This is a genomic window from Streptomyces sp. NPDC052079, assembly GCF_040680275.1.
Taxonomy (GTDB): domain Bacteria; phylum Actinomycetota; class Actinomycetes; order Streptomycetales; family Streptomycetaceae; genus Streptomyces.
Window position 1 is genome coordinate 360,871 of record NZ_JBFAWL010000001.1, and the last position, 56,231, is coordinate 417,101.

At 71.2% G+C, this 56,231-nt stretch carries 53 protein-coding genes (2 of these 53 only partly in view); 30 read left to right on the plus strand and 23 right to left on the minus strand.

What is annotated here, in order from left to right:
• From AB0L56_RS01795 to AB0L56_RS01850, 12 genes are all read left to right on the plus strand, one after another.
• Positions 1–263: the final stretch of a hypothetical protein gene (locus AB0L56_RS01795; RefSeq protein ID WP_365417801.1), read on the plus strand. Its footprint begins 817 nt before the window's first position; the window shows 263 of its 1,080 coding nt (coding positions 818–1,080); its start codon lies beyond the left edge, outside the window; it ends in the stop codon at positions 261–263.
• A 259-nt stretch (positions 264–522) separates the two neighbouring features.
• Positions 523–1,752, plus strand: a complete 1,230-nt coding sequence (locus tag AB0L56_RS01800; RefSeq protein WP_365418807.1) for an amidohydrolase — start codon at positions 523–525, stop codon at positions 1,750–1,752.
• A gap of 206 nt (positions 1,753–1,958) precedes the next feature.
• The gene (locus AB0L56_RS01805; RefSeq protein WP_361021714.1) at positions 1,959–2,264 is read left to right on the plus strand and encodes a hypothetical protein; all 306 of its coding nucleotides are present in this window, start codon (positions 1,959–1,961) and stop codon (positions 2,262–2,264) included.
• Between the two features lie 314 nt (positions 2,265–2,578).
• A complete protein-coding gene (locus AB0L56_RS01810; RefSeq protein ID WP_365417804.1) occupies positions 2,579–3,634 on the plus strand; it encodes a BMP family ABC transporter substrate-binding protein in 1,056 nt (351 codons plus the stop codon).
• 300 nt (positions 3,635–3,934) lie between these two features.
• On the plus strand, positions 3,935–4,984 hold the full coding sequence (locus AB0L56_RS01815) for a BMP family ABC transporter substrate-binding protein (protein WP_361021719.1): 1,050 nt from the start codon (positions 3,935–3,937) through the stop codon (positions 4,982–4,984).
• Between the two features lie 197 nt (positions 4,985–5,181).
• On the plus strand, positions 5,182–6,759 hold the full coding sequence (locus AB0L56_RS01820) for an ABC transporter ATP-binding protein (protein WP_365417808.1): 1,578 nt from the start codon (positions 5,182–5,184) through the stop codon (positions 6,757–6,759).
• The gene (locus AB0L56_RS01825) at positions 6,759–7,883 is read left to right on the plus strand and encodes an ABC transporter permease (protein WP_365417811.1); all 1,125 of its coding nucleotides are present in this window, start codon (positions 6,759–6,761) and stop codon (positions 7,881–7,883) included. Before AB0L56_RS01820 ends, AB0L56_RS01825 begins: the two co-directional genes overlap by 1 nt.
• Positions 7,880–9,154 carry an ABC transporter permease gene (locus AB0L56_RS01830; protein WP_365417813.1) on the plus strand — a complete coding sequence of 425 codons (1,275 nt, stop codon included), beginning with the start codon at positions 7,880–7,882 and terminating at the stop codon, positions 9,152–9,154. The genes AB0L56_RS01825 and AB0L56_RS01830 overlap by 4 nt, the downstream gene beginning before the upstream one ends.
• On the plus strand, positions 9,151–9,549 hold the full coding sequence (locus tag AB0L56_RS01835) for a cytidine deaminase (RefSeq protein WP_365417816.1): 399 nt from the start codon (positions 9,151–9,153) through the stop codon (positions 9,547–9,549). The genes AB0L56_RS01830 and AB0L56_RS01835 overlap by 4 nt, the downstream gene beginning before the upstream one ends.
• A gap of 98 nt (positions 9,550–9,647) precedes the next feature.
• Positions 9,648–10,925 (plus strand): thymidine phosphorylase, encoded by a 1,278-nt coding sequence (locus tag AB0L56_RS01840; RefSeq protein WP_365418810.1) that lies wholly within the window; start codon positions 9,648–9,650, stop codon positions 10,923–10,925.
• Between the two features lie 96 nt (positions 10,926–11,021).
• Positions 11,022–11,606, plus strand: coding sequence for a Uma2 family endonuclease (locus tag AB0L56_RS01845; RefSeq protein ID WP_365417819.1), 585 nt, complete (start codon positions 11,022–11,024; stop codon positions 11,604–11,606).
• Positions 11,607–11,668: 62 nt separating this feature from the next.
• Entirely contained in the window at positions 11,669–12,070 is a 402-nt protein-coding gene (locus AB0L56_RS01850; protein ID WP_365418813.1) for an STAS domain-containing protein, read from the plus strand.
• On the opposite strand, the gene AB0L56_RS01855 is transcribed toward AB0L56_RS01850, so the two are convergent.
• Both AB0L56_RS01855 and AB0L56_RS01860 read right to left on the minus strand, forming a co-directional pair.
• Complete coding sequence (locus tag AB0L56_RS01855) at positions 11,954–12,970, minus strand: sigma-70 family RNA polymerase sigma factor (RefSeq protein ID WP_365417822.1); 1,017 nt, start codon at positions 12,968–12,970, stop codon at positions 11,954–11,956. The genes AB0L56_RS01850 and AB0L56_RS01855 overlap by 117 nt on opposite strands.
• A gap of 227 nt (positions 12,971–13,197) precedes the next feature.
• Positions 13,198–14,487 (minus strand): MFS transporter, encoded by a 1,290-nt coding sequence (locus AB0L56_RS01860; RefSeq protein ID WP_365417824.1) that lies wholly within the window; start codon positions 14,485–14,487, stop codon positions 13,198–13,200.
• Between the two features lie 63 nt (positions 14,488–14,550).
• Between AB0L56_RS01860 and AB0L56_RS01865 the strand changes: the two genes are divergently transcribed.
• Positions 14,551–15,513 (plus strand): LysR substrate-binding domain-containing protein, encoded by a 963-nt coding sequence (locus tag AB0L56_RS01865; protein WP_365417827.1) that lies wholly within the window; start codon positions 14,551–14,553, stop codon positions 15,511–15,513.
• A 171-nt stretch (positions 15,514–15,684) separates the two neighbouring features.
• Here AB0L56_RS01865 and AB0L56_RS01870 read toward each other — a convergent pair whose 3' ends face one another.
• On the minus strand, positions 15,685–16,449 hold the full coding sequence (locus AB0L56_RS01870) for an alpha/beta hydrolase (protein WP_361021746.1): 765 nt from the start codon (positions 16,447–16,449) through the stop codon (positions 15,685–15,687).
• Between the two features lie 122 nt (positions 16,450–16,571).
• On the opposite strand from AB0L56_RS01870, the gene AB0L56_RS01875 reads away from it, so the two are divergent.
• Both AB0L56_RS01875 and AB0L56_RS01880 read left to right on the plus strand, forming a co-directional pair.
• Positions 16,572–17,729: an adenosine deaminase gene (locus tag AB0L56_RS01875; protein WP_365417830.1), complete on the plus strand. Its 1,158-nt coding sequence runs from the start codon at positions 16,572–16,574 to the stop codon at positions 17,727–17,729.
• Between the two features lie 139 nt (positions 17,730–17,868).
• Positions 17,869–18,216, plus strand: a complete 348-nt coding sequence (locus AB0L56_RS01880) for an ATP-binding protein (RefSeq protein WP_361021751.1) — start codon at positions 17,869–17,871, stop codon at positions 18,214–18,216.
• A 92-nt stretch (positions 18,217–18,308) separates the two neighbouring features.
• Here the strand turns inward: AB0L56_RS01880 and AB0L56_RS01885 are convergent, their stop codons facing one another.
• The 5 genes from AB0L56_RS01885 to afsQ1 all read right to left on the minus strand — a co-directional run bounded on the left by AB0L56_RS01885 (position 18,309) and on the right by afsQ1 (position 22,214).
• Positions 18,309–18,509 carry a PspC domain-containing protein gene (locus AB0L56_RS01885; protein ID WP_361021754.1) on the minus strand — a complete coding sequence of 67 codons (201 nt, stop codon included), beginning with the start codon at positions 18,507–18,509 and terminating at the stop codon, positions 18,309–18,311.
• Positions 18,510–18,568: 59 nt separating this feature from the next.
• Entirely contained in the window at positions 18,569–19,150 is a 582-nt protein-coding gene (locus AB0L56_RS01890; RefSeq protein WP_365417834.1) for a VanZ family protein, read from the minus strand.
• Between the two features lie 105 nt (positions 19,151–19,255).
• The gene (locus AB0L56_RS01895; protein WP_365417836.1) at positions 19,256–19,897 is read right to left on the minus strand and encodes a hypothetical protein; all 642 of its coding nucleotides are present in this window, start codon (positions 19,895–19,897) and stop codon (positions 19,256–19,258) included.
• Positions 19,894–21,540, minus strand: coding sequence for an ATP-binding protein (locus tag AB0L56_RS01900; protein WP_365417838.1), 1,647 nt, complete (start codon positions 21,538–21,540; stop codon positions 19,894–19,896). The genes AB0L56_RS01895 and AB0L56_RS01900 overlap by 4 nt, the downstream gene beginning before the upstream one ends.
• The gene (gene afsQ1, locus AB0L56_RS01905; RefSeq protein ID WP_029394402.1) at positions 21,537–22,214 is read right to left on the minus strand and encodes a two-component system response regulator AfsQ1; all 678 of its coding nucleotides are present in this window, start codon (positions 22,212–22,214) and stop codon (positions 21,537–21,539) included. The genes AB0L56_RS01900 and afsQ1 overlap by 4 nt, the downstream gene beginning before the upstream one ends.
• A 243-nt stretch (positions 22,215–22,457) precedes the next feature.
• Between afsQ1 and AB0L56_RS01910 the strand changes: the two genes are divergently transcribed.
• On the plus strand, positions 22,458–23,195 hold the full coding sequence (locus AB0L56_RS01910) for a SigE family RNA polymerase sigma factor (protein ID WP_361021766.1): 738 nt from the start codon (positions 22,458–22,460) through the stop codon (positions 23,193–23,195).
• Positions 23,196–23,471: 276 nt separating this feature from the next.
• On the opposite strand, the gene AB0L56_RS01915 is transcribed toward AB0L56_RS01910, so the two are convergent.
• Positions 23,472–24,188 (minus strand): uridine kinase, encoded by a 717-nt coding sequence (locus AB0L56_RS01915; RefSeq protein ID WP_365417842.1) that lies wholly within the window; start codon positions 24,186–24,188, stop codon positions 23,472–23,474.
• Between the two features lie 59 nt (positions 24,189–24,247).
• Here AB0L56_RS01915 and AB0L56_RS01920 point away from each other — a divergent pair, with 59 nt between their 5' ends.
• Positions 24,248–24,583 carry a hypothetical protein gene (locus AB0L56_RS01920; RefSeq protein WP_365417845.1) on the plus strand — a complete coding sequence of 112 codons (336 nt, stop codon included), beginning with the start codon at positions 24,248–24,250 and terminating at the stop codon, positions 24,581–24,583.
• A gap of 79 nt (positions 24,584–24,662) precedes the next feature.
• On the opposite strand, the gene AB0L56_RS01925 is transcribed toward AB0L56_RS01920, so the two are convergent.
• Genes AB0L56_RS01925 through deoC form a run of 3 tightly spaced genes read right to left on the minus strand, consistent with a single transcriptional unit; the run spans position 24,663 to position 27,938 of the window.
• Complete coding sequence (locus tag AB0L56_RS01925) at positions 24,663–25,550, minus strand: aldehyde dehydrogenase family protein (protein WP_365417847.1); 888 nt, start codon at positions 25,548–25,550, stop codon at positions 24,663–24,665.
• On the minus strand, positions 25,543–26,979 hold the full coding sequence (locus AB0L56_RS01930) for an aldehyde dehydrogenase family protein (protein ID WP_365417850.1): 1,437 nt from the start codon (positions 26,977–26,979) through the stop codon (positions 25,543–25,545). Before AB0L56_RS01930 ends, AB0L56_RS01925 begins: the two co-directional genes overlap by 8 nt.
• Before the next feature lie 5 nt (positions 26,980–26,984).
• Positions 26,985–27,938 carry a deoxyribose-phosphate aldolase gene (gene deoC / locus AB0L56_RS01935; protein ID WP_361022408.1) on the minus strand — a complete coding sequence of 318 codons (954 nt, stop codon included), beginning with the start codon at positions 27,936–27,938 and terminating at the stop codon, positions 26,985–26,987.
• 153 nt (positions 27,939–28,091) lie between these two features.
• On the opposite strand from deoC, the gene AB0L56_RS01940 reads away from it, so the two are divergent.
• Entirely contained in the window at positions 28,092–28,769 is a 678-nt protein-coding gene (locus tag AB0L56_RS01940) for a PH domain-containing protein (protein ID WP_365417852.1), read from the plus strand.
• A gap of 43 nt (positions 28,770–28,812) precedes the next feature.
• Here the strand turns inward: AB0L56_RS01940 and AB0L56_RS01945 are convergent, their stop codons facing one another.
• From AB0L56_RS01945 to AB0L56_RS01955, 3 genes are all read right to left on the minus strand, one after another.
• Complete coding sequence (locus tag AB0L56_RS01945; protein WP_365417855.1) at positions 28,813–30,447, minus strand: phospho-sugar mutase; 1,635 nt, start codon at positions 30,445–30,447, stop codon at positions 28,813–28,815.
• 781 nt (positions 30,448–31,228) lie between these two features.
• The gene (locus AB0L56_RS01950) at positions 31,229–32,053 is read right to left on the minus strand and encodes a purine-nucleoside phosphorylase (RefSeq protein ID WP_361021786.1); all 825 of its coding nucleotides are present in this window, start codon (positions 32,051–32,053) and stop codon (positions 31,229–31,231) included.
• A 92-nt stretch (positions 32,054–32,145) separates the two neighbouring features.
• A complete protein-coding gene (locus AB0L56_RS01955) occupies positions 32,146–32,586 on the minus strand; it encodes a gamma-glutamylcyclotransferase (protein ID WP_361021789.1) in 441 nt (146 codons plus the stop codon).
• A 98-nt stretch (positions 32,587–32,684) separates the two neighbouring features.
• Here AB0L56_RS01955 and AB0L56_RS01960 point away from each other — a divergent pair, with 98 nt between their 5' ends.
• A complete protein-coding gene (locus tag AB0L56_RS01960) occupies positions 32,685–34,133 on the plus strand; it encodes an NAD(P)H-quinone dehydrogenase (RefSeq protein WP_361021792.1) in 1,449 nt (482 codons plus the stop codon).
• Positions 34,134–34,243: 110 nt separating this feature from the next.
• Positions 34,244–35,200, plus strand: coding sequence for a DeoR/GlpR family DNA-binding transcription regulator (locus tag AB0L56_RS01965; RefSeq protein ID WP_361021795.1), 957 nt, complete (start codon positions 34,244–34,246; stop codon positions 35,198–35,200).
• 728 nt (positions 35,201–35,928) lie between these two features.
• Here AB0L56_RS01965 and AB0L56_RS01970 read toward each other — a convergent pair.
• The gene (locus AB0L56_RS01970; protein ID WP_361021798.1) at positions 35,929–37,704 is read right to left on the minus strand and encodes a biotin carboxylase N-terminal domain-containing protein; all 1,776 of its coding nucleotides are present in this window, start codon (positions 37,702–37,704) and stop codon (positions 35,929–35,931) included.
• A 364-nt stretch (positions 37,705–38,068) separates the two neighbouring features.
• Between AB0L56_RS01970 and AB0L56_RS01975 the strand changes: the two genes are divergently transcribed.
• Entirely contained in the window at positions 38,069–38,578 is a 510-nt protein-coding gene (locus AB0L56_RS01975) for a hypothetical protein (protein ID WP_365417859.1), read from the plus strand.
• Here AB0L56_RS01975 and AB0L56_RS01980 read toward each other — a convergent pair.
• From AB0L56_RS01980 to AB0L56_RS01995, 4 genes are all read right to left on the minus strand, one after another.
• Entirely contained in the window at positions 38,547–39,167 is a 621-nt protein-coding gene (locus AB0L56_RS01980; protein WP_365417861.1) for a nucleoside triphosphate pyrophosphatase, read from the minus strand. The two genes, AB0L56_RS01975 and AB0L56_RS01980, sit on opposite strands and share 32 nt — an antisense overlap.
• A gap of 31 nt (positions 39,168–39,198) precedes the next feature.
• On the minus strand, positions 39,199–39,327 hold the full coding sequence (locus AB0L56_RS01985; protein ID WP_361021807.1) for a hypothetical protein: 129 nt from the start codon (positions 39,325–39,327) through the stop codon (positions 39,199–39,201).
• A gap of 122 nt (positions 39,328–39,449) precedes the next feature.
• Complete coding sequence (locus AB0L56_RS01990) at positions 39,450–39,659, minus strand: acyl-CoA carboxylase epsilon subunit (protein ID WP_365417864.1); 210 nt, start codon at positions 39,657–39,659, stop codon at positions 39,450–39,452.
• Positions 39,660–39,678: 19 nt separating this feature from the next.
• Positions 39,679–41,268, minus strand: coding sequence for an acyl-CoA carboxylase subunit beta (locus tag AB0L56_RS01995; protein WP_365417867.1), 1,590 nt, complete (start codon positions 41,266–41,268; stop codon positions 39,679–39,681).
• A gap of 110 nt (positions 41,269–41,378) precedes the next feature.
• On the opposite strand from AB0L56_RS01995, the gene AB0L56_RS02000 reads away from it, so the two are divergent.
• Positions 41,379–42,269 (plus strand): biotin--[acetyl-CoA-carboxylase] ligase, encoded by an 891-nt coding sequence (locus AB0L56_RS02000; protein WP_365417870.1) that lies wholly within the window; start codon positions 41,379–41,381, stop codon positions 42,267–42,269.
• A gap of 725 nt (positions 42,270–42,994) precedes the next feature.
• The gene (locus AB0L56_RS02005; RefSeq protein WP_361021820.1) at positions 42,995–44,113 is read left to right on the plus strand and encodes an adenylate/guanylate cyclase domain-containing protein; all 1,119 of its coding nucleotides are present in this window, start codon (positions 42,995–42,997) and stop codon (positions 44,111–44,113) included.
• On the opposite strand, the gene AB0L56_RS02010 is transcribed toward AB0L56_RS02005, so the two are convergent.
• Positions 44,110–44,715 carry a hypothetical protein gene (locus AB0L56_RS02010; RefSeq protein WP_365417873.1) on the minus strand — a complete coding sequence of 202 codons (606 nt, stop codon included), beginning with the start codon at positions 44,713–44,715 and terminating at the stop codon, positions 44,110–44,112. The two genes, AB0L56_RS02005 and AB0L56_RS02010, sit on opposite strands and share 4 nt — an antisense overlap.
• 211 nt (positions 44,716–44,926) lie before the next feature.
• Here AB0L56_RS02010 and AB0L56_RS02015 point away from each other — a divergent pair, with 211 nt between their 5' ends.
• The 3 genes from AB0L56_RS02015 to hutH all read left to right on the plus strand — a co-directional run bounded on the left by AB0L56_RS02015 (position 44,927) and on the right by hutH (position 48,550).
• Positions 44,927–45,727, plus strand: coding sequence for an enoyl-CoA hydratase-related protein (locus tag AB0L56_RS02015; RefSeq protein ID WP_365417876.1), 801 nt, complete (start codon positions 44,927–44,929; stop codon positions 45,725–45,727).
• Between the two features lie 53 nt (positions 45,728–45,780).
• Positions 45,781–46,929, plus strand: a complete 1,149-nt coding sequence (locus AB0L56_RS02020) for a diguanylate cyclase (RefSeq protein WP_365417879.1) — start codon at positions 45,781–45,783, stop codon at positions 46,927–46,929.
• Between the two features lie 82 nt (positions 46,930–47,011).
• The gene (gene hutH, locus AB0L56_RS02025) at positions 47,012–48,550 is read left to right on the plus strand and encodes a histidine ammonia-lyase (RefSeq protein WP_365418817.1); all 1,539 of its coding nucleotides are present in this window, start codon (positions 47,012–47,014) and stop codon (positions 48,548–48,550) included.
• A 42-nt stretch (positions 48,551–48,592) separates the two neighbouring features.
• Here hutH and AB0L56_RS02030 read toward each other — a convergent pair whose 3' ends face one another.
• Positions 48,593–48,919: an LPXTG cell wall anchor domain-containing protein gene (locus AB0L56_RS02030; RefSeq protein WP_365417882.1), complete on the minus strand. Its 327-nt coding sequence runs from the start codon at positions 48,917–48,919 to the stop codon at positions 48,593–48,595.
• A gap of 109 nt (positions 48,920–49,028) precedes the next feature.
• On the opposite strand from AB0L56_RS02030, the gene AB0L56_RS02035 reads away from it, so the two are divergent.
• From AB0L56_RS02035 to AB0L56_RS02045, 3 genes are all read left to right on the plus strand, one after another.
• Complete coding sequence (locus AB0L56_RS02035; RefSeq protein ID WP_365417885.1) at positions 49,029–49,409, plus strand: hypothetical protein; 381 nt, start codon at positions 49,029–49,031, stop codon at positions 49,407–49,409.
• Positions 49,410–49,645: 236 nt separating this feature from the next.
• The gene (locus AB0L56_RS02040) at positions 49,646–50,893 is read left to right on the plus strand and encodes an Ig-like domain-containing protein (RefSeq protein WP_361021838.1); all 1,248 of its coding nucleotides are present in this window, start codon (positions 49,646–49,648) and stop codon (positions 50,891–50,893) included.
• A 381-nt stretch (positions 50,894–51,274) separates the two neighbouring features.
• The gene (locus AB0L56_RS02045; protein WP_365418820.1) at positions 51,275–54,538 is read left to right on the plus strand and encodes a S8 family serine peptidase; all 3,264 of its coding nucleotides are present in this window, start codon (positions 51,275–51,277) and stop codon (positions 54,536–54,538) included.
• Positions 54,539–54,621: 83 nt separating this feature from the next.
• Here AB0L56_RS02045 and AB0L56_RS02050 read toward each other — a convergent pair whose 3' ends face one another.
• Positions 54,622–55,740 carry a hypothetical protein gene (locus AB0L56_RS02050; RefSeq protein WP_361021841.1) on the minus strand — a complete coding sequence of 373 codons (1,119 nt, stop codon included), beginning with the start codon at positions 55,738–55,740 and terminating at the stop codon, positions 54,622–54,624.
• Between the two features lie 400 nt (positions 55,741–56,140).
• On the opposite strand from AB0L56_RS02050, the gene AB0L56_RS02055 reads away from it, so the two are divergent.
• Positions 56,141–56,231: the 5' end (the start) of a cystathionine gamma-synthase gene (locus AB0L56_RS02055; RefSeq protein ID WP_365417890.1), read on the plus strand. 1,067 nt of this gene lie beyond the right edge of the window; only the first 91 of its 1,158 coding nucleotides appear in the window; it begins with the start codon at positions 56,141–56,143; its stop codon lies beyond the right edge, outside the window.

The following is a 56,231-nucleotide window of genomic DNA, read 5'->3' on the forward strand; positions in this document are numbered from 1 at the left end:
GCCCCGAACTCCCCCTGGAGCTGGTCGCCCGCCGCGGCCCCATCGGCCGCACGGTGCTCAGCTTCCCGTCCACGGTCATCCACACCCTCCCTCTTGCCCTGACCGGCACGGACGTCCGCGTGGCGGTCTGCGACATCGACCCCGCCTGGCTGACCACGACGGCCTCCCCCCGCGCGCAGGGCTTCCTGTCCGGGGTGACGGACTCGGCCCGGCACATCCACCGGCTGCCGGCACCGGGCCCGCCCCCGGTGTCCGCCAGATGAACCGGTCCGCGTGGGCTGGGCCAAGCGTGGTAACCGTGAAGAACAAGGATGGGTGCAGGAACCCTGGCACGGTGTGACGCATGTCACGATCCGGCAGGTCATGGGGCCTTCACCCCGCAAAAGGGCGGCGAGTTTACCCATCCCGATTGACAGCTATGCGTGGGGCAGCCGGATTTTCTTCGTCTGACGGGCTGATTTTTCTTGATCGAGGCTCGGTGGACGGCTTCGGCGCCCTACTCTTCAAAGGGTGAAACCACTGATGTCACTGGAGTCCGAGGTCGACCTCCCCGGCGGAGCAGTGCTCCCCGGAGCGTTGCCGGAGGCCCTGCGTGCCGAGCTCGTCGCGTTCCGCCGCGACCTGCACATGCACCCGGAGCTCGGCAACCAGGAGTTCCGCACCACCGCCGCGATCAAGGAGCGTCTGGAGCGTGCCGGTCTGCGGCCGCGCGTACTCTCCAGCGGGACCGGCCTGATCTGTGACATCGGAACCGACGGCGAGGCCGGCACCGACGCCGCGATGCTGGCCATGCGCGCCGACATCGACGCCCTGCCCATCCCCGACATGAAGACCGAGTGCCCCTACCGGTCCACCGTGCCCGACCGCGCCCACGCCTGCGGCCACGACGTGCACACCACCGTGGTGCTGGGCACCGGCCTCGTCCTGGCCGAGCTGCACCGCCAGGGCCTGCTGCCCCGGCCCGTGCGGCTGGTCTTCCAGCCCGCCGAGGAGGTGCTGCCCGGCGGCGCCGCCGATGCGATCGCGGACGGCGCGCTCGACGGCATCGGCCGGATCATCGCCGTGCACTGCGACCCCCGCGTCGACGCCGGGAAGATCGGTCTGCGGCAGGGCGCCATCACCTCCGCCTGCGACCGGCTGGAGATCACCCTCGACGGCCCCGGCGGTCACACCGCCCGCCCGCATCTGACCACGGACCTGGTCACCGCCGCCGCCCGCGTCGTCGTCGACGTGCCCGCCCTGGTCGGCCGACGGGTCGACAGCCGCAGCGGACTCGCCGTGACCTGGGGCAGGATCGAGTCGGGCCACGCGCCCAACGTCATCCCGCAGCACGCCGAACTGTCCGGAACCGTGCGCTGTCTGGATCTGGATGCGTGGCGGCAGGCCCCCGACATCGTGGTCGCGGCCATCGACGAGGTGGCCAACCTGTACCGCGCCAAGTCGGAGATCAACTACGTGCGCGGCGTCCCGCCGGTCGTCAACGAGGCCGGGGCCACGGAACTGCTGCGCGACGCGATGATCGCCCGGCGCGGGGTGGAGTCCGTCGAGGGCACCCAGCAGAGCCTCGGCGGTGAGGACTTCTCCTGGTACCTGGAGCGCGTCCCCGGCGCCATGGCCCGCCTCGGCGTCCGCCCGCCCGGCGAGCGCACCGTGCGTGACCTGCACCAGGGCGACTTCGACGTGGACGAGCACGCCATCACCGTAGGAGTGGAACTCTTCACTGCGGCGGCGTTGCTGGACGCCCTCAGGTAGTCGAAAACCGGCCCCTCCACGCAGCCGGTTTTCGGACACGGTGGTAACCGAGTCCGGAAATCCGCTCGCCCTATCCGATCAACCTGGTTAGCCTCTCTGTCACCTGCCGCAAAAGACCCTTCGTGCGGCAGGGACAGTTCATTCATTCGCGTTCGCTTTGATGAGCGAGGTTTCCGTTGAACGGATTAAGGAAGTACGCGGCAGGCGTGAAACTGTTGATGGTGGCCGCACTTGCAGGCGGTATGGTCACCGCCTTCGGCGGCCCGGCGCAGGCAGCTGTGTCCGGCTGTAAAGCAGAGCACAGCGGCAACGTCGCATGGGGGGCTTGCACCAAGGGGTTCGGGTCATATCGGGTGGCGGCCAAGTGCGACTCGCCGAATTACCCCTACTCCATCACCATCTACGGCCCCTGGAAAAGCCGTTCAACGGGGGATGGGCACGTTGATTACTCGGACGTGGACGGCGATGCTTACGCCTGCCACATCGTGAGAGCTTGGGTGGACGTGCATTAGTCCATCGCCAGTGAGGGAGGCCGCCGCGCCGGGCGGCCTCACCTGACGGCAGGCACGGCAGGGACACTGAGGTGTTGTCGACTCGCCCGTGCCGATCGCACGCGTACTGCCGCCCGCCACACGAAGTGTGCGCGATCGCGGCGGGCGCGGGGCCTCGGGCGCGCCCTTCGATCCGGTGGTTCACCACCGGTAACCAGCCATCGGCACGAATGGATAACGGCTGGACAGCACCCCGTTCCCAGGAGCGTCTACGCGCGTTACTGTGCGCCGAACCGAGCGCCCGCTGCGGGGCTTTGGAGAATGGGGAACTTCAGATGCGTCGGATATCCACACTGACCCGCGTCGCGGTGGGGGTCGCCTCGCTAGCGCTCGCCGCCACGGCCTGCGGCGGCACCAGCAGTGACAGCAAGGACAGCGGCGGCAGCGGTTCCAAGAAGGACCTCGGCCTCGCCATCGCCTACGACATCGGCGGCAAGGGCGACCAGTCCTTCAACGACGCCGGCTTCGCCGGCCTGGAGAAGGCGAAGAAGGAGTTCGGTTACAAGACCGCCGACGTCGAGCCCACCGAGGGCGAGACCGACGCGGACAAGGAGCAGCGTCTGGCTTCGCTGGCCCGGCAGGGTTACAACCCTGTCATCGGCATCGGCTATGCCTACGGTCCTGCCGTCACGGCCGTGTCCAAGAAGTACCCGGACACCACCTTCGGGATCGTCGACTTCACGGTCGAGGGCGACAACGTGGCGTCCCTGATCTTCGCTGAGGAGCAGGCTTCCTACCTCGCCGGTGTCGCCGCCGCCAAGGCCACCAAGTCGAACACCGTCGGCTTCGTCGGCGGTGTGGACATCCCGCTGATCCACAAGTTCGAGGCCGGCTACAAGCAGGGCGTCACGGACACCAATCCCAAGGTCAAGGTCATTTCGCAGTACCTGACGCAGACCGCGGAGGAGGGCGGTTTCGCCAGCCCCGACAAGGGCAAGGCCGCCGCCGAGGGCCAGATCGAGAAGAAGGCCGACGTCGTCTACCAGGCGGCCGGCCTGTCCGGCCAGGGTGTCATCGAGGCCGCCGCCAAGGCGAAGGTCTGGGCGATCGGTGTCGACTCCGACCAGTACCAGCAGGAAGCCCTCGCCGCGTACAAGGACTTCATCCTCACCTCCGCCCTGAAGGACGTCGGCGGCGCGGTGTACGCCCTGGCCAAGTCCGTCGAGGACGGTAAGCCGCTGACCGGCACCCAGGTGTTCGACCTGAAGGTGAACGGCGTCGGCCTGGCCGAGAGCAACCCGAAGATGGCCGAGGTCCCGGGCCTGACGGACGCCGTGGCCAAGGCCAAGGAAGGCATCATCGACGGCTCCATCAAGGTCAAGACGGAGTAAACCCGCCGAAGCCGGACGAAGCGGGCGGGCGCCCGAGAGCGCCCGCCCGCTTCGTCGTGTCCGCGGCCAGTCGTGTCCGCGTCCGGTCGTGTCCACGCCCGGCCGCCCCCAGGTCACCCACCGCCACCCCGCCTTCGCGATCGGCAACGCCGTGACCAGGCCCGGCGTGAGCTTGAGCACGGCCCGATAACAAGGTGGACAGAAGGGGTTTTCAGGCAGGTCTACGCGCGTTAATCTGCGGCAAAAGCCAGCGCCGTAGCCGAACCGTCCCGGCGCTTTGTACGACTAGGAGCACCACACATGCGCCGGATTTCCCGGATAACGGTCGCAGGCGCAGCGACCGCCTCCCTGGCCCTCGCCCTCTCCGCCTGCGGCGGCACCTCGACCTCGTCGAGCTCGTCGGACTCGAAGGAGGACAAGGGCCTCGCCATCGCGTACGACGTCGGCGGCAAGGGCGACCAGTCCTTCAACGACGCAGCGTACGCGGGCCTGGAGCAGGCGAAGAAGGAGTTCGGCTACAAGACCGCCGACGTCGAGCCCACCGACGGTGAGACCGACGCGGACAAGGAGCAGCGCCTCGCCTCGCTGGCGAAGCAGGGCTACAACCCGGTCATCGGTGTCGGCTACGCCTACGCCACCGCCGTGAAGGGTGCCGCCGAGAAGTTCCCGGACACCACCTTCGGCATCGTCGACGACGCCACGGTCGAGGCGGACAACGTCGCGGACCTGGTCTTCTCCGAGGAGCAGGCCTCCTACCTGGCCGGCGTCGCCGCCGCCGAGAGCACCAAGACCAAGACCGTCGGCTTCGTGGGCGGTGTGAACATCCCGCTGATCCACAAGTTCCGCGCCGGCTTCGAGCAGGGTGTGAAGGACACCGACCCCAAGGTCAAGGTCATCTCGCAGTTCCTGACGCAGACCGCGGAGGAGGGCGGCTTCTCCAGCCCCGACAAGGGCAAGGCCGCCGCCGAGGGCCAGATCGAGAAGAAGGCCGACGTGGTCTACGCGGCCGCCGGTCTGTCCGGCCAGGGCGTCATCGAGGCCGCCGCCGCCAACAAGGTGTGGGCGATCGGTGTCGACTCCGACCAGTACCAGCAGGAAGCCCTTGCCAAGTACAAGGACTCGATTCTCACCTCGGCGATGAAGGACGTCGCCAAGGCGGTGTACAACCTTGCGAAGTCGGTCGAGGACGGCAAGCCGGCGACCGGTATCGTCAAGGGCGATCTGAAGACGGGTGAGGTGAGCCTGTCGAACTCCAACCCGAAGTTCGCGGACGACGCCGAGCTCCAGGAAGCCATCAAGACGGCCAAGGAGAAGATCATCAGCGGCGAGATCAAGGTCAAGTCGAGCTGAGCAACCCTCTGAACCACCGTGGGGTCGCGACCGCTGGACGGGGTACGGGGAGCCGGGCTCCCCGTACCCCGTCGGTCACGGGCGCACCCCTTTGTATGCCGTAGGGGCGCTACGCGCGTAGACGGCCCCCGTCCCCAGGAGAGTGCGTCATCAACGCGTCCAGCAGCCCTCCGGCCGGAGCGGCGGTCAACGATTCGGTGACCGCCGTAGAGCTCGCCGGGATCACCAAGCGCTTCCCCGGCGTCGTCGCCAACCACGACATCCATCTCACCGTCCGCAAGGGCACCGTCCATGCCCTCGTCGGTGAGAACGGCGCCGGCAAGTCGACTCTGATGAAGATCCTCTACGGCATGCAGAAGCCGGACGAGGGCACCATCGCGATCCACGGCGAGAAGGTGAGCTTCTCGTCCCCCGCCGACGCCATCGCGCGCGGCATCGGCATGGTGCACCAGCACTTCATGCTCGCCGACAACCTCACCGTCCTCGAGAACGTCGTCCTCGGCAGCGAGAAGCTCTACGGCATCGGCGCCAGGGCCCGCCGCAAGATCAAGGAGCTCTCCGACCGCTACGGCCTCGGCGTCCGCCCCGACGTCCTGATGGAGGAGCTCGGCGTCGCCGCCCGCCAGCGCGTGGAGATCCTCAAGGTCCTCTACCGCGGCGCCACCACCCTGATCCTCGACGAGCCCACCGCCGTCCTGGTGCCGCAGGAGGTCGACGCCCTCTTCGACAACCTGCGCGAGCTCAAGGCCGAAGGCCTGTCGGTCATCTTCATCTCCCACAAGCTGGGCGAGGTCCTCTCCGTCGCCGACGAGATCACCGTCATACGCCGCGGCACCACCGTCGGCACCGCCGTCCCCGCCGAGACGACGCCGCGTCAGCTCGCCGAGCTGATGGTGGGCAGCGAGCTGCCGACGCCGGAGACCGCCGAGTCCACGGTCACCGACCGCCCCGTCATCACCGTCGACAAGCTGCGCCTGACGGCCGACGGCGGCAAGGCCCTGCTCGACGACATCTCCTTCACCATCCACGAGGGCGAGGTCCTCGGCATCGCGGGCGTCGAGGGCAACGGCCAGACCGAACTGGTCGACGCCCTGATCGGCCTGCGGCACGCAGACTCCGGCGTCATCCGGCTGGCCGACGAGGAGATCACCGCCTGGCCCACCCGCCGGCGCCGCGAGCACGGCATCGGCTACATCCCCGAGGACCGCCACCGCCACGGCCTGCTCCTGGAGGCCCCCCTCTGGGAGAACCGCATCCTCGGTCACGTCACCGAACGTCCCAACGCCAAGGGCATCTGGCTGGACCCGAAGTCCGCCCAGGAGGACACCCGCCGCATCGTCAAGACGTACGACGTCCGCACCCCCGGCATCGACGTCACCGCGGCCTCCCTCTCCGGCGGCAACCAGCAGAAGCTGATCGTCGGCCGCGAGATGAGCCACAAGCCGCGCTTCCTGATCGCCGCCCACCCCACCCGCGGTGTGGACGTCGGCGCGCAGGCCGCCATCTGGGACCACATCCGCGAGGCCCGCCGCGAGGGCCTGGCCGTGCTGCTGATCTCCGCCGACCTGGACGAGCTCATAGGCCTGTCCGACACCCTCCGCGTGATCTACGACGGCAAGCTCGTCGCGGACGCCGACCCGGCCACCATCACCCCGGAGGAACTCGGCACCGCCATGACCGGCGCCGCCGAGGGCCACCTGGAACACGACGAGACCCCCGAGACCCCGGGCGCGACGTCCACGTCCCCCGAGTCTCCGGAAGACGAGGCCCGCTGATGAAGAAGTTCGACAAGGAGCGCGTGCTCCTCGCCGTGGCCGGGCCTGTCATCGCGCTCGCCGTGGCCTTCGTGCTGAGCGCGATCGTGCTGGTCGCCTCCGGCAAGAACCCGGTCGAGCCGTTCGCCCTCATGTTCGAGCAGGCCGGCTTCTCGGACATCCAGGTCCTGATCATCAACCAGGCGTCGATGTACTACATCGCGGCCCTCGCGGTCGCCATCGGCTTCCGGATGAACCTGTTCAACATCGGCGTCGACGGCCAGTACCAGCTCGGCGCCATGATGGCCGCCATCGTCGGCGCCCATATGAACCTGCCGGCGGCCCTGCAGATCCTGCTGCTGCTCCTCACCGCCGTGTTCACCGGCGCCTTCTGGGCCGGCATCGCCGGCGTGCTGAAGGTCACCCGCGGTGTCAGCGAGGTCGTCTCGACGATCATGCTCAACGCCATCGCGACCTCCGTGATCGGCTACCTCTGGCTGCCCACCGTCTTCGGCGTCAAGATCGGCAACAACAACACCACCGGCGAGATGTACGCATCCGGCTGGATCCCCGGCATCGACCTGGGCGCCGCCGGTGAGATCTACGGCCTGGTGATCCTCGCCGTCCTGCTCGGCATCGGCTACTGGGTCGTCCTCAACCGCACCCGCTTCGGCTTCGACCTGCGCGCCTCCGGCGCCTCGGAGTCCGCCGCCGCCGCCAGCGGCGTCGACCCCAAGCGCATGGTCCTGACCGCGATGCTGCTCTCCGGCGCCATCGCCGGCCTCGCGGGTCTGCCGATCCTGCTCGGCGACTCGCACACGTACAACCTCAGCTTCCCGACCGGCATCGGCTTCCTGGGCATCGGCATCGCCCTGCTCGGCCGCAACAGCCCGGTGGGCATCGCCTTCGCCGCCCTGCTGTGGGCGTGGCTCGACAAGGCCTCGCCCGAGCTGGACTTCCACGGCTACGACAAGGAGATCGCGGTCATCATGCAGGGCCTGATCGTCCTCTCCGTCGTGGTCTCCTACGAGGCCGTCCGCGAGTGGGGCCTGCGCCGCCAGCAGCGCCGCGTCGGCGCGGAGCTCGCCGCGGGCTACGTCCTGGGCGCCGACAACAACACCACGAAGGAGGTGGCCGGCCGATGACCGCTCCGACCACAGCGACCGACGTCAACCAGCCGTCGCTGCAGCACGCACCGAAGGCCGGCCGCCGTCTGTCCTGGCCCGTACTGCTCCTGGTCATCGCCGGAGGCCTGGCCCTCACCTCGATCGTGCGCCTGATCACCGGCGCCAACGGCATCACCAACGTCAGCCAGATGTCCACCGCCCTCCAGCTCGCCGTCCCGATCGGCCTCGCCGGTCTCGGCGGTCTGTGGGCCGAGCGCGCGGGCGTCGTCAACATCGGCCTCGAAGGCATGATGATCCTGGGCACCTGGTTCGGCGCCTGGGCCGGATTCCAGTGGGGTCCGTGGACCGGTGTCCTCGTCGGCATCATCGGCGGCTGCCTCGGCGGCCTGCTGCACGCGATCGTCACCGTCACCTTCAACGTCAACCACATCGTCTCCGGTGTGGCGATCAACATCCTCGCCCTGGGCGCCACCCGCTACCTGGCCCCGCTGGCCTTCGTCGGCCACCAGGGCGGCTCCGCCAAGCAGTCCCCGGCGGTCGACTCCCTCGGCCACTTCACCGTGCCGGGACTGTCGGAGGCACTGAGCGACCTCAACGACAAGGGCTGGTTCTTCGTCTCCGACATCGCGGGCCTGCTCGGCGGACTGGTCACCGACGTCTCCTGGCTGACCCTGATCGCCGTCGCCCTCGTCCCCGCCACCTGGTGGATCCTGTGGCGCACCCCGTTCGGTCTGCGGCTGCGCTCCTGCGGCGAGAACCCGGTGGCGGCCGAATCCCTCGGCGTCAACGTCTACAAGTACAAGTACCTCGCCGTGATCATCTCCGGCGGCCTGGCCGGCCTCGGCGGTGTCTTCCTGTCCATCGTGGCCAACCCCTTCTATCTGGAGGGTCAGGTCAGCGGACGCGGCTTCATCGGCCTCGCCGCCATGATCTTCGGCAACTGGATGCCGGGCGGCCTCGCCATCGGCGCCGGCCTCTTCGGCTACACCGACAGCCTCAACCTGCGCGGCGGCTCCGCCAACGTGCACGCCCTGCTGCTGCTCGGCGCGCTGCTGCTGCTCATCGGCGCGATCTGGCTGGTCATCCGCAAGAAGTACGTCAACGCCGCGATCACCCTGGTCATCGGCGCCCTCGTCTTCGCCTGGTACGCCGGCACCAACGAGGTCCCCAACCAGGTCGTCGCCGCCACGCCGTACGTCATCACCCTGGTCGTCCTCGCCCTCTCCGCCCAGCGGCTGCGCATGCCGAAGGCCAACGGCATGCCGTACCGGAAGGGACAGGGCAAGTGACCGCCGCCGACATCGACTGGGAGGCGCTGCGCGCCGTCGCCCGCGAGGCCATGACCCACGCCTACGTCCCCTACTCGGGCTACCGGGTCGGTGTCGCGGCCCTGGTCGACGACGGGCGCACGGTGTCCGGCTGCAACGTCGAGAACGCCTCGTACGGCCTCGGCCTGTGCGCCGAGTGCGGCCTGGTCTCGGAGCTGCACCGCACCGGCGGCGGCCGGCTCACCCACTTCACCTGTGTGGACGGCGACGGCGAGATCCTCGTCCCGTGCGGCCGCTGCCGCCAGCTGCTGTACGAGTTCGGCGGCACCGGACTGCTGCTGGAGACCCCGGAAGGAATCCTGCCGCTGTCGGAGATGTTGCCCCAGGCCTTCGGCCCGCAGCACCTCACCCCGTAACTCCCGTGCGGCCCCTCCGAGCGACTGCCGACACCGTCGGTACCGTCGGCCGGAGGGGCCGCGCCCTTCGCACCCCGGAAGGAACCCGAGCCATGGCCATGGACGCCATCTCCGTCATCCGCACCAAGCGGGACCGCGGCGAACTCAGCGACGAGCAGATCGACTGGGTCATCGACGCGTACACCCGCGGGGAGGTGGCCGACGAGCAGATGTCGGCCCTCGCCATGGCGATCCTCCTCAACGGCATGAACCGGAGCGAGATCGCCCGCTGGACCGCCGCGATGATCGCCTCCGGTGAGCGCATGGACTTCTCGTCCCTGTCCCGCCCCACCGCCGACAAGCACTCCACCGGCGGCGTCGGCGACAAGATCACCCTCCCGCTCGCGCCGCTCGTCGCCGCCTGCGGCGCGGCCGTCCCGCAGCTCTCCGGCCGCGGCCTCGGCCACACCGGCGGCACACTCGACAAGCTGGAGTCCATCCCCGGCTGGCGCGCCCTGCTCTCCAACGAGGAGATGCTGCACGTCCTGGACACCACCGGCGCGGTCATCTGCGCGGCCGGCGACGGACTGGCCCCGGCGGACAAGAAGCTGTACGCGCTGCGTGACGTCACCGGCACGGTCGAGGCGATCCCGCTCATCGCCTCCTCCATCATGTCCAAGAAGATCGCGGAGGGCACCGGCTCGCTGGTCCTGGACGTGAAGGTCGGCACCGGCGCCTTCATGAAGACTCTCGACGACGCCCGCGAACTGGCCCGCACCATGGTCGGCCTGGGCACCGACTCCGGAGTGAGGACCGTCGCCCTCCTGACCGACATGTCCACCCCGCTCGGCCTGACCGCCGGCAACGCCCTCGAGGTCCGCGAGTCCGTCGAGGTCCTGGCGGGCGGCGGCCCGGCGGACGTCGTCGAGCTGACCCTGGCCCTCGCCCGCGAGATGCTCGACGCGGCGGGCCTGCGCGACGCCGACCCGGCGAAGGCCCTCGCCGACGGCTCCGCCATGGACGTCTGGCGCCGCATGATCGCGGCCCAGGGCGGCGACCCGGACGCCGAACTGCCGATGGCCCGCGAGCAGCACGTCGTCACGGCCCCGTCCTCCGGCGTCCTGACCCGCCTGGACGCCTACGACATCGGCGTCGCCGCCTGGCGCCTCGGCGCCGGCCGCGCCCGCAAGGAGGACCCCGTGCAGGCGGGCGCGGGCGTAGAACTCCACGCCAGGCCCGGCGACCGGGTAACGGAGGGCCAGCCCCTCCTCACCCTCCACACGGACACCCCCGACCGCTTCGACTACGCCCTCCAGGCAGTGGACGGCTCCTACGACATCGCGCCCCCCGGCACGCACTCCACGCCCACTCCCGTCGTGCTGGAACGTATCGCCTGACCAGCGGTTTCCCCGATCGGATGAACGGGACCGGCGGACCCTCCACCGGTCCCGTTCGGCATGCTGCACTCGGTGACGCAACGATGGGAGACCGTCGTGAGCGCACTCACCGTGAGCCAGGATCCCGAGCAGAACTGGGACGACCTCGTGCGGTTCTGGGAGGAGATGGAATGGCCCGAGGGCAGCAAGGTGGAGATCATCGAGGGGATCATCACCGTGTCACCCCCTCCCGCGTACCGTCACCACTTGATCGCGGAACGTATCCAGCGTCGTCTGTACTCCGTGGTTCCCGAGGATTGGGAGATCTTCCAGACCCTGGCCATCGCCGTGCCCTCGCGTCTGGGCATGCTCATCCCCGATCTTGTCGTGGCCCCTGTGCGGGACCACACCGAATCGGACACCCACATCCCCGCCGCCCTCGCCGAACTGGTCGTCGAGGTCACCTCGAAGTCCAACGCCCGCAACGACCGCGTCGCCAAGCTCGCCGCCTACGCCACCGCGGGCATCCCGCTGTACCTCCTGGTCGACCGCTGGGCCTCCGACGGGCCGACGGCGACCCTCTACGGTGACCCCAAGGGAGCCGTCTACCGGCCGCTGAGCACCGCGAAGTTCGGCGAGCCCATCAAGATCCCCGCCCCCTTCGATCTCGTCATCGACAGCAGCGAGTTCCCCGAGACCTGAATCACCCCAGCAGCGCCGCCACCACCACGAGAACCGGTGTGATCTTCGCGGCGGCCCTCGCGATGAGTTACGCGCACCCGCCGGGTCTACCGGTCGTGGACGCCATGACACCGCCCGTGCTCGTACTCCGCGGCCCTCTCACCGGGGATGAGGTGAACGGGCCGTGCGATGCGCTGCGGACTCTCCTGGAGAGCGGCGGAAGACGAGGGACGACGGGCGCCGTGGTCGTCTGCGACGTCGGGGGGCTGGGACCGCCCGGACTCGCCGCCGTGAACCTGCTCGCACGGCTCCAGCTCACGGCCCGCCGCTGCGGAGGCCGGATACGGCTGCGCGATCCCTCCCCGGCGCTATGTGCCCTGCTCGACCTGGTCGGGCTCCGCTTCGAGATGGAGGGGCAGCCCGAACAGCGGGAACCACCGCTTGGTGTCCAGGAAGCAGTGGAACCCGGTGATCCGGCCGTCTGAGATCTCCAGCACCTGCACCGCCCACGGCGTGAAACCGCCCGCCTCCGGGTCGGGCTTGTACTGCGCGAACCCCGGCAGCCCGTTGACCTCCACCGGCACCAGCCGCGAGTTCGCGCAGGGGGCGCCCAGCGTCGTCATGAAACCCGTGATGTCCTCGGCGCCGGTCAGCCACAGGTCGAACGGCGGCATCGTCATGATGGCGTCCTCGTGCAGCAGCTCGGTCAGCGCCGACATGTCGTAGCCCTCGAACGCCGCCACATAGCGCTCGAGCAGCTTCTGCTGCTCCTCGTCCAGCGGGTCGGACACCGATGCCTCGGCGCCGGGCTGCTGCCGCTCGGCGAGCGTCGCCCGGGCCCGCTGGAGCGCGCTGTTGACCGACGCGACGGACGTGCCCAGCAGCTCGGCCACCTCGCTCGCCTTCCAGGCCAGCACCTCCCGCAGGATCAGCACCGCCCGCTGCTTGGCCGGCAGCTGCTGGAGCGCGGCCATGAAGGCCAGCCGCACCGACTCCTTGGCGACCGCCGCCTCCGCCGGGTCGGCGGGCGTGGGCAGCACCCGGGAGTCGGGCATCGGCTCCAGCCAGGTGTTGTCCGGGCGCGGCGACAGCGCGGCCTGCGCCAGCGGTGTGGACTCCGTGAGGTCCATCGGGCGGGCCCGCTTGTTGCCGGCCGTCAGCATGTCCAGGCATACGTTCGTGGCGATGCGGTAGAGCCAGGAGCGGAGGCTGGAGCGGCCCTCGAACTTGTCGTAGCTGCGCCAGGCGCGGATCATGGTGTCCTGCACCGCGTCCTCCGCCTCGAAGGACGAGCCGAGCATCCGATAGCAGTACCCGGTCAGTTCCACCCGGTACTCCTCCAGCCTGGCGTCCACATCGGTCGTCGTCGCCGTGCCGTTCGTCATTCCACCCACCCCATGTGGCCTCTTGGTGGCGCACCATCGCACCCACCACTCCGGAAGCTACCCCAGCCCACTGACAACGGCCCCCCGAGTCAACGAACGCGCAGGTCAACAGCGGTGTCCATCAGCCTGTCCGGCGTTTGAGGACGAGGCCCGAAGGGCCGAAAAGGAGGTCTGGGGGCGCAGCCCCCAGGGACGGGACGGGAAGGGGCGGCGGGGGCGAAAAAACGTCAGGCCGGCCGCAAGGCAGCCCGCGCCGCCGCCCGCGTCCCCGCCAGGGTGATCACCGCGACCCCCGCCACCGCCACCAGCCCGACCGCCACCGTGCCGCCCCATCCCCCCGCGTGGAACGCCAGCGCCCCCACCGTGCTCCCCACACTGGAGCCGACGTAATACGCGGACTGGTACAGCGCCGACGCCTGCGCACGCCCCACCCGCGCGGTCTTCCCCACCGCCGACGACGCCACCGCATGCCCCGCGAAGAACCCGGCGGTGATCAGCACCAGCCCCAGCAGCACCAGCGGCAGCGACCCGGCGAGCGACAGCAGCAACCCCACCGCGGTCGTCCCCCCGCCCGCGTACAGCGCACCGCGCCGTCCCAGCCGGTCCACCAGTCGCCCCGCCGCCGAAGCGGAAACCGTGCCCACCAGATACACCAGGAAGACCGACCCCACGACACCCTGCGGCAGCGAGAACGGCGCCTCGGTCAGCCGGTACCCGATGACCGTGTACACGCCCCCGAACACCGCCATGAACAGCGCACCGATCGCGAACAGCCGCCGCAGCAGCGGATCGGCCAGATGCCCGCGGACCGTACCGACGAGCACACGCGGCCGCAGCGATCCCGGACGGAAGTGCCGCGGCGCCGGCAGCAGCAGCCGGAAGGCCACCGCGCACGCCACCGCGAGCAGCCCGATCACCCCGACGGCGACCCGCCAGCCCCACTCCTGCGCCACCCAGCCGGTGATCACGCGGCCGCTCATCCCGCCGACGCTGTTGCCGGCCACGAACAGCCCGATCGCCGTCACCAGCGCCTTGGGCGTGACCTCCTCCGCGAGATACGCCGTCGCCGACGCGGGCAGCCCCGCCAGCGCCGCGCCCTGCAGCGCCCGCAGGACCACCAGCACGCCCAGCGACGGGGCGAAGGGCACCAGCAGTCCGACGGTCACCGCGACGGCGAGCGAGACCGTCATGACGGTGCGCCGTCCGAACCGCTCCGAGAGCGCGCTCATCGGCAGCACGAACAGCGCCAGACCGCCGGTCGCCGCCGACACCGTCCAGCTCGCGTCGCCCGCGCTCACCGCGAAGTCGGCGGAGACCAGCGGCAGCAGGGCCTGCGTGGAGTACAGCAGCGCGAACGTCGCGACGCCCGCGAGGAACAGGGCGAGACTCATCCGGCGGTAACCGGGCCCGCCCGGAGACATCCGTGACGCGGAGACGGGCGGCAGGTCGGAAGGATCAGAGGGAACGGATGCGACGGCGCCCACGCTGGTGGACGCCCCGGTACTGGCGGGAGTCATGCCACGAAACTACGGACGCCCCCGCTCATCCGTCCAATGCATGGAATCGCCATAATCGTTCCCATGGAGCATGAGCAGAGGTCAGCGAGGTGGCTGTCACACACCGGTGACACACGAGATACGGACGACATGTCCAGGCTGCTCGCGCCCCGCCTCGCCTACTTCGCCGGTGTCGCCCGCACCGAGCATGTCACGCGCGCCGCCCAGGAGATGCAGGTACCGCAGTCCACGCTCTCCCGGGCCATGGCCCGCCTAGAACAGGACCTGGGCGTGGAGCTGTTCGCCCGCCACGGCCGCACGGTCTCCCTGACCCCGGCCGGCCGCACCTTCCTCACCTCCGTCGAACGCGCCCTCGCCGAGATCGAACGCGCCGCCGAGGAGGTCCGCGCCGACGCCGACCCCGCCACCGGCAAGGTCGCCTTCGGGTTCCTGCACACCATGGGCGCCGAGACCGTGCCCGGCCTGCTGCACGCCTTCCGCGCCGACCATCCGCGCGTCCGCTTCAGCCTCGTACAGAACTACGGGGAGGCCATGCTGGAAGGCCTCCGCGCGGGCGAACTCGACCTGTGCCTGACCTCCCCGGTGCCCGGCGCCCCCGACCTCGTCGCGCGCCGCCTCGACGAGCAGAAGCTGCGCCTGGTCGTCCCCGTCGACCACCCCCTCGCCGGCCGCCGCCGCATCCGGCTGGCCGAGGCCGCCGACGAGACGTTCGTGACCCTGGAACCCGGTTACGGGCTGCGCCGCATCACCGACGACCTCTGTGCCCAGGCCGGCTTCCGGCCCCGTATCGCCTTCGAGGGCGAGGAAGCGGAAACCCTGCGCGGCCTGGTGGCGGCGGGCCTGGGCGTGGCCCTCCTCCCGCCACCGCCCTTCCCCCGTCCTGGTGTGGTGGAACTGACGGTCACGGCCCCCCGGGCCGCAAGGGAAATCGGCGTGGCCTGGCTGGCAGGCCACCCGGACACACCCCCGGTAGCAGCCTTCAAAAAGTTTCTGCTCAGCAAAAGGGGCACATTGCTGCCGACTTGAGACTGCTCAGCGGAAGGAGCACTCCGCTGCCGCGAGAAGGGGTGCCTGGCTGCCGACGCAGGGGGCAACACACAGAGGGGCGCGGGGCTGTGTCGATATGCGGCTCCGCCGCGCGGGCGCGACCAGCCACCGACGGACCGCACCCGCCGTCAGGCAGACACCCCGACGACGCTACCGCCGCCGCAAAGACTCCCCGAACCCCGCAGCCAGCGGCATCCGCAACCCCAGCGGCGGAGGCGCCGCCAAGGCATCCTGCACGGGCCGCGACAACGCCCGCCCGAACAGCGCCCCCATCACGAAGTCCTCGGCCAGCGCCAGCACTTCCTCCCGGTACTGGCTGAGCCCGTGCCCGTCCGCGTGGACCTCGAACCGGCATACCTCCCGGTTCGCCTTCTTCGCCCGGGCCGCCAGCCGGAACGACAACTCGGGATCGGTCCGCGCGTCGTTCGTGCCGTGCACGATCAGCACGCGCCGCCCGGCGAGCTGTTTCACCGGTTCGGGTGGTGCCGCCACATCCTCCTCGGGAAGCCAGGGGGCCAGCGCCAGCACGGAGTTGACGGCTTCGTGGCCCCCCGCGCGGAGCGCGGCCCGGCCGCCCATGCCGGACCCGACCAGGCAGACGGGCACGTCCCCGTAGCGCCGTACGGCCTCGTCGGCGGCCCAGGCGGCGTCGTGGGCGAGGTGCGCCTCGCTGCCGTTCCAGCCCCGGTAGCGGTAGTGGACGACGTGGGTGGCAAGGCTCTGCTCCCGTCCCGCGCGGGTGAGGCGGCGTCCGAGCCCCCGCACGGAAGCGGCCGCCAGCAGGGGCGACGGCCGCCGGCTGGACACCTCTTCGCCGCCGGGGAGCAGCAGCACCACACCGCCCACCTCGGTCGGCTCCGGGCCGAGCACCCTCCCCAGCCGGGCCGTGCGCACCGGCGTCGCTTGCTGTGCCATGACAGAACATTCTCAGAAGCGGCGGTGTACCCGACCCGTCCGTGCGGTCACCGTTGCGTATCGACGGATTCGGGCCCGTCGCACACCCGGTGATCTACACGCGTAGGCCTTAGAGTGCCGAAATGACGAGCCAGACCATCGCGAACACCCCGACCGCGGACCAGATCCGCCGGGCGCCCAAGGTCCTGCTGCACGACCACCTCGACGGCGGATTGCGCCCCGGCACCGTCGTCGACCTGGCCCGTGAGACCGGGTACACCGGCCTCCCCGACACCGACCCCGACAAACTCGCCCTCTGGTTCCACCAGGCCGCCGACTCCGGCTCCCTCGAGCGGTATCTGGAGACGTTCTCGCACACCGTCGGCGTCATGCAGACCCGCGACGCCCTCGTCCGGGTCGCCGCCGAGTGTGCCGAGGACCTCGCCGAGGACGGCGTCGTCTACGCCGAGGTCCGCTACGCCCCCGAGCAGCACCTCGACGGCGGACTGACCCTCGAAGAGGTCGTCGAGGCGGTCAACGAGGGCTTCCGGCTGGGGGAGCGGCGCGCCAGGGACAACGGGCACCGCATCAGGGTCGGCGCCCTGCTCACCGCGATGCGGCACGCCGCCCGCGCCCTGGAGATCGCCGAACTCGCCAACCGCTACCGGGACCTGGGCGTCGTCGGCTTCGACATCGCGGGCGCCGAGGCCGGCTACCCGCCCACCCGGCACCTCGACGCCTTCGAGTACCTGAAGCGGGAGAACAACCACTTCACCATCCACGCCGGCGAGGCGTTCGGGCTGCCGTCCATCTGGCAGGCCCTCCAGTGGTGCGGCGCCGACCGGCTCGGCCACGGGGTGCGCATCATCGACGACATCCAGGTCCGCGACGACGGCACCGTCCGGCTCGGCCGCCTCGCCTCCTACGTCAGGGACAAGCGCATCCCCCTGGAACTGTGCCCCAGCTCCAACCTCCAGACCGGCGCCGCCGCCTCGTATGCCGAGCACCCGATCGGTCTGCTGCGCCGGCTGCTGTTCCGCGCCACCGTAAATACCGACAATCGCCTTATGTCCCACACCAGTGTGAGCCGGGAATTCGAGCACCTGGTCGAGGCCTTCGGTTACACGCTCGACGACCTTCAATGGTTCACTGTCAATGGAATGAAATCAGCGTTCATCCCTTTCGATGAACGACTGGCCATGATCAATGACGTCATCAAGCCCGGATTTGCCGAGCTGAAATCCGAATGGCTGTTCCGGCAGACCGCCTCTACCAGCGGTTCTGTGGATTCGCAGGGCTGAACACCGCGTCCCCGGGAAGGGTGAACGCCCGCCGTGTTCACCATCCGTCCTCATTTCGATGTTTGCGGCGGGCGGTGCCGCATGTTTACCGTCACAGCACCGCTCACATCCCCGTATCCCATTTCGAGGACGCATTTACATGAAGCAGTCTGCTGCCAAGACCCTCGGTGTCGCCGCTCTCGGTGCCGCCTTCGCCGCCGCCGGGGCGGGCGCCGCCACCGCGGCCCCGGCCGTCCCGGACACCGCTCCGGCGCTGGACTCCGTCACCCAGGCCGTTCCGGCGGAGCGGCTGTCCGGCGCGGTGCCGAGCTCCTCCGAGGCGCTGACGGCGGGCCAGGAGGTGGCCGGGACCGGTGTGGCGACCGCCCAGCCGGTCGCCGAGCAGGCGGGCCCCGTCGCCCCGGCCGCCGGCCTCCTCGGCGGCCTGCCGGTGGACCAGCTGCCCGCCAAGGGCCTCTCCGTCAACGGCCTTCCGCTCGGCGGCTGACCGCCGGACGCGACAGCCGATGGGGCGCACCCGGATTCGGGGTGCGCCCCATCGGCGTACTCGCGGGGAGACGGTTCCCGGGGTTTCCGGCGCTACCAGGCCGTCCGTGCCTTGTCCTCCGAGGGCAACAGCACCCACAGCGCGATGTACAGCAGGAACTGCGGTCCCGGAAGCAGGCACGACGCCAGGAAGATCACCCGCATCGTGGTCGAGGAGATGCCGAAGCGCCGAGCCAGCGCGGCGCACACTCCGCCGATCATGCGGTCGTTGGTGGGGCGGACGAGGCGGCTCATGACGACTCCTTCGTGAGCGGTGCGAGGCCTCCCGACTGGCTGCCTCGGTACCCTCCACGTTACGGAGACGAAGGGGGCAAAGCGTCGCTCCACGGGGCGATCCCGACCCTGGGAATCGTCGGGGTCCGCCCCTGAGGCATCTCCTCAGGGAGGACGGCCGCGACGGGCGTACGCCTGTCCCTGCGGCGCAGCCAGGCGCGTCCCGCGGGCACGACGGCCGCATGCGCGAGCGCCGCACCGGCCGTGTTCAGCAGCAGCGAGTCGACGTCCACGACCTGTCCCGGCACCGCGGTCTGCAGCATCTCCACGGCCAGTGACACCAGGGCGGTCGCGGTCATGGTGCGGATCAGCGACCCCAGCCGCGAGACGCACAGCCGCCCGCCGGCCATCGGCAGCAGCACACCCAGCGGCGCCAGCAGCGCCATCCCCTCACCGGTCCTGCGCAGCCCCGTCGTCCACCCCAGCGCGAAATCGGCCCGGATGCCGTCGAACGGCCGCAGATTCGCCGGCATCACCCAGGGGACGTCCAGCGGGCGCAGCGTGTACCAGGCGACGAACGCGAGATACGCGGCCAGGAGGAGCCCCCCTGTCACACGGATGCGGAATGCGGCGGTGCCGCCGATGAAGCCTTGACGCTGCACGACCCCCAAGACGCGGCGTTCGGCACGATCGGTTCCGGGATGTCACCCGTTCAACGGGTGAGGCATGCGCCACAGTGCCGCACACCACGCCGGCCCGGCCCGCAGTCAGCCCTCGGTGGCCTCCGAGGAGGGCGGATCGTCGTCACCCGGACGGGAGCGGACCTCGGTCGTGCACTTGTAGCGCCGCGGCCGGCCGGTGTCCGGGCCGCCCAGGATCACCGAGCCGTCGCTCTCGGCCGCCGCCGAGTCGGAGAAGGTGCACACGATCTGAGCCAGCGCGGACGAGGACAGACTCCCGGGCGCGGCGCTCAGCCGCAGCGTGTCCTCCGGGTCGCCGGGCCGCGGACCGCGCACCGTCGTCCCGGGCCGTACCCGCGTCGTGTACCCGGCCTCCCGCTCGGCGGCCGACGGCACCTCCGCCAACTCGTCCAGCAGCCCCTGCGCCACCAGCACCCGCCGCGCGTCCGCCGCCCCGTCCGGCACCCGTACCGTCCGGTCCACCGCCACCAGCGACGACCCGCACAGCAGGAACACCTGCACCGGCAGCCCCCGCACGGCCTGCGTCGACACCTCCGGCTCGGCCAGCGAGCAGCGCACCCGCGACGGCGCCGGACCGAAGTCGGTCGGCACCTCCGTGGCCCGGATCCCGCACCCGGTCAGCAGCACCCCGAGCACCCCGACGGCCAGCAGCCCCCGCCGCCCGCCGCGCAGGGCCGCACCCCGTACCGTCGTCCGCCGTACGTTCATCGGGCGTCCCCCTTGGCGCCTTCGCCCCCGGCGTCGCCGCTCTTCTCCGACGCATCCCGTGCGGACACGTCCCGCGGCAGCCGCAGCGTGAAGACGGCGCCGCCCTCGGGGGAGTTGGCCGCGGTGATCTCACCGCCGTGGATATGGGCGTTCTCCAGCGCGATGGACAGCCCCAGACCGCTGCCCTCGGAGCGCGGCCGGGAGGCACTCGCCTTGTAGAAGCGGTCGAAGACGTGCGGAAGGACCTCCTCCGGGATCCCCGGCCCGTGGTCCCGCACCTCGATGACCACCGTGCCCCCGTCCCCGACGCCCTCCGCGCCGCCCGCGCCCCCCGCGCCCTCCGTGCCTTCCGCACCTTCCGCGACGGATTCCCGCACCGCCACCCGCACCGGCGAACCGCCGTGCTTGAGCGCGTTGCCGATGAGGTTGGCCAGTATCACGTCCAGCCGGCGCGGATCGATCCGCGCGTGAATGCCGCGCTCGGCGTCCAGTTCCACCGCGTCCAGCCAGGCACGCGCGTCGATGCAGGCGGTGATCTGGTCGGCGACATCGACGTCGTCGAGCACCAGACGGGCGGTTCCCGCGTCGAAGCGCGTGACCTCCATCAGGTTCTCCACCAGGTCGTTCAGCCGCCGGGTCTCGCTCACCACCAGCCGTACGGCGGGCTGGATCATCGGGTCGATGCCGCCGCCCTCGAACTCGAGCTCCTCCTCCAGGACCTCCGTCACCGCCGTGATCGCGGTCAGCGGCGTACGCAGTTCATGGCTCATGTCCGCCACGAACCGGCGCGACGCCTCGTCCCGCGCGGCCATGTCGGCCACCCGCTTCTCCAGCGCCTCGGCGGCCTTGTTGAACGTGCGCGAGAGATCGGCCAGTTCATCCGTGCCCGACACCCTGAGCCGGGTGTCCAGCTTCCCCTCACCGAGCCGCCGCGCGGCCACCCCCAGCCGCTGCACCGGCTTCAGCACAGTCGTCGCGGCGGCGTGCGCGAGCAGCGCGGAACCTATCAGCGCGAGCGCCGTGGCGATCCCCAGCGACCAGGCCAGCGAGTTGAGGTCCTTGGCCTCCGGCTCCAGCGACTTCAGCATGTAGCCGGTCGGCCCGCCCCCGATCACCCGCGTCCCCGCCACCAGGTACGGGGTGTCGTCGTCGACCGTCCGCTGCCAGTACAGATGGTGCGGGGACGTGTTGTTCGACGTGATCTTCTGCCGCTCGGTGACCGCGTCGCGCAGCGAGACCGGCACGTCCTTCAGCGAAAAGCCGTTCAGCCCACCCGAACTGCCGTACACCGTCCGGCCGTCGGGATTCTCCGCCACCAGCAGCACGGTGAAACGCTGACTGCTCGTCGCCATCTGGCTCGCGGTGCGCTGCAGTTCGTCCTGGGTGGGATGCTCGGGCAGCGCGCCCGCCCGGTTCTGCATCTCCCGCTCGAAGTCCCGCAGCACCGCGTCCTGGGTGCGGGTCAGCACCGACTCACGGTTCAGCCAGTACGCGATGCCCGACGCGGACACCGCGGCGGTGAGCGCCACCAGCCCGAACACCACGACCAGCCGCAGCCGCAGGCTGGTGAAGCGCAGCCGTGACCAGACTCCCTTGCGCGCGGCGGACCAGCCGCCGGTCCCCCCTTGGTGCTCCTGTGTCACTGAGGCGGATCCAGCCGGTAGCCGACACCGCGCACGGTACGGATCAGCGTCGGGGACGACGGCACGTCCTCGACCTTGGCGCGCAGCCGCTGGACACAGGCGTCCACCAGACGCGAGTCGCCCAGGTAGTCGTGCTCCCACACCAGCCGCAGCAACTGCTGCCGGGACAGCGCCTGCCCCGGCCGCCGGCTCAGCTCCAGCAGCAGCCGCAGCTCCGTCGGCGTCAGCTGGAGGTCCTCGCCGTTCTTCGTCACCGTCATCGCCGAACGGTCGATGACCAGGCTGCCGAAGCTCGCCGAGTCGCTGGACTCCCGCTCGCCGCGCCGCAGCACCGCCCGGATGCGGGCGTCCAGCACCCGCCCCTGCACCGGCTTGACGACGTAGTCGTCGGCGCCCGACTCCAGGCCGACCACCACATCGATGTCGTCGTTGCGCGCGGTCAGCAGGATGATCGGCAACTGGTCCGTGCGCCGGATACGACGGCACACCTCGAACCCGTCGATGCCGGGCAGCATCACATCCAGCACGATCAGATCCGGCCGCTGCTCACGCAGCAGCTTCAGACCGTCCTCACCGCTGGCAGCGGTCGCCACCCGGTGACCCTGGCGCGTCAGTGAGAGCTCCAGGGCCGTGCGGATGGCGTCGTCGTCCTCGATCAGCAACAGGGAAGGCACGCGCTCATTCTGGCCCATGGAGGGCTCCCTGTTCGACCCGTGGGCGGCAGATGCCCATTGGGCCCGCATACGTGCCGCTACGTGCACGGACACTTGTGAAGAACCTGTGCCCCCGCGGTGCTCGACCCCTGTGACACGTCTGTGACAGTCAGCGGACACGGCCATGAAGGTCCCCCGGCAAGCTATTCGGCACAAGCACAACAGCAGGACAGAACACCGGAAGTCCACGACGGGGGGCGCGAGATGAACACGCTGCACAGCACCAGCACCAGCGCAGTGGTCACGCGTCTGCACGACGTGCACCGGGGTTCCGAGAAGTCCGGTGCGGCGGGCATGCGGGGGTGCGCCCGCGGCACCGGGCGTCAGCACACCACGATCATGACGGTGGTTGACGCATCCACGGGGGACACCGACGGGGGGAACGCGTACGGGGAGGGCTCGGGGGAGCGTCGCTCGCTGACGGAGGTGGAGTTCACCGCCTACGTCCAGGAGCGCCGCGCCTCCCTGTACGCCACCGCCTACCACCTGACCGGCGACCGCTTCGAGGCCGAGGACCTGCTGCAGAGCGCACTGTTCTCGACCTACCGGGCGTGGGACCGGATCAGCGACAAGGCGGCCGTCGGCGGATACCTCCGCCGCACCATGACCAACCTGCACATCAGCGCGTGGCGCCGCCGCAAGCTGAACGAGTACCCGACCGAGGAACTGCCGGAGACGGCCGGCGACACGGACGCGATGCGCGGCACCGAGCTGCGCGCCGTCCTGTGGCAGGCGCTCTCCCGACTGCCCGAGCTCCAGCGCACCATGCTGGTCCTGCGCTACTACGAGGGCCGCACGGACCCGGAGATCGCGGACATCCTCGGGATCAGTGTCGGCACGGTGAAGTCCAGCATCTGGCGGTCGCTCCGCCGGCTGCGCGAGGACGAGGTCCTCAGCTTCGGCCGTGACGAGGAGAACGCCTTCGGGGAGCTTGTCGCCTGAAGGTACGGGGGAAGCGGGGGGCCCTGGATCGGGGGATCCGGGGATTCGGGGGGACGGGTAACGGGGGACCTGCGGGGATGCCGGGGGGCGTCACCGTGGCAACGGGGGAAACGAGGGGGAGGCACCACGGGGGTCACGGGGGGGCCTCTGAGATCCGAGAGGATCGACGAGGGGATCCGGGGGGATCACGGGGGAGTACGGAGCAGCGGGACTGCGGAGGGCCGGGGGGCCCGCCCAGTCCCGCCGTTCGTGTGCGGCAGGCTTCGCAGGGCTTTGTCAGGCCCGGGCGGCCGTGCTCGTGCCCGTCGCCGTACGCCCGGCGACCGCCGCCGCCGCGAGGCGGCCCAGTGCCTCGTCCCGGTCGCACGCGTACGCGCCCAGCGCCGTCTGGCGGGCGATGATCGACCGCTCCAGCCGCATCAGCCGCCAGCCGCGGCGCAACAGGAACGGCACCGACTTGCGGCCCTCCTTGAAGTCCCGCAGGAAGCGGCGCCGGAAGGTCCGCACCGGGCCGCGGCTCAGACACAGCGCGTCGGCCAGCAGGCCCAGCTCGCGGCAGCGGCCGACGATCTCCGCGGCGAAGATCCCCTCCGCGATGAACAGCGGGGTCTCGCCGATGTCGACGCTCCCCTCGCCCGTACGGGCGCTCAGCGAGATGTCGTAGACGGGCACTTCAGTGCGACGCGTCCGGCACAGCCGCTCGATCGCGGCGACCGCGGCGTCCGCGTCCCAGGAGCCGGGATCGTCCCAGTCGATGTCCGACGTGCCCGCCACCAGGGGGAGGGTCGGGTCGTCGCCCTCCTTGTAGAAGTCGTCGAGGCGTAGCACCGGAAGGCCGGAGCGGGCCGCGAGAAGGGACTTGCCGGAGCCGGAAGGGCCGCAGAGCAGCACGACTCGCGCGGATATGGGCGACTGGGAACTCACGGGACACCAGTGTGAGGCATCGTTCGGGTGGCGTACGACCCCGCGGTACGGCTTTGAAGCGCGCGTCACATCTCCACTACGCTGCGCGTCGATCCGATCACTCAGCGAAGGCGACAGGTGGCACAGCGATGGCCCGACACAAGGCGCCCAAGACGCCGACCGCCCGACGCGCCCTGGCCGTCCTCGCGACCGCGGGAGTAGCGCTCGGGGCAGGCGCGACGACCGCTGCCGCCGCGGACTCCGAGGTGCCGCTCGACACCGGCCAGGTCGTGGACACCGTCGCCGACCTCAAGCCCAACCCGCTCGCCGGAACCGGCGTGGACCCGCTCGACAACGGCGTGCGCACGCAGGTCGCCGACTTCAAGGAGGTCGACTCCCGGGCGGTGACCGGCCCGGTCGCCCAGGCGCCGTCGGTCGGCGCCATCCCGGGCGCCGGACAGGCTACGGGCCTGCTCAGGGGCTGACGGGCCGGACACCCGAGGGCGGAGCGCCGCATCCCTCCCGGACGGAGGAGGGGTACGGCGCTCCGGTGTGGGGGGTGGCTCAGTAGGCGGAGCCCGACGCGCCCAGCGAACCCGTGGGGTGCCAGACCGTCTTGGTCTCCAGGAACGCCGTCATGCGGTCCGTGCCCGGGGTTGCCGCCCAGTTGTCCACAGGCTGTGGACGGAGGACGCGCTTGAGGTTGTCGGCTGCGGCGATCTCCAGCTCCTTGGCCAGCACCTCGTCGGCGCCCGCCAGGTCGATCGCGTTGACGTCCTGGTGCGCGGCGAGCGGGGCGGCGATCTCCGCCGTACGCCCGGAGAGGATGTTCACCACACCGCCGGGGAGATCGGAGGTGGCCAGCACCTCGCCCAGGGAGAGGGCGGGCAGGGGGGACTTCTCGCTCGCGACGACAACGGCCGTGTTGCCTGTCGCGATCACCGGGGCGATCACCGAGACCAGGCCCAGGAACGACGACTCCCGCGGAGCCAGCACCGCGACCACGCCCGTCGGCTCCGGCGAGGACAGGTTGAAGAACGGGCCCGCGACCGGGTTGCCGCCGCCGACCACCTGGGCGATCTTGTCGGTCCAGCCCGCGTACCAGACCCAGCGGTCGATCGCCGCGTCCACCTGCTCGGCGGCCTTCGACTTCGACAGGCCCTCGGCCTCGGCGACCTCACGGACGTACTGGCCCCTGCGGCCCTCCAGCATCTCCGCGACGCGGTAGAGGATCTGGCCGCGGTTGTACGCCGTCGCGCCGGACCATCCGCCGAACGCCTTGCGCGCGGCGACCACCGCGTCACGGGCGTCCTTGCGGGAGGACAGCGGGGCGTTGGCCAGCCACTTGCCCTTTGCGTCGGTCACCTCGTACACCCGGCCGCTCTCCGAACGCGGGAACTTCCCGCCGACGTACAGCTTGTAGGTCTTCAGTACGTTGAGTCGGTCAGACATCGAGGTACGCCTCCAGGCCGTGGCGGCCGCCCTCGCGGCCGAAGCCCGACTCCTTGTAGCCGCCGAACGGCGACGTCGGGTCGAACTTGTTGAACGTGTTGGACCAGATCACGCCCGCACGGAGCTTGTTCGCGACCGCCAGGATGCGCGAACCCTTCTCCGTCCAGATGCCCGCCGACAGGCCGTACGGGGTGTTGTTGGCCTTGGCGACCGCCTCGTCGGGCGTCCGGAAGGTGAGGACGGACAGGACGGGGCCGAAGATCTCGTCGCGGGCGACCGTGTGCGCCTGGGTGACGTTGGTGAAGAGCGTCGGGGCGAACCAGTAGCCGTTCTCCGGGAGTTCGCAGGCCGGGGACCAGCGCTCGGCGCCCTCCGCCTCGCCCAGGTCGGCCAGCGCCGTGATCCGGGCCAGCTGCTCGGCGGAATTGATCGCGCCGATGTCAGTGTTCTTGTCCAGCGGGTCGCCGAGGCGGAGCGTGGACAGACGGCGCTTGAGGGAGTCCAGGAGCTCGTCCTGGATCGACTCCTGGACCAGGAGGCGGCTGCCCGCGCAGCAGACCTGCCCCTGGTTGAAGAAGATGCCGTTGACGATGCCTTCGACGGCCTGGTCGATCGGGGCGTCGTCGAACACGATGTTGGCGCCCTTGCCGCCCAGTTCGAGCGTGACCTTCTTGCGGGTGCCGGCGACCGTACGCGCGATCTCCTTGCCGACGGCGGTCGAGCCGGTGAAGGCGACCTTGTTCACGTCGGGGTGGGCGATCAGCGCGGCTCCGGCGCGGCCGTCACCGGTGAGGATGTTGACGACGCCCTTGGGGAGCCCGGCCTGGCGGCAGATGTCCGCGAAGAAGAGGGCGGACAGGGGCGTTGTCTCGGCGGGCTTCAGGACCACCGTGTTGCCCGTCGCCAGCGCCGGGGCGATCTTCCACGCCAGCATCAGCAGCGGGAAGTTCCAGGGGATCACCTGGCCCGCGACGCCCAGCGGCTTCGGGTTCGCGCCGTAGCCGGCGTGGTCGAGCTTGTCGGCCCAGCCCGCGTAGTAGAAGAAGTGCGCGGCGACCAGGGGGAGGTCGGCGTCGCGTGTCTCCTTGATCGGCTTGCCGTTGTCGAGGGTCTCCAGGACGGCCAGCTCGCGGCTGCGCTCCTGGATGATGCGGGCGATGCGGAAGAGGTACTTCGCGCGCTCGGAGCCCGGCAGCGCCGACCACTTCTCGAAGGCCCTGCGGGCGGCCTTCACCGCGCGGTCCACGTCCTCCTCGGTGGCCTCGGCGACCTCCGAGAGGACCTCCTCCGTGGAGGGGGAGACGGTCTTGAATACCTTGCCGTCGGCCGCCTCGGTGAACTCGCCGTCGATGAACAGGCCGTACGACGAGGCGATGTCGACGATCGAGCGGGACTCGGGCGCCGGTGCGTAATCGAAAACAGGTGCCATGGTGATCAGTCCACCGTCACGTAGTCGGGGCCGGAGTAGCGGCCGGTGGCCAGCTTCTGGCGCTGCATCAGCAGGTCGTTCAGCAGCGAGGAGGCGCCGAAGCGGAACCAGTGGTTGTCCAGCCAGTCCTCGCCCGCGGTCTCGTTGACCAGCACCAGGAACTTGATGGCGTCCTTGCTGGTGCGGATGCCGCCGGCCGGCTTCACACCGACCTGGACGCCGGTCTGGGCGCGGAAGTCGCGGACCGCCTCCAGCATGAGGAGGGTGTTCGCGGGGGTCGCGTTGACGGCGACCTTGCCGGTGGAGGTCTTGATGAAGTCCGCGCCGGCCAGCATGCCGAGCCAGCTCGCCCGGCGGATGTTGTCGTACGTCGACAGCTCGCCGGTCTCGAAGATGACCTTCAGACGGGCGCTCGTCCCGCAGGCCTCCTTCACGGCGGTGATCTCGTCGTACACCTTCATGTAGTTCCCCGCGAGGAACGCCCCGCGGTCGATGACCATGTCGATCTCGTCCGCACCGGCGGCGACGGCCTCGCGGACGTCGGCCAGCTTCACCGCGATCGGGGCGCGACCGGCCGGGAAGGCGGTGGCGACCGACGCGACCTTGACGGTCGAGCCGGCGACGGCCTCCTTCGCCGTCGCCACCATGTCGGGGTACACGCAGACCGCCGCCGTGGCGGGGGTGGTGCGGTCGGTCGGGTCGGGGCGGACCGCCTTCGCGCCGAGCGCCCGGACCTTGCCCGGGGTGTCCGCGCCTTCCAGCGTCGTCAGGTCGACCATCGAGATGGCGAGGTCGATGGCGTACGCCTTCGCAGTCGTCTTGATCGAGCGGGTGCCGAGGGACGCGGCACGGGCCTCCAGGCCGACCGCGTCGACGCCGGGCAGCCCGTGGAGGAAGCGGCGCAGTGTGCTGTCGGACGCGGTGACGTCGCTGAGAGCGTTGGGTGCAGTGGTGGGCATGGTCACCAGACGAGCATATCTACGCGCGTAGCGGCTGTACAGCCCCGGGGGGCAGCTTGTGGGGCGGCTGTGGGGCGTCCTGTGGGGCGGCTTGTGGGGGCGGCTCCCGGCTCCGTCGCGTACCGGTCTGAGGCGTCGTGCAGAATCGGGGGCATGACGACCCCCGAGCGCCAGTCGCCTGACCCGGAGCCCTCGCAGCCCTCCGGGTCGGCGGCGCCCCAGTACCAGGACCGCATCTACCGCTCGCCCGCGGGCATCATCGGCGGTGTGCTGCTGCTCGCCATCATCGGCTGGCTCGGCGTCGACGCCGTGGTCGCCGGGGAGGGCCGCACCCCGTGGCTGTCGCTTGCCACGATGCTCCTGCTGGTCCCGCTCGTCGTCGCCTACACCCTGCGCCCCGCCGTCTACGTGAACGACGACCGGCTGCGCGTCCGCAACCCGTTCCGCGTGATCGTGCTGCCCTGGGGGCAGGTCGCCTCGCTGCGCTCCGGGTTCTCCAACGAGGTCGTCGACGACTCCGGTACCAAGTACCAGCTGTGGGCCCTTCCTGTCTCCCTGCGGGCCCGCAACAAGGCGGCCCGGCACGAGGCGCGCGTGGCCGCGCGGGCGGCTCGTGGTGAGAGTGGCGGGGGCGTCGGCCGGGGGGTTGTTCCCGAGGTGCCTCGGCAGGCCGAGAGCGACCGGGCCATGGCCGAGATGCGCGAGCTGCTCGAGCGGCGGCAGGACGCGGAGGCCGCGCAGGGCGAGGTGACCGTGCGGTGGGCCTACGAGATCGCGGGGCCGGCCGTTGCCGGGGCCGTGTTGCTGGCGGTTCTGCTGGCTGTGGGCTGAGTCGTCCTGAGCGGGGCGGGTGTCCGCCCCGCTCGGGGTTTCCTCAGATGCCCGCTGCCTCGGACAGATCCTGCTTGATCCTCTCGAGGAGCGCTGTCGCCCGGGTGCGGGCCTCCGGGAGGTCGGCCTTCGTCGCCACCGGGATCACCACCTCCAGGTAGCACTTCAGCTTCGGTTCCGTGCCGCTGGGGCGGACGACGACCCGTGCGCCGTCCAGTGTGTAGCGGAGGCCGTCCGTGGGCGGGAGCTTGTCCGTGCCCTGGGTGAGGTCCTCCGCCCAGGTGATGGGCAGGCCCGCCAGTTCGCCGGGCGGCTGTGCGCGCAGGCGGTGCATCGCGGAGGCGATCAGGCCGAGGTCCTTCACCCGGACTGAGAGCTGGTCCGTGGCGTGCAGCCCGTGCTCCAGGGCGAGGTCGTCGAGGAGGTCGAGGAGCGTACGGCCGCTCTCCTTGAGCTCGGAGGCCAGTTCCGTCAGGAGCAGCGCCGCCGTGATGCCGTCCTTGTCCCGTACGCCGTCCGGGTCGACGCAGTAGCCGAGGGCCTCCTCGTAGCCGTAGCGCAGGCCCTCGACCCTCGCGATCCACTTGAACCCGGTCAGGGTCTCCTCGTAGGGGAGGCCGGCCTTCTCGGCGATACGGCCGAGGAGGCTCGACGACACGATCGACTCCGCGAAGGTGCCGGTCGCTCCGCGGCGGACCAGGTGGGCGGCGAGCAGCGCGCCGACCTCGTCGCCGCGCAGCATGCGCCAGTCGGCGCCGTCCCTGACGGCCGCTGCGCAGCGGTCGGCGTCGGGGTCGTTCGCGATGACCAGGTCGGGGTTCGTCTCGCGGGCCTTCGCGAAGGCGAGGTCCATCGCGCCGGGCTCCTCCGGATTGGGGAACGCGACGGTCGGGAACTCCGGGTCGGGGTCGGCCTGCTCGGTGACGAGGACGGGGGCGGGGAAGCCTGCCCGCTCGAAGGCGGCGAGGAGGGTGTCCTTGCCGACGCCGTGCATGGCCGTGTAGACGGTGCGGGCGGTGCGGGGGGAGTCCTCGGCCAGGACCTGCGTGGTGCGGGCGAGGTAGGCGTCCAGGACGGTGTCGTCGAGGGTCTCCCAGCCTTCGGTGGGGCGGGGGACAGTGGTGAGGGACGCCACGGCGTCGATCTCGGCGGCGATCTCCGCGTCGGCCGGGGGGACGATCTGGGAGCCGTCGCCGAGGTACACCTTGTAGCCGTTGTCGCGGGGCGGGTTGTGGCTGGCGGTGACCTCCACGCCGGCGACCGCGCCGAGGTGCCGGATGGCGAAGGCGAGGACGGGGGTGGGGAGGGGGCGGTTGAGTACGGCCGCCCTCAGGCCGGCGCCGGCCATGACGGCGGCGGTGTCCTCGGCGAAGGTCTGCGACTTGTGGCGGGCGTCGTAGCCGATGACGACGAGGCCGTCGGTGTGGCCGTTCTTCTTGAGGTACGCGGCGAGGCCGGCGGCTGCGCGGATGACCACGGAGCGGTTCATGCGCAGGGGGCCGGCGCCGAGTTCGCCGCGGAGGCCGGCGGTGCCGAACTGGAGGGTGCCGCTGAAGCGTGCGGTGAGCTCGGCGTGGTCACCGGCGTCGATGAGTCGGGCGAGCTCCTCGCGGGTGTCCGGGTCGGGGTCCTCGGCGAGCCATGCCTGGGCCTGGGCGATGAGGGCGTCATCTTGCACGGTCGGTCAGCCTCTCGTTGAGTCGGGTACGCGTTGTGTGCCTGCGGGTGCGGTGTGGGCTTGGGTAGCGCCCACGGTGGGTGGGTGGTGCGGGGCCGGGCCGGGGGTGTCCGTCCTCGGACTGGCGCGACTGTGCCTGTTGGCGAAGCCGAGGCCGCGGACGCGCCAGCCACTGCGGGCGAACACCCCCACCCCGCCCCCTCCCCGCCGTAGGCGTGTCCGCGGGCAGTCGTGCCGCTGGGGCGGCGCCCCGTCCCCTCCCCGCCGTAGACGGCCCGTCGCTCCCGCGGCCCGCTGCCGCCACCCGCGGCCCACTGCCGCCACCCGCGGCCCACTGCCGCAATCCGCGGGCAGTCGTGCCTCCCCCAGTGCCTTAAGGGCCTGGGAGGTACCCCCAGGGCGGCACCGGTGGGCGCGACGGCACTCCGCTTGCGCCGGGCTGCGCGAACACCCCCCGGCCGGCACCCACGCGGGGCGCGCCGTACGGGGGCGTGCTGTACGCGGCTGCGGGCAGCCGGGCCGCCGCTCCCGCGATCCGCGGGCGGTCGTGCCGCTGGGGCGGCACGGGTGGGCGCGACGGCACTCCGCTGGCGCCGGGCTGCGCGAACACCCCCCGGCCGGCACCCACGCGGGGCGCCCTGCAGACGTCGGCTGTGCAACGCCCCCGGGCCGGCGTGCGCAGCGCGCGACCCGCCCCACGCCGGGTGACCAGTGGACCGGGGTCACATGGGCCCGGCCCGGATTGCGGAGCCGCGTGCCGGTGATGGTCGCCGCCCGCCGCCTACAGGCGACCGAGCACCTGCGCCAGCAGCGACCCCATCCGCGTAGCGGAGTCACGGCCCGCCTGGAGAACTTCCTCATGGTTCAACGGCTCACCCGTCATCCCCGCCGCAAGATTCGTGACCAACGAAATCCCCAGCACCTCCGCCCCCGCCTCCCGCGCGGCAATCGCCTCAAGAACCGTTGACATGCCGACCAGATCCGCCCCGATCACCCGGGCCATCCTGATCTCCGCCGGAGTCTCGTAGTGCGGCCCGGGGAACTGCGCGTAGACCCCCTCCTCCAGGCTCGCGTCGATCTCCTTGCACAGCGCCCGCAGACGCGGCGAGTACAGATCGGTGAGGTCGACGAAGTTGGCGCCGACGATCGGCGACGTGGCCGTGAGGTTGATGTGGTCGCTGATCAGGACCGGCTGCCCGGGGCGCATACCCGCCCGCAGGCCGCCGCAGCCGTTGGTCAGTACGACGGTCTTGGCGCCCGCGGCCACCGCCGTACGGACGCCGTGGGCGACGGCCGCGACCCCCCGGCCCTCGTAGTAGTGGGTACGGCCCAGGAAGACCAGGGCGCGCTTCGCACCGACGCGGTACGAGCGGATCTTGCCTCCGTGGCCCTCGACCGCCGGCGGCGGGAAGCCGGGCAGCTCGGTGACCGGGAACTCGGCCTCGGGAGTGCCGAGGGCCTCCACGGCCGGGGCCCAGCCGGAGCCCATCACGAGGGCGACGTCGTGGGTCTCGGCGCCTGTGAGTTCGCGCAGGCGCACGGCGGCGGCGTCGGCGGCGGCGTACGGGTCGCCCTGGATGTCGTCCGGAAGAAGAGAAGCGTTCACGCCGTTGAGGGTAGCCGGTATTCGCCTACGCGCGTAGATGTCCAAGGCGATGGGATGGCGATCGTTGTCTTGTCGTTTCCGACAAAGGGCCCTCAGCAGGGGCGTTTGCGCAGTTCCATCACATAGTCGTGGGGCGCGCCCGCGGACTCGGCCGCGTCGGCGATCTCGCCCAGGTAGCGGGCCGAGGGGAGGCCGCCCTCGTAGCTGTTGAGGACGTAGGTCCAGGCGGACTCCTCGCCGTCCAGGGTGTGCACGCGCACCCGTGTGCGCCGGTAGAGGTCCAGGCCGCCCGCCCCTTCCCAGCGGTCCAGGGACTCCTCGTCCATCGGCGCGATGTCGTAGAGGGCCACGAAAACCTGCTGGATCGGGTCCTCGACGAGGGTCGCGAGCGCACCCTCCCAGCCCATGTGCTCACCCCCGAACGTCAGCCGCCACCCGTTCAGCCAGCCGGTGGCGCGCAGCGGCGAGTGCGGTGCGCGGCGCGACATCAGCCGGGCGTCGAGGTTGCCGGCGTACGCGGCGTAGAGCGACATGGGGGGAAGGGTACGGCAGCCGGAACGACAGCCACTCCGTAACAGCGGGGCCACGGCTGAGCCCCCCGGGGCGGTCGCACGGTGAGGTGTGCGGGACAATGGAGTACGTGACTCGGATCGTGATCATCGGTGGCGGACCCGGCGGATACGAAGCGGCGCTGGTCGCCGCGCAGCTCGGCGCGGAGGTGACCGTCGTCGACTGCGACGGCCTGGGCGGTGCGTCGGTGCTCACCGACTGCGTGCCGTCCAAGACCCTGATCGCCACGGCCGAGGTGATGACCACCTTCGACTCGTCGTACGAGGAACTGGGGATCATCGTCGCCGACGACACCCCGCACATCGAGCAGGCCGCCCGGGTGGTGGGCGTGGACCTGGGCAAGGTCAACCGGCGGGTGAAGCGGCTCGCCCTCGCCCAGTCGCACGACATCACCGCATCGGTGACCCGGGCCGGCGCGCGAGTGCTGCGCGGGCGCGGGCGGCTGGAGGGCATGCAGGCGCTCGACGGATCGCGGAAGGTCGTCGTCCGCGCCGCGGACGGGACCGAGGAGACGCTCACCGCCGACGCCGTACTGATCGCGACCGGCGGGCACCCGCGGGAACTGCCGGACGCCCGGCCCGACGGCGAGCGGATCCTGAACTGGACCCAGGTGTACGACCTCGACGAGCTCCCCAAGGAGCTCATCGTGGTCGGATCCGGTGTCACAGGCGCCGAGTTCGCCGGCGCCTACCAGGCCCTGGGGTCCAAGGTGACGCTCGTGTCCTCGCGCGACCGGGTGCTGCCGGGCGAGGACCCGGACGCGGCCGCCGTGCTGGAGGACGTCTTCCGCCGCCGCGGCATGAACGTCATGGCGCGCTCTCGTGCGCAGTCCGCGAAGCGGGTCGGGGACCGGGTGGAGGTGACCCTCGCCGATGGGCGGGTCATCACCGGGTCGCACTGTCTGATGGCCGTGGGCGCCATCCCGAACACCGAGGGCATGGGCCTGGAGGAGGCGGGAGTCAGGCTGCGGGAGTCGGGCCACATCTGGACCGACAAGGTCTCGCGCACCACCGCCCCCGGCGTCTACGCCGCCGGTGACGTCACCGGAGTCTTCGCGCTCGCCTCGGTGGCGGCGATGCAGGGACGTATCGCCATGTACCACTTCCTGGGCGACACGGTGGCCCCGCTGAACCTCAAGACGGTCTCGTCGAACGTCTTCACCGACCCCGAGATCGCCACGGTCGGCTACTCCCAGGCCGATGTCGACAGCGGCAAGATCGACGCCCGGGTGGTGAAGCTTCCGCTGCTGCGCAACCCGCGCGCGAAGATGCAGGGCATCCGCGACGGCTTCGTCAAGATGTTCTGCCGTCCGGGCACCGGCATCGTGGTGGGCGGAGTCGTGGTGGCGCCGCGCGCCTCGGAACTCATCCACCCCATCTCGATCGCGGTCGACAACAATCTGACCGTGGAGCAGATGGCGAAGGCCTTCACCGTGTACCCCTCGCTGTCCGGCTCGATCGCCGAGGTGGCACGGCAGTTGCACACGCGGAAGTCGGGCGCGGAGGCCTGACGGCGGAAACCCGGGGCCCTATACCACTTGGTGTGGGGTGGTGCGAACAACTTCTGCTATTCAGCGCAAACTGCTGAAAGCAGACGGTCGCTGGCGTTACTGTCAGTTTCGTGTTCGCTGCAGAACGTCGCCAATTGATCCTCGAAATGGTGCGAGCGAACGGGGCCGTGTCGCTCCGTGAACTCGCCCGCGTCGTCCAGACCTCCGAAGTGACCGTACGGCGGGACGTGCGCGCGCTGGAGGCAGAAGGACTCCTCGACCGCCGGCACGGCGGTGCGGTACTTCCGGGCGGTTTCACGCGAGAGTCCGGTTTCCCGCAGAAGTCTCATCTCGCGACCGCCGAAAAGACCGCCATCGCCGACCTCGCCGCGAACTTCGTGGAAGAGGGCGAGGCCATCGTGGTCGGTGCGGGTACCACCACGCAGGAGTTGGCCCGCCGGCTCGCCCGGGTGCCCGGGCTGACCGTGGTCACCAACTCCCTCCTGGTCGCCCAGGCGTTGGCCCATGCCAACCGGGTGGAGGTCGTGATGACCGGCGGTACGCTCCGCGGTTCGAACTACGCCCTCGTCGGCAGCGGTGCCGAACAGTCCCTCCAGGGGCTGCGGGTGTCCCGTGCGTTCCTCTCCGGCAGCGGCCTGACCGCCGAGCGGGGGCTGTCCACGTCCAACATGCTGTCGGCGTCCGTCGACCGGGCGCTGGTCCAGGCCGCGGCGGAGGTGGTGATCCTCGCGGACCACACGAAGCTCGGTACGGACACGATGTTCCAGACGGTGCCTACGGATCTGATCACGCGGTTGGTGACGGACGAGCCGCCCGTGCATGACGATCGCGCGGGCACGGAGCTGCAGGCGCTGGCGGACCAGGGTGTGCAGATCGCTGTCGCGGGGGCGCCGGGGGGTACCGCGGGCGCGGGGGGTGACGGGCCGCCGTCGGCCCGCCAGCGCCGGGATGTGCCGCTTCCGGGGCCGCGGCGGCAGGGGCCGGGGTTGCGGGCGGCGGTGACGCTGGGGGCGGCGGAGCAGGGGGCTGAGCAGCGGGCGCGGGTGGCGGATCTGCGCCGCCGGTAGCCGCCGGCGGTGCGTGTGGGGTGGGCGGCCTTGATGCAACCGGCGCTTGCAGGTACGCGGGGTGGGCGTGGGCCGGGGGTGCCTTGATGCAACCGGCGCTTGCAGGTGCCCAGTGTGGGTGCGGGTGGGGGGTGTCTGCGCGCCCGGCGCCTGAACGCTGGCCGCGTGGGTGCCGGCCGGGGGTGGGTTGCGCAGCCCGGCGCAGGCGGGGTGCCGTCGCGCCCACCCGTGCCGCCGCAGCGGCACGACTGCCCGCGGAGGGCGGCAGTGGGCTGCGGATCGCGGTGGCGGGCCGCAGCCCGGCGCTGGCGGGGTGCCGTCGCGCCCACCCTCCCCCACTCTCGATTTCGCTCGAGCGGGTTGCCCCCATCGCCCTGGGGGTACCTCCCAGGCCCTTAAGGCACTGGGGAGGCACGACTGCCCGCGGATCGCGGCGGCATGGCCGCGGAAGCGGTGGCGGGGCGCGGAGGCGGCGGGGCGGGAGTGGCGGCGGGTCGTGGGTATGCCGCTGACGGCGGGGAGGGGTCGGGGCGGGGGTGTTTGTTCGCCCGCAGTGGCTGGCGCGTCCGCGCCGGTCAGCTCCATCGAGAAGCACAGTCGCGCCAGTCCGAGGACGGACATCCCCGACCCGGCACCGCACCACCCACCCGCCGTGGGCGCTACGCGCACCCCCGCCGGGGGAAAGCTGCGCCGCAGGCATCCGCCCACCACGCAGCCGCGCCCGAGCGTCAGTCCTTGATTTCGCAGATCGGCGCGCCGGACGTCACCGACGCCCCCACCTCCGCGCTCAGACCCTTGATCGTGCCCGACCGGTGCGCGTTGATGGGCTGCTCCATCTTCATGGCCTCCAGGACGACGACCAGGTCGCCCTCCGCGACCTCCTGCCCCTCCTCCACGGCGATCTTCACGATCGTGCCCTGCATCGGAGAGGCCAGCGTGTCGCCCGAAGCCACCGGCCCGGACTTCTTCGCCGCCCGCCGCTTCGGCTTGGCGCCCGCCGCCAGACCCGTACGGGCCAGGGACATCCCCAGTGACGCCGGCAGCGAGACCTCGAGCCGCTTGCCGCCGACCTCGACGACCACCGTCTCGCGGCCCGCGTCCTCCTCGGCGTCCGCGTCCACCGCTGCCGCGGCGAACGGCTTGATGTCGTTGACGAACTCCGTCTCGATCCACCGGGTGTGCACCGTGAACGGATCCGCCGAACCGGTGAGTTCCGGAGCGAACGCCGGGTCCTTCACCACCGCACGGTGGAACGGGATCGCCGTGGCCATGCCCTCGACCCGGAACTCCTCCAGCGCCCGAGCGGCCCGCTCCAGCGCCTCCTTGCGCGTACGCCCGGTGACGATCAGCTTCGCCAGCAGCGAATCCCACGCCGGACCGATGACCGACCCGGACTCGACACCCGCGTCCAGCCGCACACCGGGACCCGACGGCGGGGCGAACGTCGTGACCGTGCCTGGAGCCGGGAGGAAGTTGCGCCCCGGGTCCTCCCCGTTGATGCGGAACTCGAACGAGTGGCCCCGCAGCTCGGGGTCGTCGTATCCCAGCTCCTCACCGTCCGCGATGCGGAACATCTCCCGCACGAGGTCGATGCCCGCGACCTCCTCGGTCACCGGGTGCTCCACCTGAAGACGGGTGTTCACCTCCAGGAAGGAGATCGTCCCGTCGAGGCCCACGAGGAACTCCACGGTGCCGGCACCGACGTAACCGGCCTCCTTCAGGATGGCCTTGGACGCCGAGTACAGCTCGGCCACCTGCGCGTCGGAGAGGAACGGAGCCGGAGCCTCCTCGACCAGCTTCTGGTGCCGCCGCTGCAGCGAGCAGTCGCGCGTGGATACGACGACCACGTTGCCGTGACGGTCCGCCAGGCACTGCGTCTCCACGTGCCGCGGCTTGTCGAGGTAGCGCTCGACGAAGCACTCGCCCCGCCCGAACGCGGCAACGGCCTCCCGCACGGCCGAGTCGTACAGCTCCGGCACTTCCTCCAGCGTCCGGGCGACCTTCAGGCCACGCCCGCCGCCGCCGAACGCGGCCTTGATGGCGATCGGCAGCCCGTGCTGCTCGGCGAAGGCGACGACCTCGTCCGCGCCGCTCACCGGATCGGGCGTACCCGCCACCAGCGGAGCACCCGCGCGCTGGGCGATGTGCCGGGCGGCGACCTTGTCACCCAGATCGCGGATCGCCTGCGGCGGCGGGCCGATCCAGATCAGCCCCGCGTCCAGCACCGCCTGCGCGAACTCGGCGTTCTCGGAGAGGAAGCCGTAGCCGGGGTGCACGGCGTCCGCACCCGACTCACGCGCGGCCTTCAGCACCTTGTCCATGTCGAGGTAACTGGTGGCGGGAGTGTCACCGCCCAGGGCGAACGCCTCATCCGCGGCGCGGACATGCAGAGCGTCCCGGTCCGGGTCGGCGTAGACGGCAACGCTCGCGATTCCGGCATCCCGGCAGGCCCGGGCAACGCGGACAGCGATTTCGCCACGGTTGGCGATGAGCACCTTGCGCACGATTGAGGCTCCCTCCTTGAAACAAGCCGAGTTTAGGGACTGCCGACACGGCACTACGACCCGTCCCCTGTGGTGAGCTTGCCCACACGGAGCGTGATGCGAGGCTTGCTCGACCCGCGAAATCCCTTGTCACACCTCGGTACGCAGGACTCCTCCCGGAAACCCTAGCCGTCCTGTGTGTTCAAGGTCTCTGTAAGAGCGTGCTGCGGCCCACTCTGTTTCTTTGTGGAGTCCCTACGAATGGCCCAATGATTCTTTGCTCGCCGCCGGCCCCTTGTCCCGAGGTTTACCGGTTAGTAGCGTTCGCGTCGGCCCGAACATACTCGGGGTAACCACAGTCGTGCTCGGAAGTGGGTGGGGACCGGTGGTGCGCAGACCGGTGGCGTGGGTCGTGGCGCTCGTACTGTTCGCCGAGGGGCTCGGCATCGCGGCGGTGAACTGGTTCCTGGGCGTCGTCGTCGACCGGCAGGACATGTCGCTGGCGGGTCTCGACCCGCACATGATGTCGGTGTCGTCGAAGGCCGGCGGAGTCCTCTTCGGCCTCTACTTCGCGCTGTGCGGCCTGGTGGCCCTGCTGGTCGCGCTGCGCGACCGGGCACCGGCCGGCGTCGGCCGGATGCTGCTGATCAGCGCCGCGGTGGTGCACGGGCTGCTGGGCGCGTTCGCCTGGGGGCTGGTCGGCTGGACGGCGTTCCTGTACATGGTGGGCGTACTCGGCCTCGTCGTGCTGCTCCTGATGACGTACGACGGCCGACCGGACGAACCTGCCGACGCCGCATCGAAAGACGGCGCCGGCGGTCCTGGCACCCCTGGCGCCCCGGGCGGTACCGACGGCTCGCCGGTCACTCCTCCGGCGGCGCCCACAGCTCCGTGATGCCGACGCCCAGCTCGGCCAGCAGACGGCGGACAAGGGGCAGGCTGATGCCGATCACATTGCCGTGGTCGCCGGTGATGCCGTCGATGAAGGGCGCCGAGCGGCCGTCCAGGGTGAACGCCCCGGCGACGTGGAGCGGTTCGCCGGAGCGCACGTAGGCGGCGATCTCCTCGTCGGTGGGGTCACCGAAGTGGACGACGGTGGAGGCGGTGGCGGAGCTGTACCGGCCGCTGAGGGTGTCGTAGACGCAGTGGCCGGTCTGGAGTGTGCCCGCGCGGCCGCGCATGGCCTTCCAGCGGGCGGTGGCCTCCTCGGGGTCCGCGGGCTTGCCGAGGGCCTGGCCGTCCAGCTCCAGGACCGAGTCGCAGCCGATCACGAGCGCACCCTTGACCTCGGGCTTCGCGGCGACGACGGATGCCTTGGCCTCGGCCAGGGCGAGGGCCAGTTCGGCGGGGGTGGGGGCGGTGACCGCGTCCTCGTCCACCCCGCTGACGACCACCTCGGGGGCCAGTCCGGCCTGGCGGAGCAGTCCGAGCCGGGCGGGGGACTGGGAGGCGAGCACGAGGCGGCGGCGCAGGTGATCTGTCATGCGGTCAGCGTATCCACGTCACCCGGATGACTCACCTCACGCCGATCACGAGCATGGCGAGCACCATGGCCAGAGCCACCAGAACGCCCAGCCGCCGCAGCATCTCCTGCATGTCGCGCAGTTCTTTCGGCGGCTCGTTCTCGGGGTCGGACCACAGCATGCCACCAGCGTCGCGCCGAGCCGACGGACGGCGCCTGAGTACGCGTACTCAACTTGGCAGGGTGGAGACACGGGGCGAGCAGGGCCCAAGACGGGCCGTACCTCAGGTACGGCCCGTCGTCGTCACGCGCCCGGCCAGTACGTACGCGACCACGACGCCGGCCCCGGCTGCGGCAGCGGGTGGGCGGCGATGCGGGACGGGTCGGACCAGGAGTCACGGGGTGAGGGCGCGCCGGACGGCACGGCGGACGCCGCCGCGGCGCGCGCCCGGACCACCGCCAGTGCGGCGGCCAGCTCCTCCGGGGTCGGGTTGCCCCGTACGACCTTGATCACAACGGCTCCTTACAGGTCTCTACAGGGGGATGTTGCCGTGCTTCTTCGGGGGCAGGCTCTCGCGCTTGGTGCGCAGCTGGCGCAGCCCGCGGACGATGTGGCGGCGGGTGTCGGACGGCATGATCACCGCGTCGACGTAGCCGCGCTCGGCCGCCACATAGGGGTTGAGGAGGGCGTCCTCGTACTCCTGCATCAGCCGCGCGCGGGCCTCCTCCGGGTCCCCCGACTCGGCGATGGTGCGGCGGTGCAGGATGTTGACGGCGCCCTGTGCGCCCATCACCGCGATCTGGGCGGTCGGCCAGGCCAGGTTGAGGTCGGCGCCCAGGTGCTTGGAGCCCATGACGTCGTACGCGCCGCCGAACGCCTTGCGGGTGATCACGGTGATCAGCGGGACCGTGGCCTCCGCGTAGGCGAAGATCAGCTTGGCGCCGCGGCGGATGATGCCGTCGTGCTCCTGGTCCACGCCCGGCAGGAAGCCCGGGACGTCGACGAAGGTGATGACCGGGACGTTGAAGGCGTCGCAGGTCCTCACGAAGCGGGCCGCCTTCTCGGACGCGGTGATGTCCAGGCAGCCGGCGAACTGCATCGGCTGGTTGGCGACGATGCCGACGGGGCGGCCCTCGACGCGGCCGTACCCCGTGAGGATGTTGGGCGCGAAGAGCGGCTGGGTCTCGAAGAACTCGCCGTCGTCCAGGACGTGCTCGATGACGGCGTGCATGTCGTACGGCTGGTTGGCCGAGTCCGGGACGATCGTGTCGAGTTCGAGGTCCTCGTCGGTGACCGCCAGGTCCGCCTCCTCCGGGAAGGCCGGGGGGTCGGAGAGGTTGTTGGACGGCAGGTAGGAGAGGAGCTGCTTGACGTACTCGATCGCGTCCTTCTCGTCGCCGGCCATGTGGTGGGCCACGCCGGAGGTGGCGTTGTGGGTGCGGGCGCCGCCGAGTTCCTCGAAGCCGACGTCCTCGCCGGTGACCGTCTTGATGACGTCCGGGCCGGTGATGAACATGTGGCTGGTCTGGTCGACCATGATCGTGAAGTCGGTGATCGCGGGGGAGTAGACCGCGCCGCCCGCGCAGGGGCCGACGACCAGGCTGATCTGCGGGATCACTCCGGACGCGTGGGTGTTGCGGCGGAAGATCTCGCCGTACGCGCCGAGGGAGGCCACGCCCTCCTGGATGCGGGCGCCGCCGGAGTCGTTGATGCCGATGACCGGACAGCCGGTCTTCAGCGCGAAGTCCATGACCTTGACGATCTTCTGGCCGTAGACCTCGCCGAGGGCTCCGCCGAAGACGGTGAAATCCTGGGAGAAGACGGCGACCGGGCGGCCGTCGACGGTGCCGTAGCCCGTGACGACGCCGTCGCCGTAGGGGCGGTTGGCGTCGAGGCCGAAGTTGGTGGAGCGGTGCCGGGCGAACTCGTCCAGTTCGACGAAGGAACCCTCGTCGAGCAGGAGGTCGATCCGCTCACGAGCCGTCAGCTTGCCCTTGGCGTGCTGCTTCTCGACGGCGCGTGCGGAGCCGGCGTGCGTCGCCTCTTCGATACGACGCTGAAGATCCGCGAGCTTGCCCGCGGTCGTGTGAATGTCAGGCTGCTGCTCTTCCGGCTCGGACATCGGGATGCGGCTCCCTGCCTGCTCAAAAGGGGGGACGGTTACTCATCCGTAGCGTAGTGCGGGGCTTTCCGATCGGCAGTGCGGTGTTTCCCACACCTAGTGTGGGTTGCATGACGCCGCGAGATAACTCCGAACCCGGCTCCGAACCCGCCCGCAGCCGGTGGTCCGATTTGGACCGGCCTCCGCTCAATGCCTCCGTGCTGCGACGGGGGCTGGTGCGGGAGGGGACTCTGTGGCGGGAGGTGGACGTGGTGCAGCGCACCGGGTCCACCAACTCCGATCTGGTGGACCGGGCGGCCGGGGGTCAGCTGGAGGAGGGGGTCGTTCTCGTCGCCGAGGAGCAGACCGCCGCGCGGGGGCGCCTCGACCGGCGGTGGACGGCGCCGGCTCGCTCGGGGTTGTTCTTCTCCGTGCTGTTGCGGCCTTCCGAGGTGCCTGTGGCGCGGTGGGGCTGGCTGCCATTGCTCACCGGGGTCGCGGTGGCGACCGGGCTGTCGCGGGCCGCGGGGGTCGATACGGCGTTGAAGTGGCCCAACGACCTGCTGGTCACGGTCGGGGGCGAGGAGCGCAAGGCCGGGGGGATCCTGGCGGAACGGGCCGGGGACGACGGGGTGGTGATCGGGGTCGGGATCAACGTCAGCCTGCGGGCCGACGAGCTGCCGGTGCCCACTGCGGGGTCGCTCGCGTTGGCGGGGGCGGTGAGCACGGACCGGGATCCGCTGTTGCGGGGGATGCTGCGGTCGCTGGAGGAGTGGTACGGGCGGTGGCGGGCTGCGGGCGGGGACGCGGGGGCGTGCGGCTTGCAGGAGACGTATGCGGCGGGGTGCGCGACGCTCGGGCGGGTGGTACGGGCGGAACTGCCGGGGGACCGGTCGGTGGTGGGGGAGGCCGTGGCGGTGGACGGCGACGGGCGACTGGTGCTGGCCACGGAGTCGGGCGTGCAGGAGCCGGTGGGGGCGGGCGACATCATCCACCTGCGGCCCACGACGGGCACGGGCTGACGCCTGCGGCGCATCTGTGGGTGCGCCCACGCTGGGTGGGTGGTGCGGGGCCGGGTCGGGGTGTCCGTCCTCGGACCGGCGCGACTGTCTCTGTCGGTGGAGCTGACCGGCGCCGACGCGCCAGCCACTGCGGGCGAACACCCCCGCCCCGACCCCTCCCCGCCGTCGGCGCCATACCCACGGCCCACCCGCCGCCCCCGGCTGCCGCGATCCGCGGGCAGTCATGCCGCCCTCCGCGGCCGGCCGCCGTTCCCGCGCCGCTGCCGCGATCCGCGGGAGCCGCCCTCCGCGGCCCGCTGCCGCTCCCGCGATCCGCGGGCAGTCGTGCCTCCCCCAGTGCCTCAAAGGCCTGGGAGGTACCCCCAGGGCGGCACGGGTGGGCGCGACGGCACCCCGCCTGCGCCGGGCTGCGCAGACCCCCCGGACCACACCCACGCGGACAGCGTTCGGGCGCCGGGCGCGCAGACACCCCCCGGTCGGCACCCACGCGGTCAGCGTTGAGGCGCCGGGCTGCGCAGCCCACCCCCGGTCGGCACCCCACGCGGTCAGCGTTCAGGTGCCCGGGCGCGCAGACACCCCCCGCCCACACCCACGCCGGGCACCTGCAGGCAGCGGAGCGCCAAGGCACCCCCCGGCTCAACCTAACGGAGTGAGCTGGCGCACACCTGCCGTAGAGTTGAGCCCGGTCGATACATGGCCATGGCAGATCGGAAGGGCAGCAACGCGTGACCGTCGACGACTCGGGTTCCGGAACGGACGCGCAGGGCGCCGGCGAGGATCCGCTTGCTCTGCGCCTCGAACAGCTCATTCTGGGCGCCGAGCGCCGTTACACACCGTTTCAGGCCGCTCGCAGCGCCGGCGTCACCATGGAGCTGGCCACCCGCTTCTGGCGGGCCATGGGCTTCGCCGACGTCGGCCAGGCCAAGGCCCTGACGGAAGCGGACGTCCTCGCGCTGCGCCGCCTCGCCGGGCTGGTGGAGGCGGGGCTGCTCAGCGAGGCCATGGCCGTGCAGGTGGCGCGGTCCACCGGGCAGACCACCGCACGGTTGGCCGAATGGCAGATCGATTCCTTCCTGGAAGGGTTGACCGAGCCGCCCGAGCCGGGAATGACCCGTACCGAGGTCACGTATCCGATCGTCGAACTGCTCCTGCCCGAGCTGGAGGAGTTCCTGGTGTACGTCTGGAGGCGGCAGCTCGCCGCCTCCGCCGGCCGGGTCGTGCAGGGGGCGGACGACGAGGAGATGGTCGACCGGCGGCTGGCCGTCGCCTTCGCGGACCTCGTGGGGTTCACGCGGCTGACCCGGCGGATGGAGGAGGAGGAGCTCGGCGAGCTCGTCGAGGCCTTCGAGACCACCGCCGCCGACCTGGTCGCGGCGAGTGGCGGGCGGCTGATCAAGACGCTGGGCGACGAGGTGCTCTACGCCGCCGACGACGCCGGTACCGCCGCCGAGATCGCGCTGCGTCTGATCGAGACCATGGCGAACGACGAGACCATGCCCGAGCTGCGGGTCGGCATGGCGTTCGGCACGGTGACCACCCGGATGGGTGATGTGTTCGGTACGACCGTGAACCTGGCGTCCCGGCTCACCTCCATAGCCCCCCGCGACGCCGTGCTCGTCGACACCGCGTTCGCCGAGGAGCTGATCCGTAACGGTGACGCGCCCCCCTCCGAGGCGGCGGCCGCCGAGGCGGTGGCCGAGGCGGAAAAGGAGGGCAAGGAGCCGCCGACGTACCGGTTCGCGCTCCAGCCGATGTGGCAGCGGCCGGTGCGTGGGCTCGGTGTGGTGGAGCCCTGGCTGCTCACCCGGAGGGACGGGGCTGCTCCGTCCGCTGCGTCTTCCTAGTCGGCGTCCACGGCCCCTATGCACAGGCCGATGATCGGTACGCACAGGCCCGGGTCCGGCTCGGGTTCGGGCTTGGGTTTGGGCGTGGGCTTGGGGGGCGGCCCGTCCGGGTGGTTCGGGGCCGGTTCCCCGCGGTCGGGTGGCGGGGGGTTATGGGTGCGCGGGGTGTCGGGCGGGGGTGTCTTGGGCGCGGTGTTCCGCGGTGGGGTCGGCGTCTCCGGGGTGGTGGTGGGTGGTGTGGTTCGGGGCGTGGGTGACTGCTCGGGTGGGGTGAGGGGGGCCTTGTTCTTGCCGCCCAGGGCCTCGGGGGAGGACGGGCTCGCCTCGGGGGCCGGTGTGGTCGCCCGGCCGCTGGGAGGGGGTGACGCCGGGGTGGGGGTGGTCGATTCCGCGTGGGGGGTGGGGCGTGGGCCCGCCTCCACGCCGATGTCCGTCCCGCCGTCGGGTGCCGAGGTCAGGCGGATCACGGTCACGGCGCCCGCGGCCAGGGCCAGGCCGCCCGCGGCCAGCAGTACCTTGCGGGGGCGGGGCTTGCGGTGACGGCCCCGGATGCGGGGAAAGCGGCCGGGCTGCCCGGCCGTGTCTGGTGTCTTCGGTGTCATCGTGTTTCCTCCCCTGCCGCGCGCCCCCGACGCGCCGCGGTGTGCGCACGCTATGCGCTCCTGTGGGGCGGAGGGCCGGAGTCGGCCGTATGTCACTCGAACGGGTGGGCGGGGGGTGATGAGGGAACCGGGCGTGCGCCCTTTTCCGTGCGGGCGTCGACTGCGATGATCGGAAGCGAGTGAAGTTAACCCGCGTTAACCGGAGGGTGTCATGAGTGAGGAACGGTTCGGGGAGTTCGTGCTGGTGCGCCGGCGCGACGAGGGGCATGTCGCGGAGCTCGTCCTCGACCGGCCCAAGGCCATGAACGCCGTGTCGACCGAGATGGCCCGGTCCGTCGCCGGGGCCTGTGCGGCACTGGCCGGGGACCGCGGGGTGCGGGCGGTGGTGCTGACCTCGTCGCACGAGCGGGCGTTCTGCGTGGGTGCCGACCTCAAGGAGCGCAATTCCTTCAGCGATGCCGATCTGGTGCGTCAGCGGCCCGTCGCGCGCGCGGCGTACACCGGGGTGCTGGAGCTGCCGGTGCCGACGGTGGCGGCGGTCCACGGGTTCGCGCTGGGGGGCGGGTTCGAGCTGGCGCTGTCGTGCGATGTGATCGTCGCGGACCGTACGGCGGTCATGGGGCTGCCCGAGGTGTCGGTCGGGGTGATTCCGGGCGGGGGTGGTACGCAGCTGTTGCCCCGGCGGGTGGGGGCGGCCCGCGCCGCCGAGCTGATTTTCACCGCGCGCCGGGTGGAAGCCGATGAGGCCCGGGAGCTGGGGCTGGTCGATGTGCTGGTGGACGAGGGGCGGGACCGTGAGGAGGCCCTCGCCATGGCCTCCCGGATCGCCGGGAACTCGCCGGTGGGGCTGCGGGCGGCCAAGCGGGCGCTGCGGCTGGGGTACGGGCTGGATTTGTCCGCCGGGCTCGAGGTCGAGGACGCCGCTTGGCGGTCGGTGGCGTTCTCGGGGGACCGGGCGGAAGGAGTGGCCGCCTTCAACGAGAAGCGCAGACCGCAGTGGCCCGGCGAGTGATGAGCCGCTTCCTCGATGTCCCGATTGGTCTTGGACATCCCTAATCTGGGGGCATGGGTGAGGAGAACCGGCTGGCGGCCGTGGTGGCGCTGGCCCAGGGCATGGCCGCCGCGCAGAGTCCGCGGGAGTCCTGGCGGGCCGCGGCCGGCGGGGCCTGCCGGGCACTGGGCGGGAGCTTCGCCGCGCTGTCGGTGTGGGAGCGCGGGCTCGGACGGCTGCGGGTGCTGGTGAATGTCGGGGAGCTGGCCGAGGGGGAGGAGGAGTTCCCCGAGGACGAGTCCTATCCGGTGCACCAGTTCGCCGAGATCACCGAGTTTCTGCATGAGCGGTGGGCGGGCGGCGGTGAGCCCGACGCGTGGGTGGAGACCGCCGAGGGGACCTCCGCGGGGCGGCCCGGGTACTGCCACCAGCGGGTCGCGGCCCTCCGGCGCCGGGGGCGCGGGTGCTGTGTGGTGGCGCCGATCGTGCTGCACGGGCGGGCGTGGGGCGAGCTGTATGTGGCCCGGCCGGCCCGTGTGCCCGTCTTCGGGCGGGCGGACGCCGATTTCGCCACGGTGCTGGCCTCCGTGGTGGCCGCCGGGATCGCGCAGACGGAGCGGCTGGAGGAGGCCGAGCGGCTGGCCTTCACGGACTCGCTGACCGGGCTGGCCAACCGGCGTGCCGTGGACGCCCGGCTCGACGAGGCCGTGGAGCGGCACCGGCAGGACGGGGCCGTGGTGAGCCTGGTCGTGTGCGATCTGAACGGGCTGAAGCGGGTCAACGACACGCTGGGCCATGCCGTCGGGGACCGGCTGCTGGAGCGGTTCGGGACCGTGCTGTCGCTGTGCGGGGCCATGCTGCCCGGGGCGCTGGCGGCGCGGCTCGGTGGGGACGAGTTCTGTCTGCTGGCGGTGGGGCCGTCGGCCGACGAGGTCGTCAAGGCGGCCGACGAGGTGTGCCGGCGGGCCATGGAGCTGGGCCTCGGGGACGGTGTGGCCTGCGGGGTGGCGTCCACCGAGGACCCCATCGGACCGGTGCACTCCGCCCGGCGGCTGTTCCGGCTGGCCGACGCGGCGCAGTACCGGGCCAAGGCCGAGCGGGCCGTCCATCCCGTGGTGGCCGGGCGGGAGGGGCCCGGCGATCCCGTCGTGCGGCTCGCGGACGAGCCGTCGCGGGCGTCGGACGGGGAGCGGCGCCGGTTCCGGGGGCGGCATTCGCCGTAGGGCGTGACGTATCGGTAAGGGGCGAGGGGCGCGTCCGGGGGTGACATCAGTGAATTCACTGCGTACGCTCCTGAATATGGATATGCACACTGTGGTGGTGGGGACAGCGGGCGTGACCGCGTCCGACGTGCTCGCCGTAGCGCGAGGCGGTGCCCGCATCGAACTGTCCGCGGAGGCGGTGGCCGCCCTCACCGCGTCCCGCCAGATCGTGGACGCCCTGGCCGCCAAGCCGGATCCCGTCTACGGGGTGAGCACCGGCTTCGGCGCCCTGGCGACCCGGCACATCAGCCCGGAGCTGCGCGCTCAGCTGCAGCGCAACATCGTCCGCTCGCACGCCGCCGGCATGGGGCCGCGCGTGGAGCGGGAAGTCGTCCGCGCCCTGATGTTCCTCCGGCTGAAGACCGTCTGCTCCGGCCGCACCGGAGTCCGGCCCGAGGTCGCGCAGAGGATGGCCGACGTACTCAACGCCGGGATCACCCCGGTCGTCCACGAGTACGGCTCCCTGGGCTGCTCCGGCGACCTGGCCCCGCTTTCCCACTGCGCCCTCACCCTGATGGGCGAGGGGGACGCAGAGGGCCCCGACGGGACCGTACGGCCGGCCGGTGAGCTGCTCGCCGCACACGGCATCCGCCCCGTCGAACTGCGCGAGAAGGAAGGTCTCGCCCTCCTCAACGGCACCGACGGCATGCTCGGCATGCTGGTCTTGGCCCTCGCCGACCTGGACCTCCTCTACAGGTCCGCCGATGTCACGGCCGCCCTCAGCCTGGAGGCCCTCCTCGGCACCGACAAGGTGCTCGCCCCAGAACTGCATGCCATCCGCCCGCACCCCGGTCAGGCCGCGAGCGCCGCCAACATGCTCGCCGTACTGAAGGATTCGGGGCTGACGGGCCATCATCAGGACGACGCCCCCCGGGTCCAGGACGCCTACTCCGTGCGCTGCGCCCCGCAGGTCGCCGGAGCCGGACGGGACACCCTGGCCCACGCCCGGCTGGTCGCCGAGCGTGAACTCGCCTCCGCCGTCGACAATCCCGTGGTGCTGCCCGACGGGCGGGTGGAGTCCAACGGCAACTTCCATGGGGCGCCCGTCGCCTACGTCCTGGACTTCCTCGCCATCGCCGTCGCCGACCTCGCCTCCATCGCCGAGCGCCGCACCGACCGGCTGCTGGACAAGAACCGCAGCCACGGACTGCCGCCGTTCCTCGCCGACGACCCCGGTGTCGACTCCGGTCTGATGATCGCTCAGTACACACAGGCCGCCCTGGTCAGCGAGTTGAAGCGGCTCGCCGTACCGGCGTCGGCGGACTCGATCCCGTCCTCGGCGATGCAGGAGGACCATGTCTCGATGGGCTGGTCGGCCGCACGCAAACTGCGGACCGCCGTCGAGAACCTCACCCGGGTCGTCGCCGTGGAGCTGTACGCCGCCACGCGGGCCGTCGAACTGCGCGAAGGGCTGACGCCGGCGCCGGCGACGCGTGCCGTCATCGAGGCCGTTCGGGAGGCGGGAGTGGGCGGCCCCGGACCGGACCGCTATCTGGCGCCCGACCTCGAAGCGGCCGGCGCGTTCGTGCGTGACGGGCGGCTGGTCGGCGCCGTCGAGACGGTCACCGGGCCGCTGCGCTGACCCGGCCGGGCCCCGCGGGATGTGCCGTCGCGGGGCCTTCGGTCAGAAGTCCAGCCGCTCCCGGCGTACCGAATAGACGACGAAGCCGGCGCCGAGGGCGAGCGAGGCCGTGCCGCCGATGACGTACGGGGTGCTGTCGAAGCTGCCGGTGTCCGCGAGGCGGACCTCCTGGCCGGTGCCCTCCAGGGACACCGACGTGGTGCCGGACACGACTCTCGCCTGCTCGGTGACCCGCGGAGAGGGGCTCGCCGACGGGGCGTCCCCCGCCGGGGTGTCCGACGACGCGTTGGCGGACGGGACGAACCACAGGGCGCACAGCAGCGTGCCCGCGGCGGTGGCGGTCAGCAACGGACGGAGCGCGGATGACACGGAATATCGATCCCCTTGTGGCGCTGGCGAATTGGCCGTGTGGGCCGATGGTAGTGAAAATCGCGGGTCACGGGAAAGTCACGGGGGCCCGTAGCCGTACGCTCCGGGGATGAGCACTCGAGAGACATCACGGTTTGTACGGCTTCGCGCCGAGCTCGTCGTCGAAATCGACGACGAGGACGCGGTGACCAAGGCAGCGCTGCGCAGGATCGCGGACGAGGGCGATGTGCCGGACGGGGAGCGGGAACGCGACGAGAGCGCTGTGACGGCGGACACCGCGGAGGCCCTCGCGTATCTGGTGGATCCGTTCAGCCTGGTCAGCGAGGTGCCGGGAGTCGAACTCCTGCAGGCCTCCTGGAGCAGTGAGCGGATCGACTACGACCCGGACTCGCCGGAATGGGACCTCGGCGGGGAAGATGACGAGGAGTCCGACGAGGCGTCCTACGACGAGTCCTACGACGACGAGGACGGGGCAGGCCGGGCGGGCTGAGCCGCTTGGGGAAATCTGGACCCCGGTCGGCAACCGCCACCGGGGGCGCGACGTCTCACAGGGGGGCACGGACCGGCGTCCTCACCATTCGCCCCGAGGACGTGGTGAGCCCCACACCCCCGGACCGTAGGGAACCGGATCACCCGGTCGTAGCGTTGAGGGTTGTGGACGAGGTCCCTCGGCTTCGCGCCGGGGACTCGTGGGGTTGGGATTCGGCAACGATGGAGAAGCGTGTGATGACGGACGGTAAGCGGCGCAGGAGTCTGGCGGCCGCGTCCGCTCTGCTCGGCGGAGTGCTGGTGCTCTCGGCGTGTTCCGGCGGTGACGACAGCGCCTCCGGCGACGGCAAGGACACCTCGCAGGCCCAGGTGGACGAGGCGGCGGCCAAGAAGTCCTCCGAGGCCCAGATCAAGATCACGCCGAAGGACGGCTCCAACAACGCCTCCATCAACAACTCCGCCGCCGTCACCGTGAGCAAAGGCACACTCACCGAGGTGAAGATGACCACCTCCGACGGCACCGCCGTCGAGGGTGAGATATCCGCCAACAAGAAGAGCTGGAAGCCCAGCGCCCAGCTCGAGCGCGCCACCACCTACAAGGTGACGGCCACCGCCGAGGACTCCGAGGGCCTCGTCGCCCACGAGAACGCGTCGTTCACCACGGTCTCCCAGGCCAACAGCTTCATCGGCAACTTCACCCCGGACGACGGCACCACGGTCGGCGTGGGCATGCCGGTGTCGATCAACTTCGACAAGGCGATCACCAACAAGGCCGCGGTCCAGAAGGGCATCACCGTCTCCACCACCAGTGGCCAGGAGGTCGCCTGCCACTGGTTCAACGCCAACCGCATGGACTGCCGACCCGACGAGTACTGGCAGGAGGGCTCCACCGTCACGCTGAAGCTGGCGCTCGACGGTGTCGAGGGCGCCGGGGGCGTCTACGGCGTCCAGCAGAAGACGGTCACCTTCAAGATCGGCCGCAACCAGGTCTCCTACGTCGACGCCAAGACCAAGCAGATGAAGGTCACGCAGGACGGCAAGACCGTCAAGACCATCCCGATCTCCGCCGGCGCGCCCGACAACAAGACGTACGAGGGCCAGATGGTGATCTCCGAGAAGTTCAAGGAGACCCGGATGAACGGCGCGACGGTCGGCTTCACCGACGACGACGGCAAGGGCGAGTACGACATCAAGGACGTGCCGCACGCCATGCGTCTGAGCACCTCCGGCACCTTCATCCACGGCAACTACTGGGGCGCCAAGTCCATCTTCGGCAGCGTCAACACCAGCCACGGCTGCATCGGCCTGGCCGACACCAAGGGCGCCGACGACCCGAAGACGCCCGGTTCCTGGTTCTACGACAACTCGATCGTCGGTGACGTGGTCGTCGTCCAGAACACCGGCGACAAGACCATCGCCCCGGACAACGGCCTCAACGGCTGGAACATGAGCTGGGAGCAGTGGAAGGCGGGCTCGGCCGTCTGACGCCGCCCTCCGGACACGGAGGCACCCCACCCACCCGGCCGATGCCCTCGTCCCCTCCTCCGGGAGCGGACGGGGGCATCGGCCGTTTGGCGCCCGGGGCCCTCTCGGACCCCAACCACGCGGTTGTGTAACGGAGTTCCGGCGTCCACATTGCAGTCACCCGTCGACTTCGGCACCCCCGGCCCGTAGTGGTTGAGGCACCTGAACAGCCCTCGGCATACTGCGCGAACCGGGGGGTGCGCGCATGCGTACGAGACCGCCCCCGGCCGGGTGACTCTCCTTCACCCGGCAACTCCGCTAGGGGGAACCTTGCGCAGACAAGTGAAGAGAGCGTGCGCGGCCACGGTCGCCACGGCGACGGCTGTGGCGCTCGCGGCGGGCATGGCCGGCCCCGCGTCGGCGAACGGGCAGCGCACGGCGGCCGGTTCGGCGGCCGCGGCTTCCGCGCCGAACGCGCCCAAGGCCAAGCACCGGATCACGCTGATCACGGGCGACCGGGTCGCGGTGGACGCCAAGGGCCGTGTCGTCGGGCTGGAGCGGGCCGAGGGCCGGGAGCACATACCCGTCCAGGTCCGCAGGAGCGGCGGCCACACGCTGGTGATACCGGTGGACGCCGCCCGGCTGATCGCGAGCGGAAAACTGGACCAACGGCTCTTCGACATCACCGAGTTGAACAAGTCCGCGACTCGCGGCTCCCAGAAGCGGGGCCTGAAGGTCATCGTCGGCTACCAGGGCGGGGCGAAGGCCGCCAAGGCCGACGTCCGTGACGCGGGCACGGTCCGCCGGGCGCTGAAGACCCTGAACGCGGACGCGGTGCAGACCCCGCAGGAGGGCGCCTCCGAACTGTGGGACGCCGTCACCAACGGCGACAGGACCGCCTCCGGTGTCGCCCACGTGTGGCTGGACGGGGTCCGCAAGGCCGCCCTGGACACGTCGGTGGCGCAGATCGGCACGCCCAAGGCCTGGGCGGCCGGCTACGACGGCAAGGGGGTGAGGATCGCCGTCCTGGACACCGGCGTCGACGCCGCCCACCCGGACCTCAAGGGCCAGGTGACCGCCTCCAAGAACTTCACCGGCGCGCCCACCGCCGGTGACAAGGCCGGCCACGGCACCCATGTCGCGTCCATCGCGGCCGGTACGGGCGCCGGCTCCAAGGGCACGTACAAGGGCGTCGCCCCCGGCGCCAAGGTCCTCAACGGCAAGGTCCTCGACGACTCCGGCTCCGGTGACGACTCCGGCATCCTCGCCGGGATGGAGTGGGCGGCCGCACAGGGCGCCGACGTCGTCAACATGAGCCTCGGCGGCGTGGACACGGCCGAGGTGGATCCGCTGGAGGCGGCGGTCAACAAGCTCTCCGCCGAGAAGGGCATCCTCTTCGCCATCGCGGCCGGCAACGGGGGCCCGCGGTCGATCGGTTCGCCCGGCAGCGCGGACGCCGCCCTCACCGTCGGCGCCGTCGACGGCAAGGACCGGCTCGCCGACTTCTCCTCCACCGGCCCCCGCGTCGGCGACGCCGCCGTCAAGCCGGACGTCACCGCTCCCGGCGTCGACATCACGGCCGCCTCGGCGAAGGGCAACGACATCGCCAAGGAGGTCGGCGAGAAGCCCGCCGGGTACATGACCATCTCGGGTACCTCGATGGCCACCCCGCACGTCGCGGGCGCCGCGGCGCTGCTGAAGCAGCAGCACCCCCAGTGGTCCTCCGCGGAGCTGAAGGGCGCGCTCACCGCGTCCACCAAGGGCGGCACGTACACGCCGTTCGAACAGGGTTCGGGCCGGGTCCAGGTCGACAAGGCCATCAAGCAGACCCTGATCGCCGAGCCGGTGTCGCTGAGCTTCGGCGTCCAGCAGTGGCCGCACACCGACGACAAGCCGGTCACCGAGCAGATCACCTACCGCAACCTCGGTGCCAAGGACGTCACGCTCAAGCTGACGTCGACCGCCACCAACCCCAAGGGCAAGGCCGCCCCGGCCGGCTTCTTCACGCTGGGCGCCACCACCGTCACGGTCCCGGCGGGCGGCAAGGCCTCAGTGGACCTGACCGTCGACACCCGGCTCGGCGGCACGGTCGACGGCGCGTATTCGGCGTACGTGGTCGCGACGGGCGGCGGGCAGACCGTGCGCACGGCGGCCGCGGTGCTGCGCGAGGTCCAGTCGTACGACGTGAAGCTGAAGTTCCTCGACCGCACCGGCAAGCCGGCCACCAACTACGTCGCCGGTCTGGCCGGCCTCTCCGGTCTGGGCGCCGGCCAGTGGCACCAGCCCTACGACGCCGACGGCACTGTCACGCTCCGCGTGCCCAAGGGCGGCTACGCCCTGGACACCGGGATCTTCGTCGGCGCCGACCCGGAGAAGTACGAGGGCGTCGACTGGCTGGCCCAGCCGAAGCTGGACGTCGGCAGGAACACCACGGTCACCCTGGACGCCCGCAAGGCCAAGCCGGTGAACATCACCGTGGCGGACAACAAGGCCAGGCCGGAACTCGCCTCGGCCGAGTACACCGTCGAGACCAAGGACAGCAGCCAGGCCTTCGGCTGGTGGCTGGACTCGTACGACAACTTCCGCTCCGCCCACCTCGGTCCGCAGTTCGGCGGCTCGCTATACCAGCAGTGGGACGCCCACTTCAGCAAGGGCGGCAAGGAGCAGTACGACACCGTCGTCGGCGCCAAGGTGAAGAAGCTCGCCACCGGTTACACCCGGCACTACAAGGCGGGCGACTTCGCCACGGTGAAGGTGGGCATGGGTGCGGCGGCGAGCGGCAAGAAGGGCGTCGTGGGCGCCTACGGCTCGCTGCCCGCGAGCAGCGGCGCCTCCGTGTTCGGCCAGGCGCAGAGCCTGCCCAGCAGCCGCACCCTGCACCTGTCCGCGGGGGGCGGGGTCCGGTGGGACCTCGACTTCGAGCAGCAGAGCGGTGTCGACGAGGACGGCTGGCCCATCACCGACGCCGGGTACCTCATCGCCACCGGGAAGAGCCTCAAGGCCGGCAGGACGTACCAGGAGACCGTGAACACGGCCGTCTTCGGCCCGAGCCTAGGCTCCGACTCCGGCATCTTCCGGGACGGCAACACCATCTCCGGGACGGTTCCGCTGTTCGCCGACGGCAAGGGCCACCACGGTTTCTCGGCGTACACCTCGGCCACCACCAGCCTCTACCGCAACGGCAAGAAGGTCGGCTCCCACGACGACCCGCTGTTCGGCGAGGGGGAGTTCAAGGTTCCGTCCGGTGACGCCTCGTACCGGCTGACCACCTCGGTCAAACGGAGCGCCAAGGTCGCCGCCGCATCCACACGGATCGACGCGAGCTGGACGTTCCGTTCGAAGAAGACGGCCGACCTCAAGCAGCTGCCCGCCTCCACGGTCCGCTTCCTCGCGGCCACGGGGCTGGACAGCAAGGTGCCGGCCGGCAAGAAGGTCACCGTTCCGGTCTCCGTGGAGGGCGCGGCCAAGGGCAGGAACCTGAAGTCCCTGTCGGTGTACGTGTCCTACGACTACGGCAAGACCTGGAAGAAGACCACGGTCAAGAAGGGGAAGATCACCTTCAAGAACCCCGCCAAGGGGAAGGCCGTCTCCTTCCACGCCAAGGTCGCCGACAAGAAGGGCAACAAGTCGACGATCTCGGTCCACAACGCCTACTACGGCAAGTAGACGGTCCCGGAACCCGGGGACGGCCCGCCGGAAGCACCGCTTCCGGCGGGCCGTCCCGTCGTACGTGCCACGGGGCCGCGGGCTCAGTGCGGCAGGGTGGCCGGGCTGCCGCCGTTCGCCTCGTAGCCGGCGACCGCCAGGGCGCGGTAGACCGCGAACTCGGCGGCGGGGTCGGCGGACAGCGTCCAGGGCAGCGCGCCCACGTGGCCGTCGATGTGTATCAGCTGGCTCATGGCCTCCGCCCAGCGCTCCGCGCGGACCAGGAAGAACACCAGCATGTGCCGCACGTGCGCCAGCATCGGGTCGTCGGGGCGGGCCGAGTGCACCGCGTGCAGCGCGCCGTGGATCGCCTTGCTGACGACCTCGCTCTGGTAGAAGCCGGCGACCAGGGTCACCTCGGGAAGGTGCTCGAAGACCGCGAAGAGCGGCATGGCGGCGAGGAGCGACCCCTGTGGCGCCCGCGCCGCGGCGGCCTCCGCGAAGGAGTACGCCAGCTGCCGCGAACCGTGCCACTTCTCGCACCAGTACTGCAGCGCGGCCAGATGCGCGCCCATGTGGGCCGGGGCGCGGTCGAGGATCTTCAGCCAGAGCTGCTCGAAGTCCTGCTGGGAGTAGCCGAGTCCGCGGGCCACGGACAGCTCCACGATGTACGGGACCGGGTCACCCGGAGCCAGCAGCGCCGCCTCGCCGGACGCCGTCCTCGCCTCCTCCATGATGATCCGGAACGCGTCCGTCCCGGGCGTCGCGGTGCGCCACGCCTGCTGCACCAGGAACTCGGCGTGCACCGCGGCGCCGCCCGCGTCCTTGGGCGCCTCGGTCCGCCAGACCCGCAGCCACTGCCCGCCCGGCGCCTCGCTCACCCCGCCGGGCCGCTGGGCCAGCTCCAGCGAGGCCGCGCCGGCGAAGGCCTGGACGCGCTGCCAGCGCAGCTCGCCGTCCGCGTCGGTGCCGGCCAGCAACTGCTGCGCCGCGCGGTAGTCCTGGGTGCGCTGCACCAGGTCCAGCACGTCCAGCAGGTCCTGGTCGGGGCCGGGCATGCGGACGTCCAGCTCCTCCTCGCGGGCGAAGCCGTAGTTCGCCGGGTCCGCCGCGTCCGGGTGGCCGGGCGGAACCAGTCCCACCGCGCCGCGCCGGCGCCGGAGGAACGGCAACACCACGAAGCCGAGCATGACGAGCGCGATCAGGACCCAGAGAATCTCCATGTCACAAGCGAACCAGACCACGCCGACAATTGGCCAACCCGATACCCACCCCTGTGGAAAACTCCCGGGAATTCGCCCCGGAGCCGCGTTCTGGCGCCGCACCCCCACCCGTCCGGCGCCTGCCCCCAGTCACCCATCCGGCACCCCCGCCTGGCCGTCTGGCACCCGCGCCCGCCCGTCTGGTGCCTCCCGCGTCCGGCGCTCGGAGGCCGCCCGTCTGGTGCCTCGCGCCTGCCGTGTCCGGTGCCCTCGGCGCCTGCCGTCTGGCGCCCGCGCCCGCCGTCCGGCGGCCCCCGGCTGTCCCGTCCGCCGCCACCGCGCCCGCCGTCCGGCGCACCCCGCCGCCCCTCCGGCGCCCCGTGGCCGCCGTCCGTGACGTCCGCGCACTACCCTCGGGCGCATGAGCGACAGGCACATCAGTCAGCACTTCGAGACGCTCGCGATTCACGCGGGCAATACCGCCGACCCCCTGACGGGAGCGGTCGTCCCGC

What these genes read in the sequence shown, in the direction of transcription:
- AB0L56_RS01800 (WP_365418807.1), top strand. Translation starts at nt 523, where the DNA reads ATGTCACTGGAGTCCGAGGTCGACCTCCCCGGCGGAGCAGTGCTCCCC.
- AB0L56_RS01810 (WP_365417804.1), top strand. Translation starts at nt 2,579, where the DNA reads ATGCGTCGGATATCCACACTGACCCGCGTCGCGGTGGGGGTCGCCTCG.
- AB0L56_RS01815 (WP_361021719.1), top strand. Translation starts at nt 3,935, where the DNA reads ATGCGCCGGATTTCCCGGATAACGGTCGCAGGCGCAGCGACCGCCTCC.
- AB0L56_RS01825 (WP_365417811.1), top strand. Translation starts at nt 6,759, where the DNA reads ATGAAGAAGTTCGACAAGGAGCGCGTGCTCCTCGCCGTGGCCGGGCCT.
- AB0L56_RS01830 (WP_365417813.1), top strand. Translation starts at nt 7,880, where the DNA reads ATGACCGCTCCGACCACAGCGACCGACGTCAACCAGCCGTCGCTGCAG.
- AB0L56_RS01840 (WP_365418810.1), top strand. Translation starts at nt 9,648, where the DNA reads ATGGACGCCATCTCCGTCATCCGCACCAAGCGGGACCGCGGCGAACTC.
- AB0L56_RS01850 (WP_365418813.1), top strand. Translation starts at nt 11,669, where the DNA reads ATGAGTTACGCGCACCCGCCGGGTCTACCGGTCGTGGACGCCATGACA.
- AB0L56_RS01855 (WP_365417822.1), bottom strand. Translation starts at nt 12,970, where the DNA reads ATGACGAACGGCACGGCGACGACGACCGATGTGGACGCCAGGCTGGAG.
- AB0L56_RS01860 (WP_365417824.1), bottom strand. Translation starts at nt 14,487, where the DNA reads ATGACTCCCGCCAGTACCGGGGCGTCCACCAGCGTGGGCGCCGTCGCA.
- AB0L56_RS01865 (WP_365417827.1), top strand. Translation starts at nt 14,551, where the DNA reads ATGGAGCATGAGCAGAGGTCAGCGAGGTGGCTGTCACACACCGGTGAC.
- AB0L56_RS01870 (WP_361021746.1), bottom strand. Translation starts at nt 16,449, where the DNA reads ATGGCACAGCAAGCGACGCCGGTGCGCACGGCCCGGCTGGGGAGGGTG.
- AB0L56_RS01875 (WP_365417830.1), top strand. Translation starts at nt 16,572, where the DNA reads ATGACGAGCCAGACCATCGCGAACACCCCGACCGCGGACCAGATCCGC.
- AB0L56_RS01880 (WP_361021751.1), top strand. Translation starts at nt 17,869, where the DNA reads ATGAAGCAGTCTGCTGCCAAGACCCTCGGTGTCGCCGCTCTCGGTGCC.
- AB0L56_RS01885 (WP_361021754.1), bottom strand. Translation starts at nt 18,509, where the DNA reads ATGAGCCGCCTCGTCCGCCCCACCAACGACCGCATGATCGGCGGAGTG.
- AB0L56_RS01895 (WP_365417836.1), bottom strand. Translation starts at nt 19,897, where the DNA reads ATGAACGTACGGCGGACGACGGTACGGGGTGCGGCCCTGCGCGGCGGG.
- AB0L56_RS01910 (WP_361021766.1), top strand. Translation starts at nt 22,458, where the DNA reads ATGAACACGCTGCACAGCACCAGCACCAGCGCAGTGGTCACGCGTCTG.
- AB0L56_RS01920 (WP_365417845.1), top strand. Translation starts at nt 24,248, where the DNA reads ATGGCCCGACACAAGGCGCCCAAGACGCCGACCGCCCGACGCGCCCTG.
- AB0L56_RS01925 (WP_365417847.1), bottom strand. Translation starts at nt 25,550, where the DNA reads ATGTCTGACCGACTCAACGTACTGAAGACCTACAAGCTGTACGTCGGC.
- AB0L56_RS01930 (WP_365417850.1), bottom strand. Translation starts at nt 26,979, where the DNA reads ATGGCACCTGTTTTCGATTACGCACCGGCGCCCGAGTCCCGCTCGATC.
- deoC (WP_361022408.1), bottom strand. Translation starts at nt 27,938, where the DNA reads ATGCCCACCACTGCACCCAACGCTCTCAGCGACGTCACCGCGTCCGAC.
- AB0L56_RS01940 (WP_365417852.1), top strand. Translation starts at nt 28,092, where the DNA reads ATGACGACCCCCGAGCGCCAGTCGCCTGACCCGGAGCCCTCGCAGCCC.
- AB0L56_RS01955 (WP_361021789.1), bottom strand. Translation starts at nt 32,586, where the DNA reads ATGTCGCTCTACGCCGCGTACGCCGGCAACCTCGACGCCCGGCTGATG.
- AB0L56_RS01960 (WP_361021792.1), top strand. Translation starts at nt 32,685, where the DNA reads ATGGAGTACGTGACTCGGATCGTGATCATCGGTGGCGGACCCGGCGGA.
- AB0L56_RS01980 (WP_365417861.1), bottom strand. Translation starts at nt 39,167, where the DNA reads ATGACAGATCACCTGCGCCGCCGCCTCGTGCTCGCCTCCCAGTCCCCC.
- AB0L56_RS01985 (WP_361021807.1), bottom strand. Translation starts at nt 39,327, where the DNA reads ATGCTGTGGTCCGACCCCGAGAACGAGCCGCCGAAAGAACTGCGCGAC.
- AB0L56_RS01995 (WP_365417867.1), bottom strand. Translation starts at nt 41,268, where the DNA reads ATGTCCGAGCCGGAAGAGCAGCAGCCTGACATTCACACGACCGCGGGC.
- AB0L56_RS02000 (WP_365417870.1), top strand. Translation starts at nt 41,379, where the DNA reads ATGACGCCGCGAGATAACTCCGAACCCGGCTCCGAACCCGCCCGCAGC.
- AB0L56_RS02010 (WP_365417873.1), bottom strand. Translation starts at nt 44,715, where the DNA reads ATGACACCGAAGACACCAGACACGGCCGGGCAGCCCGGCCGCTTTCCC.
- AB0L56_RS02015 (WP_365417876.1), top strand. Translation starts at nt 44,927, where the DNA reads ATGAGTGAGGAACGGTTCGGGGAGTTCGTGCTGGTGCGCCGGCGCGAC.
- AB0L56_RS02020 (WP_365417879.1), top strand. Translation starts at nt 45,781, where the DNA reads ATGGGTGAGGAGAACCGGCTGGCGGCCGTGGTGGCGCTGGCCCAGGGC.
- hutH (WP_365418817.1), top strand. Translation starts at nt 47,012, where the DNA reads ATGCACACTGTGGTGGTGGGGACAGCGGGCGTGACCGCGTCCGACGTG.
- AB0L56_RS02035 (WP_365417885.1), top strand. Translation starts at nt 49,029, where the DNA reads ATGAGCACTCGAGAGACATCACGGTTTGTACGGCTTCGCGCCGAGCTC.
- AB0L56_RS02040 (WP_361021838.1), top strand. Translation starts at nt 49,646, where the DNA reads ATGACGGACGGTAAGCGGCGCAGGAGTCTGGCGGCCGCGTCCGCTCTG.
- AB0L56_RS02045 (WP_365418820.1), top strand. Translation starts at nt 51,275, where the DNA reads ATGGCCGGCCCCGCGTCGGCGAACGGGCAGCGCACGGCGGCCGGTTCG.
- AB0L56_RS02050 (WP_361021841.1), bottom strand. Translation starts at nt 55,740, where the DNA reads ATGGAGATTCTCTGGGTCCTGATCGCGCTCGTCATGCTCGGCTTCGTG.